General features: G+C 69.1%; 64 protein-coding genes and 5 tRNA genes (1 of these 69 running past the window's edge). 2 read left to right on the top strand and 67 right to left on the bottom strand.

The features are described from left to right. From ACZ7LB_RS08115 to ACZ7LB_RS07850, 54 genes are all read right to left on the bottom strand, one after another. Nucleotides 1-95, bottom strand: partial view of a hypothetical protein gene (locus tag ACZ7LB_RS08115; protein ID WP_471466179.1) — the 5' portion only. Its footprint begins 73 nt before the window's first position; the window shows 95 of its 168 coding nt (coding positions 1-95); the start codon lies at nt 93-95; its stop codon lies off the left edge, out of view. Next, nucleotides 92-334, bottom strand: coding sequence for a hypothetical protein (locus ACZ7LB_RS08110; RefSeq protein ID WP_471466177.1), 243 nt, complete (start codon nt 332-334; stop codon nt 92-94). Before ACZ7LB_RS08110 ends, ACZ7LB_RS08115 begins: the two co-directional genes overlap by 4 nt. Then, the gene (locus tag ACZ7LB_RS08105) at nt 331-531 is read right to left on the bottom strand and encodes a hypothetical protein (RefSeq protein ID WP_471466175.1); all 201 of its coding nucleotides are present in this window, start codon (nt 529-531) and stop codon (nt 331-333) included. Before ACZ7LB_RS08105 ends, ACZ7LB_RS08110 begins: the two co-directional genes overlap by 4 nt. After that, nucleotides 528-695: a hypothetical protein gene (locus tag ACZ7LB_RS08100; protein ID WP_471466174.1), complete on the bottom strand. Its 168-nt coding sequence runs from the start codon at nt 693-695 to the stop codon at nt 528-530. The genes ACZ7LB_RS08105 and ACZ7LB_RS08100 overlap by 4 nt, the downstream gene beginning before the upstream one ends. A gap of 29 nt (nt 696-724) precedes the next feature. Continuing rightward, nucleotides 725-892 (bottom strand): hypothetical protein, encoded by a 168-nt coding sequence (locus tag ACZ7LB_RS08095; RefSeq protein ID WP_471466172.1) that lies wholly within the window; start codon nt 890-892, stop codon nt 725-727. A gap of 78 nt (nt 893-970) precedes the next feature. Beyond that, nucleotides 971-1,702, bottom strand: coding sequence for a phiSA1p31-related protein (locus ACZ7LB_RS08090; RefSeq protein ID WP_471466170.1), 732 nt, complete (start codon nt 1,700-1,702; stop codon nt 971-973). Between the two features lie 73 nt (nt 1,703-1,775). Continuing rightward, complete coding sequence (locus tag ACZ7LB_RS08085) at nt 1,776-2,540, bottom strand: phiSA1p31-related protein (RefSeq protein ID WP_471466168.1); 765 nt, start codon at nt 2,538-2,540, stop codon at nt 1,776-1,778. Beyond that, nucleotides 2,537-2,815: a hypothetical protein gene (locus tag ACZ7LB_RS08080; protein ID WP_471466166.1), complete on the bottom strand. Its 279-nt coding sequence runs from the start codon at nt 2,813-2,815 to the stop codon at nt 2,537-2,539. The genes ACZ7LB_RS08085 and ACZ7LB_RS08080 overlap by 4 nt, the downstream gene beginning before the upstream one ends. A gap of 88 nt (nt 2,816-2,903) precedes the next feature. Continuing rightward, entirely contained in the window at nt 2,904-3,674 is a 771-nt protein-coding gene (locus ACZ7LB_RS08075) for a recombination directionality factor (RefSeq protein ID WP_471466164.1), read from the bottom strand. Nucleotides 3,675-3,793: 119 nt separating this feature from the next. Continuing rightward, nucleotides 3,794-3,961 (bottom strand): hypothetical protein, encoded by a 168-nt coding sequence (locus tag ACZ7LB_RS08070; protein ID WP_471466162.1) that lies wholly within the window; start codon nt 3,959-3,961, stop codon nt 3,794-3,796. A 68-nt stretch (nt 3,962-4,029) separates the two neighbouring features. Continuing rightward, the gene (locus ACZ7LB_RS08065) at nt 4,030-4,374 is read right to left on the bottom strand and encodes a hypothetical protein (RefSeq protein ID WP_471466161.1); all 345 of its coding nucleotides are present in this window, start codon (nt 4,372-4,374) and stop codon (nt 4,030-4,032) included. After that, nucleotides 4,371-4,685, bottom strand: coding sequence for a hypothetical protein (locus tag ACZ7LB_RS08060; protein WP_471466159.1), 315 nt, complete (start codon nt 4,683-4,685; stop codon nt 4,371-4,373). The genes ACZ7LB_RS08065 and ACZ7LB_RS08060 overlap by 4 nt, the downstream gene beginning before the upstream one ends. After that, nucleotides 4,682-5,089: a hypothetical protein gene (locus ACZ7LB_RS08055; protein ID WP_471466157.1), complete on the bottom strand. Its 408-nt coding sequence runs from the start codon at nt 5,087-5,089 to the stop codon at nt 4,682-4,684. The genes ACZ7LB_RS08060 and ACZ7LB_RS08055 overlap by 4 nt, the downstream gene beginning before the upstream one ends. Then, nucleotides 5,086-5,283, bottom strand: coding sequence for a hypothetical protein (locus ACZ7LB_RS08050; RefSeq protein ID WP_471466155.1), 198 nt, complete (start codon nt 5,281-5,283; stop codon nt 5,086-5,088). The genes ACZ7LB_RS08055 and ACZ7LB_RS08050 overlap by 4 nt, the downstream gene beginning before the upstream one ends. 175 nt (nt 5,284-5,458) lie before the next feature. Next, the gene (locus tag ACZ7LB_RS08045) at nt 5,459-5,671 is read right to left on the bottom strand and encodes a hypothetical protein (protein ID WP_471466153.1); all 213 of its coding nucleotides are present in this window, start codon (nt 5,669-5,671) and stop codon (nt 5,459-5,461) included. Nucleotides 5,672-5,683: 12 nt separating this feature from the next. Continuing rightward, the gene (locus ACZ7LB_RS08040; RefSeq protein WP_471466152.1) at nt 5,684-5,950 is read right to left on the bottom strand and encodes a hypothetical protein; all 267 of its coding nucleotides are present in this window, start codon (nt 5,948-5,950) and stop codon (nt 5,684-5,686) included. Then, on the bottom strand, nt 5,947-6,243 hold the full coding sequence (locus ACZ7LB_RS08035; RefSeq protein WP_471466150.1) for a hypothetical protein: 297 nt from the start codon (nt 6,241-6,243) through the stop codon (nt 5,947-5,949). The genes ACZ7LB_RS08040 and ACZ7LB_RS08035 overlap by 4 nt, the downstream gene beginning before the upstream one ends. A gap of 11 nt (nt 6,244-6,254) precedes the next feature. Further along, the gene (locus tag ACZ7LB_RS08030) at nt 6,255-6,446 is read right to left on the bottom strand and encodes a hypothetical protein (protein ID WP_471466149.1); all 192 of its coding nucleotides are present in this window, start codon (nt 6,444-6,446) and stop codon (nt 6,255-6,257) included. Next, nucleotides 6,443-6,928, bottom strand: coding sequence for a hypothetical protein (locus ACZ7LB_RS08025; protein ID WP_471466147.1), 486 nt, complete (start codon nt 6,926-6,928; stop codon nt 6,443-6,445). The genes ACZ7LB_RS08030 and ACZ7LB_RS08025 overlap by 4 nt, the downstream gene beginning before the upstream one ends. Then, nucleotides 6,925-7,728, bottom strand: coding sequence for a hypothetical protein (locus ACZ7LB_RS08020; RefSeq protein ID WP_471466146.1), 804 nt, complete (start codon nt 7,726-7,728; stop codon nt 6,925-6,927). The genes ACZ7LB_RS08025 and ACZ7LB_RS08020 overlap by 4 nt, the downstream gene beginning before the upstream one ends. A 259-nt stretch (nt 7,729-7,987) precedes the next feature. Next, on the bottom strand, nt 7,988-8,782 hold the full coding sequence (locus ACZ7LB_RS08015) for a hypothetical protein (protein ID WP_471466145.1): 795 nt from the start codon (nt 8,780-8,782) through the stop codon (nt 7,988-7,990). 91 nt (nt 8,783-8,873) lie between these two features. Next, the gene (locus ACZ7LB_RS08010) at nt 8,874-9,500 is read right to left on the bottom strand and encodes a hypothetical protein (RefSeq protein ID WP_471466143.1); all 627 of its coding nucleotides are present in this window, start codon (nt 9,498-9,500) and stop codon (nt 8,874-8,876) included. Between the two features lie 202 nt (nt 9,501-9,702). Next, entirely contained in the window at nt 9,703-9,945 is a 243-nt protein-coding gene (locus ACZ7LB_RS08005; RefSeq protein WP_471466142.1) for a hypothetical protein, read from the bottom strand. A gap of 223 nt (nt 9,946-10,168) precedes the next feature. Then, nucleotides 10,169-10,936, bottom strand: coding sequence for a deoxynucleotide monophosphate kinase family protein (locus ACZ7LB_RS08000; RefSeq protein ID WP_471466140.1), 768 nt, complete (start codon nt 10,934-10,936; stop codon nt 10,169-10,171). A 66-nt stretch (nt 10,937-11,002) separates the two neighbouring features. Beyond that, nucleotides 11,003-12,562, bottom strand: coding sequence for an NlpC/P60 family protein (locus ACZ7LB_RS07995; protein WP_471466139.1), 1,560 nt, complete (start codon nt 12,560-12,562; stop codon nt 11,003-11,005). Further along, entirely contained in the window at nt 12,562-13,824 is a 1,263-nt protein-coding gene (locus ACZ7LB_RS07990; protein ID WP_471466138.1) for a hypothetical protein, read from the bottom strand. Before ACZ7LB_RS07990 ends, ACZ7LB_RS07995 begins: the two co-directional genes overlap by 1 nt. Then, nucleotides 13,825-14,127, bottom strand: a complete 303-nt coding sequence (locus tag ACZ7LB_RS07985) for a hypothetical protein (protein ID WP_471466136.1) — start codon at nt 14,125-14,127, stop codon at nt 13,825-13,827. Nucleotides 14,128-14,134: 7 nt separating this feature from the next. Beyond that, nucleotides 14,135-15,190, bottom strand: coding sequence for a LysM peptidoglycan-binding domain-containing protein (locus tag ACZ7LB_RS07980; protein ID WP_471466135.1), 1,056 nt, complete (start codon nt 15,188-15,190; stop codon nt 14,135-14,137). A gap of 65 nt (nt 15,191-15,255) precedes the next feature. After that, nucleotides 15,256-15,861, bottom strand: coding sequence for a hypothetical protein (locus ACZ7LB_RS07975; RefSeq protein WP_471466134.1), 606 nt, complete (start codon nt 15,859-15,861; stop codon nt 15,256-15,258). A 34-nt stretch (nt 15,862-15,895) separates the two neighbouring features. Further along, nucleotides 15,896-16,150, bottom strand: coding sequence for a hypothetical protein (locus tag ACZ7LB_RS07970; protein ID WP_471466133.1), 255 nt, complete (start codon nt 16,148-16,150; stop codon nt 15,896-15,898). Next, entirely contained in the window at nt 16,147-17,256 is a 1,110-nt protein-coding gene (locus ACZ7LB_RS07965; RefSeq protein ID WP_471466132.1) for a DUF5047 domain-containing protein, read from the bottom strand. Before ACZ7LB_RS07965 ends, ACZ7LB_RS07970 begins: the two co-directional genes overlap by 4 nt. A gap of 7 nt (nt 17,257-17,263) precedes the next feature. Beyond that, a complete protein-coding gene (locus tag ACZ7LB_RS07960; RefSeq protein ID WP_471466130.1) occupies nt 17,264-19,456 on the bottom strand; it encodes a hypothetical protein in 2,193 nt (730 codons plus the stop codon). Then, nucleotides 19,456-19,653, bottom strand: a complete 198-nt coding sequence (locus ACZ7LB_RS07955; protein WP_471466128.1) for a hypothetical protein — start codon at nt 19,651-19,653, stop codon at nt 19,456-19,458. Before ACZ7LB_RS07955 ends, ACZ7LB_RS07960 begins: the two co-directional genes overlap by 1 nt. Then, the gene (locus ACZ7LB_RS07950; RefSeq protein WP_471466126.1) at nt 19,653-24,842 is read right to left on the bottom strand and encodes an aggregation-promoting factor C-terminal-like domain-containing protein; all 5,190 of its coding nucleotides are present in this window, start codon (nt 24,840-24,842) and stop codon (nt 19,653-19,655) included. Before ACZ7LB_RS07950 ends, ACZ7LB_RS07955 begins: the two co-directional genes overlap by 1 nt. 2 nt (nt 24,843-24,844) lie before the next feature. After that, nucleotides 24,845-25,126, bottom strand: a complete 282-nt coding sequence (locus tag ACZ7LB_RS07945; RefSeq protein WP_471466125.1) for a hypothetical protein — start codon at nt 25,124-25,126, stop codon at nt 24,845-24,847. Between the two features lie 125 nt (nt 25,127-25,251). Then, nucleotides 25,252-25,575, bottom strand: a complete 324-nt coding sequence (locus ACZ7LB_RS07940; RefSeq protein WP_471466123.1) for a hypothetical protein — start codon at nt 25,573-25,575, stop codon at nt 25,252-25,254. Nucleotides 25,576-25,684: 109 nt separating this feature from the next. Then, complete coding sequence (locus ACZ7LB_RS07935; protein WP_471466121.1) at nt 25,685-26,284, bottom strand: phage tail tube protein; 600 nt, start codon at nt 26,282-26,284, stop codon at nt 25,685-25,687. A gap of 66 nt (nt 26,285-26,350) precedes the next feature. After that, nucleotides 26,351-26,719 (bottom strand): hypothetical protein, encoded by a 369-nt coding sequence (locus ACZ7LB_RS07930; protein WP_471466120.1) that lies wholly within the window; start codon nt 26,717-26,719, stop codon nt 26,351-26,353. Continuing rightward, nucleotides 26,709-26,840, bottom strand: a complete 132-nt coding sequence (locus ACZ7LB_RS07925; protein ID WP_471466118.1) for a hypothetical protein — start codon at nt 26,838-26,840, stop codon at nt 26,709-26,711. Before ACZ7LB_RS07925 ends, ACZ7LB_RS07930 begins: the two co-directional genes overlap by 11 nt. A gap of 206 nt (nt 26,841-27,046) precedes the next feature. Next, the gene (locus ACZ7LB_RS07920; RefSeq protein ID WP_471466116.1) at nt 27,047-27,400 is read right to left on the bottom strand and encodes a hypothetical protein; all 354 of its coding nucleotides are present in this window, start codon (nt 27,398-27,400) and stop codon (nt 27,047-27,049) included. Further along, complete coding sequence (locus ACZ7LB_RS07915; RefSeq protein ID WP_471466114.1) at nt 27,397-27,780, bottom strand: hypothetical protein; 384 nt, start codon at nt 27,778-27,780, stop codon at nt 27,397-27,399. Before ACZ7LB_RS07915 ends, ACZ7LB_RS07920 begins: the two co-directional genes overlap by 4 nt. Further along, nucleotides 27,764-27,997, bottom strand: coding sequence for a hypothetical protein (locus ACZ7LB_RS07910; protein ID WP_471466113.1), 234 nt, complete (start codon nt 27,995-27,997; stop codon nt 27,764-27,766). The genes ACZ7LB_RS07915 and ACZ7LB_RS07910 overlap by 17 nt, the downstream gene beginning before the upstream one ends. Before the next feature lie 23 nt (nt 27,998-28,020). Further along, on the bottom strand, nt 28,021-29,043 hold the full coding sequence (locus tag ACZ7LB_RS07905; protein ID WP_471466111.1) for a major capsid protein: 1,023 nt from the start codon (nt 29,041-29,043) through the stop codon (nt 28,021-28,023). A gap of 13 nt (nt 29,044-29,056) precedes the next feature. Then, a complete protein-coding gene (locus ACZ7LB_RS07900; RefSeq protein WP_471466110.1) occupies nt 29,057-29,452 on the bottom strand; it encodes a head decoration protein in 396 nt (131 codons plus the stop codon). A gap of 24 nt (nt 29,453-29,476) precedes the next feature. After that, a complete protein-coding gene (locus ACZ7LB_RS07895; protein ID WP_471466109.1) occupies nt 29,477-30,127 on the bottom strand; it encodes a hypothetical protein in 651 nt (216 codons plus the stop codon). Between the two features lie 91 nt (nt 30,128-30,218). Then, a complete protein-coding gene (locus ACZ7LB_RS07890; RefSeq protein ID WP_471466107.1) occupies nt 30,219-30,395 on the bottom strand; it encodes a hypothetical protein in 177 nt (58 codons plus the stop codon). Continuing rightward, nucleotides 30,392-31,792 (bottom strand): hypothetical protein, encoded by a 1,401-nt coding sequence (locus ACZ7LB_RS07885; RefSeq protein WP_471466106.1) that lies wholly within the window; start codon nt 31,790-31,792, stop codon nt 30,392-30,394. Before ACZ7LB_RS07885 ends, ACZ7LB_RS07890 begins: the two co-directional genes overlap by 4 nt. Nucleotides 31,793-31,943: 151 nt before the next feature. Continuing rightward, nucleotides 31,944-33,470, bottom strand: a complete 1,527-nt coding sequence (locus tag ACZ7LB_RS07880) for a phage portal protein (RefSeq protein WP_471466104.1) — start codon at nt 33,468-33,470, stop codon at nt 31,944-31,946. 13 nt (nt 33,471-33,483) lie between these two features. Next, nucleotides 33,484-35,124, bottom strand: coding sequence for a terminase (locus ACZ7LB_RS07875; RefSeq protein ID WP_471466102.1), 1,641 nt, complete (start codon nt 35,122-35,124; stop codon nt 33,484-33,486). A gap of 79 nt (nt 35,125-35,203) precedes the next feature. After that, nucleotides 35,204-35,668 (bottom strand): phage terminase small subunit, encoded by a 465-nt coding sequence (locus ACZ7LB_RS07870; RefSeq protein WP_471466100.1) that lies wholly within the window; start codon nt 35,666-35,668, stop codon nt 35,204-35,206. 470 nt (nt 35,669-36,138) lie between these two features. Continuing rightward, a complete protein-coding gene (locus ACZ7LB_RS07865; RefSeq protein ID WP_471466098.1) occupies nt 36,139-36,741 on the bottom strand; it encodes a bifunctional DNA primase/polymerase in 603 nt (200 codons plus the stop codon). Between the two features lie 269 nt (nt 36,742-37,010). Then, nucleotides 37,011-37,262, bottom strand: a complete 252-nt coding sequence (locus ACZ7LB_RS07860) for a hypothetical protein (protein WP_471466096.1) — start codon at nt 37,260-37,262, stop codon at nt 37,011-37,013. Nucleotides 37,263-37,264: 2 nt separating this feature from the next. After that, nucleotides 37,265-37,474, bottom strand: a complete 210-nt coding sequence (locus ACZ7LB_RS07855) for an HNH endonuclease (RefSeq protein ID WP_471466094.1) — start codon at nt 37,472-37,474, stop codon at nt 37,265-37,267. Nucleotides 37,475-37,569: 95 nt separating this feature from the next. Beyond that, nucleotides 37,570-37,803: a hypothetical protein gene (locus ACZ7LB_RS07850; protein ID WP_471466092.1), complete on the bottom strand. Its 234-nt coding sequence runs from the start codon at nt 37,801-37,803 to the stop codon at nt 37,570-37,572. Nucleotides 37,804-37,886: 83 nt separating this feature from the next. Between ACZ7LB_RS07850 and ACZ7LB_RS07845 the strand changes: the two genes are divergently transcribed. Next, complete coding sequence (locus tag ACZ7LB_RS07845; protein WP_471466090.1) at nt 37,887-38,510, top strand: DUF4352 domain-containing protein; 624 nt, start codon at nt 37,887-37,889, stop codon at nt 38,508-38,510. A 53-nt stretch (nt 38,511-38,563) separates the two neighbouring features. Here ACZ7LB_RS07845 and ACZ7LB_RS07840 read toward each other — a convergent pair. From ACZ7LB_RS07840 to ACZ7LB_RS07800, 9 genes are all read right to left on the bottom strand, one after another. Further along, nucleotides 38,564-38,635 (bottom strand) — tRNA-Pro (locus ACZ7LB_RS07840). A gap of 3 nt (nt 38,636-38,638) precedes the next feature. Further along, a tRNA-Ser gene (locus ACZ7LB_RS07835) sits at nt 38,639-38,720 on the bottom strand. 90 nt (nt 38,721-38,810) lie between these two features. Further along, nucleotides 38,811-38,885, bottom strand: a tRNA-Leu gene (locus tag ACZ7LB_RS07830). Nucleotides 38,886-39,198: 313 nt separating this feature from the next. Next, a tRNA-Arg gene (locus ACZ7LB_RS07825) sits at nt 39,199-39,272 on the bottom strand. A 14-nt stretch (nt 39,273-39,286) separates the two neighbouring features. Then, nucleotides 39,287-39,368, bottom strand: a tRNA-OTHER gene (locus ACZ7LB_RS07820). 260 nt (nt 39,369-39,628) lie between these two features. After that, entirely contained in the window at nt 39,629-40,522 is an 894-nt protein-coding gene (locus ACZ7LB_RS07815; RefSeq protein ID WP_471466088.1) for an endonuclease domain-containing protein, read from the bottom strand. A 346-nt stretch (nt 40,523-40,868) separates the two neighbouring features. After that, nucleotides 40,869-42,431, bottom strand: coding sequence for a recombinase family protein (locus tag ACZ7LB_RS07810; protein WP_471466086.1), 1,563 nt, complete (start codon nt 42,429-42,431; stop codon nt 40,869-40,871). Beyond that, nucleotides 42,367-43,203, bottom strand: a complete 837-nt coding sequence (locus ACZ7LB_RS07805) for a thiamine pyrophosphate-binding protein (protein WP_471466084.1) — start codon at nt 43,201-43,203, stop codon at nt 42,367-42,369. Before ACZ7LB_RS07805 ends, ACZ7LB_RS07810 begins: the two co-directional genes overlap by 65 nt. Nucleotides 43,204-43,231: 28 nt before the next feature. After that, nucleotides 43,232-44,185, bottom strand: a complete 954-nt coding sequence (locus ACZ7LB_RS07800; protein WP_471466082.1) for a protein phosphatase 2C domain-containing protein — start codon at nt 44,183-44,185, stop codon at nt 43,232-43,234. Nucleotides 44,186-46,789: 2,604 nt separating this feature from the next. Here ACZ7LB_RS07800 and ACZ7LB_RS07795 point away from each other — a divergent pair. Further along, nucleotides 46,790-49,552, top strand: coding sequence for an NACHT domain-containing protein (locus ACZ7LB_RS07795; protein ID WP_471466080.1), 2,763 nt, complete (start codon nt 46,790-46,792; stop codon nt 49,550-49,552). 48 nt (nt 49,553-49,600) lie between these two features. Here ACZ7LB_RS07795 and ACZ7LB_RS07790 read toward each other — a convergent pair whose 3' ends face one another. From ACZ7LB_RS07790 to glpK, 4 genes are all read right to left on the bottom strand, one after another. Then, on the bottom strand, nt 49,601-50,011 hold the full coding sequence (locus tag ACZ7LB_RS07790) for a hypothetical protein (protein ID WP_471466078.1): 411 nt from the start codon (nt 50,009-50,011) through the stop codon (nt 49,601-49,603). A gap of 288 nt (nt 50,012-50,299) precedes the next feature. Then, a complete protein-coding gene (locus ACZ7LB_RS07785) occupies nt 50,300-51,148 on the bottom strand; it encodes an alpha/beta fold hydrolase (protein ID WP_471466076.1) in 849 nt (282 codons plus the stop codon). A 353-nt stretch (nt 51,149-51,501) separates the two neighbouring features. Beyond that, nucleotides 51,502-52,440, bottom strand: a complete 939-nt coding sequence (locus tag ACZ7LB_RS07780) for a DUF7973 family transport facilitator (protein ID WP_471466075.1) — start codon at nt 52,438-52,440, stop codon at nt 51,502-51,504. Between the two features lies 1 nt (nt 52,441). After that, complete coding sequence (gene glpK / locus ACZ7LB_RS07775) at nt 52,442-54,013, bottom strand: glycerol kinase GlpK (RefSeq protein ID WP_471466074.1); 1,572 nt, start codon at nt 54,011-54,013, stop codon at nt 52,442-52,444. Nucleotides 54,014-54,137 lie beyond the last annotated feature (124 nt).

Genomic DNA, 54,137 nt, shown 5'->3' with positions numbered 1-54,137 from the left:
CCGCACTGAATGCCCTTGTGGATGTCGTAGTCCAGTTCCGCCACGTAGGCGCGGAGTGCGCGGTTGAGACGGTCGGGGTCAAGGTCGTCGGTCATTCAGTGTCCTCCCCCGCCACGGCCGCTGGCACGGTGCCGTCAGCCTTACGCAGGACGAGGACGTTCGACCCGACCTCACTGCGCCGAGCCGCGCCGTCCCAGTTCGACCGCGTGACCTCCATCATCAGGCGACCCGATGGGGCGAGATAGACGACGCCCAGCTTGAAGAATGCGCTGCTCGACGCGGCGGACAGGACGTAGTCCCCGGCTTCGATGGGTGTTCCGAACGAGTCCCTCACACTGTCTCCCATCCGGTCGGCCGAACCTCCGTCAGCGGACCGTCCTTACGCGCGACGGTCTCCGCCGGGAGAATGTCGAACGGAATGACGTCCGGGTCGTGGTCGCTGTACGCCGCAAACATCAGCGCGTTCGTAGACACCTCCTGCCAGACGTCGCCGTCCCGGTCGCGGTAGAAATGGCCGGTCTCAACGATCACGGCTTCTCCTCTCTCCTCATCACAACCACTTGCGCTCCCCGCACGAACGCCACCCCGGCCGCCTCCCAGTACCTCGGGAAGTCCCGCCGGTCCGTCGCATCGGGGAAGATGCAGACCAAATCGCCTTCGCCGGCCGCGCGGACGTCGCCCAGTGCGGGAGCCATGGCGGAGGTGATGGTGTGGACGGTGCCGGTCACTCCTCACCGGACAGAACTCGACGAACGCCGTCCGCCTGGCGGTCTTCCTCGTCGTCCCAGCCCAGGTGGTTGCGGACCGTGTAGGCGAGTGCCATCGTGACGAGTTCCACCTCCCGCGCACTCAGCTCCACCGTGACGCCACTGTGCGCGATGATCTTCGCCATGCTCTCTCCTTTGCCGACGGGTTCTCCTACGCCGAAAGCCCCCGGGACCGAAGTCACCGGGGGCTGAGGGGTTGCGGGTCAGACGCGGGTCAGGGGGCCGTACGCGCGGACGGTGTCGACCAGGGTGTCGCTGTACTTGTCGACCGACATGGCGGCGTCCACGTTGCGGCCCCGGCACTCACCTCGTGCGGTGCCGTCGACGTTCTTGAACGTCCAGTAGTCGCCGTCCGTGTCCCGGTACCTCGACGTCAGGTCGTAGACCACGCCGTCGACGACGGCAGCCGCCTCGGTCGACACCCTCTCGAAGTCCTGCGGGCGGAAGACCCACTGGCGCATCCGCGCACCGGGCGCGGCGTCGACCCTGACACGCAGCTCACTGTCCCAGGCGACGGGCTCCACTGACTTCACCGCGAAGAGGTCTCCCGCCTTGACGTCCGCGGCGAACGCGTTGTCCTCCAGGATGCGGATCACGTCGCCGACCTTGACCGGCTCGTCCGGCCCCGACTCCGGGATGGCGGCCGTGAGGATGTGCTCCGACGCGGACACGGCCTTGCCCTCGCTGTCCTCCACGGCGTACCACACGGTGGAGCCGTTGAACGGCCCCCCGACAACGGTGAACGTGTCGCGGAAGCCCGTCACCCGGTCGCCGACCTTGAACTTCGCGGCGGGCTCGCAGAACGATCCCGCCACCGTGCGGTGCCGCCCGTCGTCGCCCTTGAAGAAGTAGGTGTCACCGTCGTAGGGACCGTAGATGATCTCGCCCGCACCGAAGACCTCGTTGGTCACCTTGTCGCCAGCCTTGAACGCCATGCTCTCTCCTCTGTGAGTGTTGCGCGCAGAGGCCCCCGGATCATCGGTGTCCGGGGGCCGTGAGGTGGGGTGGTTAGTCGGCGACGCGGGTCAGAGGGCCGTAGTTCTCGACGGCGTCCCCCAAGGAACGGCTGCGCGCGTCCGGGGCTTCCCCGAACCAGGCGACGCGGGCGACGCCGTCGACGACCTTGATGCGGAGGGAGTCGCCGTCCGTGTCCCGGTACCTCGACGTCAGGTCGTAGACCACGCCGCCGTACTCGTAGGTGTCCTCGTCGGTGACGGGCTCGATGGAGCGGCAGTTCCATGTCCCGTTCAGGTCGCCGTGGTGCCCCCTGCCATCACCGAACTCCACGAGGTAGGGCAGCAGCTCCCGTCCGTTCAGCGCCCTCACCGTGCCGAGGACACCGACGAACCGGTGAGCGCCGCCCCCGTCGTCGTCCGTCACTCGCACCCGATCCCCGACCTTGACGGCCGGCGCCTCCACCTTGCGCATGGCGCGCACGGAGACCACGAAGGTACGGACGTCGTCCGGGTCCGTCGGCGCGTCCACACGGCGGACGACGTACACGTCCCGGTCGTCGAACGGGCCGTACTCGACGGAGTAGCGGGAGCCGTCCCGGCGGGTGGTGAGGGTGACAACGTCACCGACGGCGAACGCGGGCGTCTCGGGGATGGCGGTGAGCACGCGGGCGTCGTAGATCCACTCCTCGGTGCCGCCGCTCTCCTTCCCCAGGTACGCCACGTCGAGGGCCCCACCGCGGAACGGTCCGTAAGTGATCTCCACCTCTCCGCGCATTGGGTGCTCGACCTTCTGACCCACCTTGAAGACGTCGCTCACTTGCTCTCCCCCTTCGTGTCGCCGATGACGACCATGCGGTCCGCGGCGACCGTCTGCACCGCGAGCGTCTTCCGGCTGATGAACCCGCTGTCACGCCCGGTGGGGCGCACCTTGACGAACGGGACGACGACGCCGCCGGCCGCCCGGTTGCTCACCAGCTCCAGTACGACGGCCTCCGAGAGGCGTACGAGGTTGCCCTGTCGCGTCGCGTAGGACACGAGGACGTCGGGGCGGATCTCCGCCCCCGTGTAGTCGGTCAGTCGGGCCTTGCCCATGTCAGCTCTCCTCTGTGTGCGTAGACTCGTGCGCGCAGGTGCCTCCCTCACCGGAATTGAGGGAGGCACCTGTTCTGTCAGCGGGTGGTCATGCGGCCCGCGGCAGCTCCTCCGCGACCTCGGCGGCGCCGAAGACCTTGATGACGGGCTTGTTGTAGCTAACCGTCTGGCCGGCACGCGGGCCCTTCTTCGGCACGTACGAGACGTTCTCGATCGTGAGCGACGCGCGGACCGGCACACCGTCGGTGCCGCTCTCCTCGTCCCCGGCGTTGCCGTGCCGATCGAGGTCGGCGAACAGCGGGCCCAGGGCCTCCACGAGCTTCCAACTTCCGCTGTTGAAGCGGAACTTGCCGAGGTCCGGGGCGTCGGCCATGCGGAAGGTGATGTCCACGGACGGCTTCGGGCCGCGCATCTGCGTGGCCTTCATCTTCCGCTCCGCGATCAGCGACGGGCAGCCGCACGGCTGGCCCCTGTCCTCGTCCGGGGAGAGGTAGGTGAAGCCGTCGCAGTGGTGCGTCAGGCCGGCGCCGGGGACGAACTGCTTGAAGCTCGCGTCGACGCCGTCGGGTTCGATGACGATCTGGACCGTCTTGGCGTCGGTCAGGACTTCGAGGTTGTCCTCACGGTCGGTTTCCCAGGGCTCCGGCTCGCCGCCCAGGATCTCCGCGACCTTCGCCGCAACGCTCGGGTCGCCCGTGGTGACGCGCCACTCGTTCAGCGCCTCCGGCGTCTCCGTCCGCCCGGCCTTCACGAGCCGCCCGGACCGGAAGCGGCCGACGATGTCATCGGAGAAGGAGGGGGCCTCCTTCGGAGCGGCGTCGGGATCGGCGTCCCAGATGTTCGCGAGGTTGTTCGCCATGTGTGAGTGCCTCTCGTCGCTGTGTGCGTGTGGTCGGTTCTGCCCGACACCCTTGTTGTGTCGTAATCCGAGGTCGTTGTGACGGTCGACTTCGGAGACGCACGAGTCGACTTGCGCTGCTACCCGCGGGCTGCCAGCTCCGCCTTCAGGCGCCGGATCTCGTCGTCGCGCATCTGGAGCGCCTCCATGCCGAAGACGTGCTCATCCGCAGCACGGCGACGGGCGGAGAGCCAGGCAAGGCGGTAGCGGTCACGCGCGTCCTCCAGTTCCACGATGCGCACCGCCATCACGCGCGCACCCCAGCCCTGGTAGTACGTCTCGATGCGATCGTCGCGGTTGGTTTAGTCGACCATGCTCACAGCTCTTCCCCCTCCAGCCACCGCGCCACGTTCAACACGTCATCGACGCTCGGTTCCTCGCTCCCCCACGCAAGCCCCGTCACCAGGTCGTGCGCGGACTGGAAGACGACGGCCCGGTCCATGACCGCCCCGACCGGCGGGATGACGGGGACGGGCACGTCGGCCGGCGACTCCGTCGCTCCCGACTCGACGACGCGCAGGGGACCGTGTGTCGTCTCCGCATCCGCCAGCGAGCGCGCCTGTCCGGCGAAGCCGTCCACGGTGGACCGCACGCAGACCACATAGGCGTGCTTGTCGGACAGCGTCTCCCACGTGTCGCCGTCTCGGTCGATGTACTTCACGGGGTCTCCTCTCGCGGGCGCCTGCAAGGTGCGCCGGGGTTGCGCGAGCACGCCGCGCAGTCGCCGTCGCCATCGGTGTCGTTGGCGCACCGCCGGGTGTTGAGGTCGGGGTCGATGAGATCCGCGGCGTCGTCGATGCCCTCCGTCCATGCGGACTGGCCCACGAGCGTGGACTTCAGGGCCCGGATCTTCCGTGCATTCCGCCGCGACGTCTCCTCCTGGACCTCCTTCAACGCGCGACTACACAACGCCAGCCACTCGTCGGAGCCTTCGGAGCCGTCGGAGTTGACGAGGTCTATCCAGGCGCTCATGAGGACTCCTCCGGGTCGAGTCGCTGCGCCAGTACTTCGGCCAGCCTGACGTAAGCCTGAATCAGCCGGCACTCACGATCGTTCAGCGGCTTACGGATCTCCTCCGCCAGGGCGTGCGCGAACGCGAGCGTGGCCGCAGCACTCTCCGCGTAGGTCGGGGCGTTGACGGCGCCCCAGTAGGCCGTGCGGAGGCGGTCGGGCCAGTGCTCAGGCACGACACGCCCCACACCGGGGCAGTCATCCGCCCGATGACCGCTGCGCATCGTCTTGCAGGCCGCCGGCGCATGCTGATCACAGTCGTCGCGGACCTTGTCCCGGTCGACGAGGCCGCAGGGCTCCAGCGGGCACGGACAGGCGGCTTCGAGGTAGCCTCCGCCACCGAAGGATCGGCCGATGTGGGTCACGCTGCCTCCCACTCCACCGTCGTGTGCTTGTCCATCTCCATGTACAGCGCGTCGAGGTCGTCCTGACTCATGGCAACCGTCGCGATGGTGTCGTCCTGCGCGTTACGGACGCGGAGGTCGTACTTCAGGCCCCGCGGGGTGATGGTGACCGTCGACCCGTCGGCCGTGTGAATGGTGGTTCCGCCGTTGATCATGCGCGGCTCTCCTCTCGTAGCTCTTACGCACTAAGCCCCCGGCGCCGAGGCAACCGGGGGCGGTGTGGTGCGTGTGTGGTTGGTGTCTAGCCGAAAAGCCACTGGTACAGGGCGTAGCCGGCAGCGAACGCCATGGCGCCCACGACCAGGTGCAGGGTCACAACGAGTACGAGCGTCATGCCTCGTCCTCCTTCAGCTTGTTCAGCACCGCAGCCGCCAGGGCGGCCGTCTCGGGGTTCGCGTAGCGGGTGACGCCCCAGGACTGCCCCGAGCCGTTCTGGCGCATCAGGTGGTGCGCGCCGTGCTCCTCGCGGACGATGTAGCGGGCACGGTCGTTCCGGTCCCGCCGCTCCCGCTCCAGGGCCTCGGCGTACTCTTCGTCAGTCACTTGCGGCCTCCGTTACTTGCGGAACTTCCGGGCCACCACGGACAGCGCGTCCGTCCCCAGGACGAGAAGCACCGTCGTTCCGTAGCCAACCGCCGGAACCGCCGGCGCAAAGCCGTGGACGGCACCGACGGCCAGCATGAGGACGAAGGCGAGGAGCGGCAGAAGCGCCAGGTTCGCGGCAATGCTGGCCGCCCGTCGCTCGAACGCTTCCTTACGCTCCCGGTCCCGGGCCTGCGCCCGGTACTCCGCAGCCGTGCGCGGGGTGTCCGGGATGGTCATTCGCTCTCCCCGGGAAACAGATGGGGCCAACCCCACGGCTCTTGTGTGTCGACGAGCACCGCCCCGCCGCCAATGCGACGGAAGTCGGGGCTCTCCCGCATGTCGTAAGGACCTATGGCGCCATTAGGAATACGCCATTCTTCCGTGGTGTAGAACTTGCCGGTGGGCTTGAACAGGGTGACCGTCGCCCTGGTGGGAAGTCGGTGGTTCTCCGGGACGTCGGCTCGGCCCACGTTGTGCCCGCGAGGCAGCGAGCAGCCGAACCGACCGCAGATGCTCAACTGTGTCGTCATCTGCTCTCCCTTCACGCGTTCCGGGCCGCGTGGGCGGCCACGATGAGCCGGCGGGCGAACTCTTCGGCCTCGTCGGGCGTGATGTCGACGTACGTAGAGGTCGCCTGCCCCGGCTTCGGGTGGTCGTGCTGCACCACGGCGAAGGACACCACGCCGTCGAAGGTGATTGCTTCCGGGTCGGTCAGGGTGTTTGGGGTGCTCATTCGCTCTCCTCCCCCTTCAGTCGCGCGATCTCCCGCGCCTGGCTGACGATGACGGCCTTCAGCTCTGCCGTCTGCTTGACGTTCAGCGGGTCGTCGGTGGGCTTGAAGGTGTGCTCCTCCGCCGACGTGGTGTGCCAGATGACCGGCCCCACCGTCACCCTCGTGCGCTCGTCGGCCTCCTTCTTCAACCGCTCTGCCTCGCTCTGCCACGCGTCCCGCTCGTCGCTGAGCCGCTCAATGGCACTCAGGGCGTCGTCGAGTGAGCGCTTCAGCTCGACGCGGATGGGATCCGTGTTGCGCAGATGCCGGCGTAGTGCGAACCAGGAGCTACCGGGGATCGCGAAGGTACAGCGTCGGCCGTGAGGCCCCTCCGTCACCTTGACGAGGCCGTGCCCTGTGATGGTCAGCTCCGCGCGGAGCGGATCGGTGTACTCCTTCAGCGTCGTCTCGTAGCCGAGGTAGTGGTGCGTCATGCCGCTCACGCCGCTCTCCTTTGCGTGCCCGTGACGAACTCCCCGCCGCTCGCGATGGGCTTCCCGATCACGCGCTTCTTCGCCGTCGTCTCCCAGTCGAAGGTGTGCCGCAGGCTGAGGAAGTGCTCGAACACGTCCTCGTCGCACTTCACCGGCACAAGCTGCCAGCCCTCCGGGCGGACGTGGAGGACCGCCCCGCCCTGCATCGTGGGGACGTCGACCGACTCGCCGGACTCCGCCAGGATGATGCGGTCCGCGTAGCGGTAGGCGGAGAGCTGGAGGGCCACGGAGTCGTACACGGATTTCGACGTCTTCCAGTCAAAGAGGACGATCTCCCCGTCGACCTCCGCGATGGCGTCGAAGGAGCCGGCGTACTGGTGTGTGTCCGACCAGACGGTTTCCTCCAGGTAGAGGAACCTCGGCTGGACCTCCGCGAGGAACTCACGGAACCAGCGGACGTGCTGCTTCACGTCGATGTGAACGTGCCGGTCGCTGACCGTCTGCCCGCGGGCCAGACGCTCGAAGTAGTCGTGCGCGGCAGAGCCGATGTCCGACGCCGCCTTGCTCTTCCTCCGGTGCGCGCCCTTGAGGTAATCGGTGGCGCCCTTCGGATCGCGCTGCACGAGCTGGGAGATGATGTCCCAGTTCTCGACAGCCGCTTCCGCAGCCTCCTTCGCCGCCCAGTACATGAGGTAGTCCTTCGGCAGCATGCTGCCGACCGACGTCACGCCGGGAACCTTGATGTCCCCGTCATCGGGGTCGATGTAGAAACGGGACTCGCCCCGCTTGATCGTTGACACGCCTGCCATGTGGCCTCCAGGTGCTCCGTTGCCTACACCTGGGTTGTGTCGTAATCCGAGGCCGTTGTGACGGTCGACGTCGGGGAATCTTCCGCCTCCTCCCCCTGCCGGCCCCGTGGACAGACTGAGTGCCAAAGTGTCGAACTAACCACCCTTTTCACTTTCTCTCTAACGCGTGTAGAGAAAAATGAAAACAGGGGGTTAGTTCGACACTTTGGCACTCGGTTTGGCCCGGGGAGGACGAGGCGGCCGGTCGACGGGGGCGGGTCTAGCCCTCTGACCTGCGGTTTTTGATCTGGCGGCGCAGGCTGCGCACCTTGCTTTCGATGTCGGCCAGGTGCTGATCAAGGGCGGCACGCTGACCGTCGGTCATGTCCTCGTCAATCACGTTCGGCCGCATGTTGTCCACGATGCTCGCCACCACCTGAGCAAGGCGGAGATGGTCGGCCGTGGCCTTGATCGCCCCGCCGATGCCCGCAGCCTCGACGACGTCGGCCCGCACCTCACCCTTCGGTGCTGCACGCTTGCTCGGCTTGCTGCCCTTCTTCGGGGCGGGGGACGACGACTCGACGGCGGCCGACGTCGTTACCGCCTGGACGAGGGCCCGGTGCGTGGCGCGGGCATCCTGCCCCGTCTCCAGGGCCGACAGGTGCTTGAGCCCGAGCCGCGTCAGCTCCCGCGGCGTAAGGTGCCGGCGCAAGGCATTGGAGACGTGGTAGCGGACAGCGGCCTTGAACGAGTCGCCGTCCGCATCCGCCGATACGCCGGCAGCCGTGTACATCTCCTGGACCCGCTGCCGGTACTCGTAGCTCTCTCCGCGCCAGTCGTCCATGTCCTTCCTCAAAGCGACGAGGACGACGGCAAGATTCTTCTTCAGCAGCGTGGCAACGTCGGAGACCCGCATGACCTCCCGGGCGTAGGCGGTGCCCCGGGCGACGAGTGCCTCCGGGGTCTCCCCCGCCAGGTCGTCGACCTCCAGAGGTGGGAGGTCCCGCACAGACTCCCACCGCAGGGCAGGCGGCTTCCCCTGCCCGCGCTGGGTCTCCACCTCATGGGACGCCACGACTACTCCTCGATGATGCGGTGTCATTGCCGTCCGTCACCGTAGCGCAAATCACTTTGCGTAGGTAGCCCTTACCGGCATTCGCCGGAAGTTACTTAGGGGTGAACTCCGCGCTGCATATGCCACACATGATGGGTCCCTGTGCCGCGACGGTACGGGAGATGCGGTACGACCTTGGTGGAGCGCATTTACAGACGTACGTCACCCTGTCGACACGGCCTCGGTTCGACGTGGTCGGAAGCTCCAGATGAGGCAGGACGGCGGGAATTATGGCCTCTAGCGCGTCCAGGTCTTCGGCGTGTCTGTCTCGTGCCAAATCGCTCAATACCGGCTGGTGGTAGCCCTTGCCTCTGACCCGAGCCGTCCCGGCCGGCCACTCCAGTCCCACTTCCTCTGCGGCGCCCAGGAAGCGCGCGTTGTGGTACACCCCGTGCATGGTCGTATCGCCCACGCCACGAACCCAGTTCAGCAGGTGAGCGGCGTCGTGGAGGACGGTTTCCAGTACCGCTTCCTCCCCCGCTTGGAGCACGTCGACGGAGATGACGAGCCCGAGAACGCGTCCGCCAGGCTCGCGTTTCCACCGGGCCGGACCGTGGTCGAGCAGCCGGGGAGTGGGGGAGGTGACTGGGCCTATAGGCGGCAGGTCTGCCACGTGCTCTCGTAGTCGCGCCCATAGGGCGTCGATGACGGACAGCAGAGGGCCGGGTGAGGTCGGCATGTCGCGGAGTATATGAGCCGTACGGGCCCCTCCTGTGCCCCATCGCGAGTCGGTTTACGCACCTCTGACGATCCCCGTTGGGGAATGCCGTGCGAGAGCGGCGTAACTGGCGGTAGCCCATTCGAACATTCAGGCGAATTGCGTTGTTCGCCACAACGCAAAAAGCCCCCGCCCTCCCAAATGGGAAGACGGGGGCTGGGCACTACTCGACTGGCGTCACCTTCCGCCGCGCGCTCTCACCGACGAGGATCGGGAGGACGACGACGCCGACGGCACCGATCGTCTCTGCTGTGCCGGCGTTGATGGCGGGGAAGACGACCGCCAGAGCGAGCACGGCCGACGTCAGAGCGGCACGGAGCCGAACGGGCTCCTGGGCGGCGAATATCTGGAGGGCGACGTAGCCGCGGAGGATGATGTCGTTCAGGTAGGTGCGGATGCGCTTCATGAGTGCCTTTCGTGTCTGATGGGCGGTTGTCACTGCGCCCCGTCCTCGTGGGTTCGTGCATGCGCGGACGCAGCCGCTTCCGCCTCGCCACGTCCGAGCGCGAGGCCGCCCTTCGGGCAGGGAGACGGCCGCGGGGAGACACCTAGCTGCGCGGTGTGCAGGCATTGCCACCGCCAGCGGTACAGGCGACTGTGCGGGTAGGGGCTGACGCGGTACGGAACAGTCATCGCTGCGCCCCGCCCTGCCGCGCCCCGGCGGCCGGCTCGGTGGGGCATCCGCAGCCCCAGTTGTGCGTCTCGGGTGTCGGGCAGTGCTCGCTGTGCCCGATCCCGGCGTCGCATGCAGGGCAGTCGCGAGCGGGCTGCCCTGCGGCGGGCTGGTCGGTGGCGCGAAGGCGGTCGACGATGCACGCCACGTGCGAGCAGAGGCGATCGACCGTGCCGTCGTTGAAAACGCAGACGTCGGCGTCCGTGGCCGTCAGGGAGTTCTCCGACTCGTGGCCCATCCGCGGGACGCCAGGGCGCTCGATGTAGACGAGGTGGAACCCAGCCCGCTTCAGCGACTCCGCCTCGTTCGGGTACCTGACGTCGGTGATGACCACCGGGACGCCCGATTCATTGGCCTCGACGACCTTCCGCATCGCGGCGCGGAGCCAGAAGTCTTCGTCGATGGCGCGGATGGATGCGCCGAACTCCTGGAGGAAGCGGCGGACCTCGGGGTACTCGTCCTTCGCGCGCTCCCACGGAGACCGACGGTCAGGGTTCGAGTACGGACGCCGGTAGTCCACCACTGGAGGCATGCTCAGTACGTCGCTCAGCCGATTCTCGACGTCGCCGTATTCCTCCACCGCGATGATCGGGTCCACCTTCAGCGCTGCTTCCTTCAGCGCGTCCGCGAAGGCCACCCGCCGGTACCCGCGGTTGTTGACGAGCCACTGGCCGGCGGTGTCCTTGCCACTCCTGGCCCGCCCGATGATGCCGATGTTCTCCACGCGTCCTCCTCCTCGGTACGTACCTGCGTTGTGTCGTAATTTCGAGGGGTTGTGACGGTGGAGGGGTCAGAATCTTCGGATCATTCGCAGGCTGGTGGCGTAGAGTCCGCCACCGTCGAGGATGGAGGTGCCGCCCAGATCGCTCATGGTCGGACCGTTGGGCGTTTTCCTTGAGTTCAGGAAGCGGTACCGGCCCGCGCTGTCGATGCCGATGAAGATCCCGTTGTGGTCGATCTGCCCACTGACGGCGTCACCCGAGTCGGCGTCGAAGAGCGGGATGTCTCCGACACGCATCGCGGTCAGCGGCGGAGCACTGCCCGTCGCCTGCGCTACGACCACGCCAGGGCCGTACGGTGCGATGTCCTTCGTCTGGCGCGGGAGCACTAGACCGTCGAAGTCCGCAGCCCGCGTACGGACCATGGGGACGCCCATGTGGTAGCCGTAGACCATGCGGACGTAGCCCGAGCAGTCCATGCAGCGCAGTTCGCTGGCCTTGGCCGCCTCAGCCTCCCCGTTGGGGAAGACCCAGTCGGTGCCGATGTAGTCGTGGAAGTCGGCGCCTTCGACGCGGGCTCCCCCAGCGTCGTTCGGTCCGTAGAGCGCCTCCCCTGCCACCTGCCGGCCGCCGATGCGCGAGTCTGTGACCACCGGAGCACCAGTGATGTACGACATGGCGTGCGCGAGCGCGTCGGGGCTGGTGTCGACCGCCCACGCCCGAATCTGATCCGCAAGCGTCGGCGTCCACGTGCCGTCGAAGGGGGTGGCGAGGACGCGGACCCATGTGTTGTGTGTGACCGTCGGTGGGCTTGGCCACGTTCCGGAGTAGAGCTGGATGTCGTGCACTCGGAATTGGATCGGGAGGGCAGTGCTGCCGGTGCTCGCGATGGCGCGCACGCCGATCCGTCCGGCGCCGAGCGTGGCGTCCACGACCTCGTGCGTCCACGTGCCTGGCTCCGTCGTACCGTCCTTCCAGGCGCGGCACCTGAGCGTCGTCCCGGCCCGCTGGGCGCGGATGTGCCAGATGTCTCCGGCGACGTATCCGGTGCCGACGGTTGTCAGGGCGCCGATCGTGGTCGTCCCTGCCGATGTCTGGCACTCCAGCACGAGCTGCACCGTCCCCGAGGTGAGGACGGAGAGCCGCGCGCGGTACTGCGACGTCGAAGACGTGTAGGCGAACGACAGTCCCAGGCTGGATGCGTTGCCCGTGGCGGGCTTGTCCATCGACCACGAGAGCCGAGCGTCCAAGTCCGTTATGTCGTTAACCAGCGACGTGTGCCGGCTTGCGTTCTCCGCGCTCACGGAGATCAGCCCGCGCCCCGGAGTGACGGTGTAGTCGGCGTCGGTGCCGTTGGAGTTGGACCACGTCCCGCCACCTGTCGACGGGCCCCAACCAGCCGTGGTTGTCCGCTGGAACAGGTCAGTGAACGGGCGCTTCTGCTCAGTGAACGTCCGCGTCTGCCCCCTCATGGTCACCGTCCTGGCGCCCGTGGTGAGGGTGGCCAAGAGCCCCTGTGCGTCGGACACCTGGAGTATCGGAGGCGGACCGGGGACGGTCACGACGGACAGGTCCCCGGGCAGCGGGTCGAGGTACGTCTCGTCATCCGCGACGATGATCGCGCCGGGCATCAGGCCCCCTGCGTGATGTCGACCTGGATCGTCACGGCGGACGGGCTTCCGGTAACGCCCGTGACCTTCAGCACGAGGGAGTCTCCGGCGGCGAACGCCGCGTTCTGGAGCGTGCCGCCCGTCAGCCAGGTGTCCGCGGTGCTGAGTGAAAGGTCCGTGGCCAGGAGGTTCGACCCACCCTTCGCGGCGTTGATCGTCGCTCCCGTTCCGCCGGTCCGGTAGCCGCGGACGGCTGTGACGGTGCACGCCTTCGGGGCACGCCAGACGACGTAGGACGTCGCGGCCGTAGGGGTCGGGAAGACTGCCGCCTTCGTCGTCGTGACCGTACCGAGTGCGACGATCGAGCCGTCAGCCTGCCGGACGAACGCCTTGCCGCCCCTGGAGTAGAAGACCGAGCCGCCGGCCAAGCTGTCCGAGTCAGTGGCCCGGTCCCTGACCGCCACCTGACCCGTCGCGTCCAGGGCTCCGTAGATACGGAGGTCACCGGCCGGGCCCAGAGAGAACTTGTCGCTTCCTCCCGCCCGAAGCACCATGAGACGGGCCGTAGAGCCTGTCGGAACGTCGACGATCAGACTGTTCACGTTCGGGTCGGTCGTGTTGACCCGAAGCCCGCCCTGAGCGGTGACAGAGCCCGTCACAGTGCCGCCGGTAGAGCTGTACGCCCCGATGTCCGCGGGCACCAGGGAGACCGTCCCCGACTTGCCGTTGACGCTGGAGACGCCGCCGACGAGGGATACCCCGGCGGGCCAGGCCGACGCAGCCTTCGGGCCGTGCAACATCACGGCTCCGGGCGTGGTGTTGATGTAGTAGTCACCGTCCACACCGATGGCAGCAGACGGGGCAGCGGGGCCGCTGTAGATCGCCGAGCCGTTGATACCGTCCCGTCCCGCAGGGCCCGTGACGACGACGTACTCCCCCGGAGCCGGATCGGTCGGCGCGATGTCCGCAAGGTCCACCGCCGGCGTCGCTGCGGGGAGGGCGACGTGGTAGGTCCGCCCGTCGGCCCGGTGCATCCGCTCGACGACCGTGTACGTCCAGTCGTGCGGCGTCATCCCCGGCGCGTCGGTCGGGATGAGGGCCACGGCGAAAGCCCCGTCGCCGTCCAGCGGCACCGTGACGGCACCCACGCTGATGAAGTCGGCGTCAGGGAAGGTCAGGTGACCGGGCGGCTCGAAGGAGATGCTGCCGGAGAGCGGCTGGCCGTCGGGGCGGATGAAGCGGCCCGAGACGACGACCGTAGAGATGCCGTCGGGGATGGCCATTTACTCTCCTCCAGGGGGCTGCGGGCGCCCGATGAGCAGGTGTTCGGCGTCGTGGCCGGCCTGCCATTCACGGATGCGGGATACGTCCTCGCGGACGTCGTCGATGTCGTCGCGCACGTCGTTGATGCGGGAATCGAGCCGGGAGCCGAGAGCCGTGACCGCCTGCGCCACGGCCTCCCGCGTCACCTGGCCGTCCGCCTCCACCGCCCCGCGGGCACGCCGCAGGAGGAGCGGGAAGGTCGCGGGCACCACTGCCGCTACGACCACGCCAAGTGCGCCGATAATGGCGATGAGGATCTCCACCAGGCACTCACGCCTTAGCGGTGAAGCCGTGGCGCGCGGCCAGCTTCTTCAGGGACTCCAGACCGACGGAGCCCGTCGCGGCGGAACCGGTGTACCCCATCTGCCGGCGGAAGGCGTTGTAAGCGTCGTCGGTGAGCGTCCCCCACGAGCCGTCGGCCGCGTACTTGGCCGCGAGCAGCCCCTCAGCCTTGAGCGCCGCCTCCACCACCTTGACCTCAGCCGGGTACGTCGTGTGCCCGGTGGCCGCCGGGATGTCCTTCGCGCGAGCGGCGTTCAGGTGGGCGACGGAGACGGTCGGCTTGGCAGCGGGCTTCGAGGCCGGGGCCTTCAGCTTGAGCACCTGGCCGGGCCTGATGACGTACGGCGACCTGATGCCGTTCAGGCTCGCGATGGTCTCCCACTTGACGCCCGTGTCCGCGCCGATGCCGGACAGGGTGTCGCCCGCCTTGACGGTGTAGGTGTCGGCCGACATCGAGCCGCCGGGCTCCTTCACCGGATTGCCCGCCTTCAGGAGGGCGGCCCGGTCGACCGCGCCCGGGTCCCAGTGGTCGTTGCCGGGGACGTTGCAGTGACCGTAGTGCCCGCCCTCGGTCGCCCAGGTGACGCGGCTGCGCGACGAGTCAGAGCCATAGCTCGACGCCAGTGCGCCGGCGGGCCAGACGTCGGGGACGTCCCATGAGCGGATCGCTCGCATGAGGGCACGGAAGTTGGGGCCCGGCTTCCAGTAGTCCGTGAAGGGCTTGCCGGCTCGGGCCAGTACCTCGATCTGGATACAGACGCGCCCGGTCCGGTTCGTCCGCGTGCTTCCGTCGTTCCGCAGAGCACGGGCCGACTCGTTCAGCGGGCCGTACTGACCGAGCCGGTCCGTCGTCGGGTCGTAGAGGATGTGCGGCTCCGACGCCGCCCGGGTCAGGTACGCGCCGACGGCGTCGAAGGCTGCGTCCCCCGCCCCGCTCTCCGTGGTGTGCCAGACGACACGGGGACCGGCCGACGGTGTGTCCATGAGGCCGCCTATCCTCCCGCTCCCCAGCCTCTCCGCTTCCTTGATCCAGATTTCACCCATGTGCATTCCCTCCAGGGCATGAAAAAGGCCCCGTCACTACGGGGCGGACGTCGGCTGTGTGCCGTTCAGTTGATGCTGAATCGGATGCCGTCGAGGGCGAGCCAGTCGCTCTTGGAGTTGACCGGCATGATGTAGAGCATTTCGCCGCCGGGCGCGAAAGCAATACGGCCGGCGAAGTAGGAAACGCCGCTCGTGTTCTGGAAGTTGCCAGCCGACACGAAGTACCTATATCCGCCCGTCGGACGGGCCTCCGTGGGCAGCGTCCCGAAACGCGTTTCGACGTTCGTCAGGAGATCCGCGCCGCTCGTTCGCTTGAATGTTCCACGGAGATGAACCTCGTCGTTGACGACCCGGTAAGCGGGGCCTCCGGTATTCGCGCTGTATCCCGTGGCAAACGTGAAAGGCTTCCACGGCCCGGGGGACAGCGGACGCCAAACGCCGTCACCATCCCGCCGATCGTAGCGATCCTCCGCGACGAGATAGGTAACCATCCCGGGGACAGGCTTCGTAGCACCAGACAGCGCCGCAGAACGCGCGTTGGCATTGGCGAAACGCATCACAGTCTGCGGGACAACCCCGTTGACGATGGATTGCGTTGCGACCTCGATATCGGGCGCGTCGCCCAACACCGGGTACGGAACTCCCTGGGCGTAGGAATCGTTTCTGGGCATGCTTGAGGCGCCTCCTAGAGGCTGCGGAAATTGGTCAGGCCAGTGCGCCGTCGACGACCCAATTGCCGTCGGAATTGCGCGATACCTTGACGACGTCATTGACCGCCGGAGACGAATAGGACTTCATCCGGCGGACTCCAGGGACCGGGCCGCGAGCAGTTTCGATATCGACGGTGCCGTCGGGGTTGACGGCCGTGACGCTGGCCAGCCCCCACGAGGCGGCCCGCTGCGTCACGAGCTGCACGACAAGGCGCTGAACTGCGTCGATGAGCTGAGGAGAGAGCCTCACTCGTCCTCCTCCTTCCCTCCGCGGAGCGTCAGAGAGAAGTCTCCAGTGGCCGTCAGAGGGACCGTCACGGACTGCACGAGATACCGCTCCTTTCGCCCGGCGTGGGTAAGGCGGACAATGTCGTTGCCTTCCAGAGCCGGGTTCGGGAGGGCGTCAAGAGAGGTTTCTACATTGGCAGCTATGGCGTCGTAGAGTTCGAATTCCGCCGCATTCTGGCAGTCCCCTTGGGTCACCCAAAGGGAGGACGAAATGAACTTGGTCACCTTGCCGTACGGGCCGCCCCACCGGGTAGGGCTGGAGGGGCTTGTATCCCGCGCTATTCCACTGACGGGGATTCCGTAGTTCGCCGCGTTCTCCCCCGAGGCAACAACGGCGTTGTAAACGGCCGTTCGGGAAACGGAACGGGCGGAGGAGATCAGCGTTCCGCCCTCCCCCTCCGCAATATCCCACGCAACGGATCCCGTCAGGATGTTCGGGAGATCCCTGACGACGAATCGGTTAAGGGAATCGACGAAGACTTCAGCGTTCATCGCGCGGGCTATCTGCGCAACGGCGTCCCACCGGTCATTCCCGGCATCCCACGTAGCGACTGCCACGAGTGGGTTTCGGTTTCCGGTCGTCAGATTGGAGATCGCGGCACTGGGGAGCGTTTGACGAATGAGCGTGGATATGGCGTCGAAGCAACCACCCATCCCGCGCGTGGTAACTGGGACCTGAAACTTATCGTCGATGACCGCCGCTTCGAGCGACGATCCCGACAGGGAAATGGGCCCCTCGAAGACGTCGCCGGACGGGTTATCGATCCGGAAGGTTCCGAGAGGGACCCATTCTTCCGAGCCGTCGGAGAAGCGGATTCCCCGGGAGACCACAAGTTCCTGACCGTAGGGCGCCAGGAGGTCTGTCTCCTTCCACGGAAGGAGCGCCGGATCGGGGATCGTCAGCGACAGCTTGCGGCGGATCTTCGACGCCCGGTCGACCGTGACGGCCCCGTCGGAGAACGGGATCGCGGCCCGGCGGAGCTGACCGGCGTAGTAGGCGTCGACCTTGGCCACCATCGTGTGCGACGTGGCCAAGGTGCGGAGGAACTTCGAGCTGACGGGGTACATCAGTGCCTCACACTCCGGTGTAGACGTCGAGCCAAGTCGTCGCGCCGGCGAGCGCCTCCGCCCACGTGCTGCCGGAGCCCGCGACCGTGGCCCATGTGCGGTCTGCGCTGCCGGTGACGCCGCCGATGGGGCGGTCAACTTCCGTCAGCGGAAGGACCCATGTGCGGTCGTGGAACTCGGCGAAGTCGACGACGGGCGCAGCGCTGACATCTCCCACGGAGACGTACATGTCCTTCTCGCCCCAGCCCGGAGGCCACTGGAGCAGCAGTACGGCGCCGCTGGTCAGCACCCAGTCGAGAGCGTCCCGTTCCGCTGCCGTCTCCGTGACGACCGTCAGGTCCCCGGTACGCCCGCTCCGTACGTCGGAGATGACGACAGGGAGGCGTCGGCCGCGGACGTGACTGACGGTCTGCCGGGCTGACGTCTGCCACGTCGGCATCGGTGTCCCGACGGTGACGCGGCACGATCTCTGGGGGAGACTCGGGTCCTTCAGCCAAACCGAGACGCCGTCGGCCTCCAGGGCGAGCGGGTCAGACGTGTAGGAGAGCGTCCCCGCAGTGCCAGGCGGTGCGGTCAGCCGAACCCGCCACTGAACCGGCACGCCCAGAGGCGCTTCGTAGTCCGTGACGACGACGGCGTCCGTGGTTACAGCCTGGCCGGTCATGTCTCCGCTCCAGCCGCGAACGGGTTGCTCCGTGCCGTCGGCCAGTCGGTACAGCGACCACTTCCAGGTGGACCCGCCCGTCGTCAGGCCGCGGAGAGTGACGGCTACTCCGCCTCCCCCGGCCGGCTCTGCATGCGCAGTAAGACCGCCTTCCGACCACTCCATTCGGTCGAAGTACCAGACGTCTCCGGCTTCGGCGTCCGGGACGGCGATGGAGAGCCGGGCAGCGACGGCACCCGCGGGAGCCAGGTCGCCCATGGGGCTGGTCAGCCAGCCGTCCGTTCGCCCCGCCCACGCCTGCCAGCGGGTGCGGATCGCCTCCCCGCTGACGTCGAGGAACTCGACGCGCGTGCGGTAGAGAGCCTCGCGCATCTGCCGGGAGCGCGGGCGGAACTGGTAGCCGGCGAGCGGCGTCACCGGCAGCGGGTCGACGAGGGTCACCGTGATGTCCCCGCCCGTGGCAACGCACTTCATGGAGTAGGCGCCGGCCGCTGCCGTCTCCGACGACTGCGAAGCCGTCGCACCCGACACCGCCCACCCGGTGATGTCCTGTTCCATTTCGGAGATCCGGTACGGAGTCAGGTTGCCCACCGGCATGAGCGCTGACGTCGGGGCCAGAACCGCGCGGTCAATCGTCCACGTCTGCTCAGCAACCGTCGACGTGCCGGATACCGCGATGCGAGCGGCAGCAGCCCCGGCAGGAGCTACGCCGACGACAGATATCTTCGTCCACTGCCCCGCGGGCGGCGTCCAGACAGCCGACGTCGTCTCGATCTCGGTCCCGGCCCCGTCTCTCCAGTAGACTTGCATGGAGACGGGGATACCGGCGGCCGACGGGGTGACGTAGACCGACGCCGCGTACTCCGTGCCGGGAGCCACGGCCGGGGCCGTCGACAGAGCCGTCCGGCTCATCCACGCCCCAACCGTCGGGACCGTAATCCTGAGCCCCTGATACCAGCTATGCGCGGTGGGGCTGGGGGCGAGAACGCAGTTCGTTGCGGCGAACCACCCGGCGGTGTCGATCTCCGCGGTTTCGGTGTTGAAGTTCAACAGGTTCCCCGTCGACTTCACCACGGCGCCGAGGAAGACGCGGTCCACGAACCACGTCTGCGCGGCAGCAGTCGCCGTGACGCGGACGACCACGACCGCCTTCGCTGCCTCCGCCGGCGCCACGCCGATGGCGGCGTTCTGCTGCCACGCCCCGCCCGTGGCAGTGACCAGCGGGCCTTGCGTGGTACTGATCAGCGTCCCCGTCGAGCGGTACCACCTGATCTCCACGCGGGACTGAGCGCCGGCGACAGGGGCGAAGACAGAGGCACAGCTCCAATACTCCGTCCCCGCCGCAACGTCGACGGAAGTCGCCGTACCGATCTGGCAGTCACCGGCAGCCGTCGCCTTGAAGGTGAGGCAGTACGAGCCAAGGGTGCCGCCCGACCCGCGGGCCAGGCCCGACGCGTTGACCAAGGCCGACCACGCGGAGGCATCCGTCTCGATGCTCTCCGCGTTCGCCGGCAGAAGGTTGCCGGTGATGGCCATCAGTCGATGATCTCCCCCGGCGTCGGGTACGTCGGCTCAGGTATCGGAGAGCCGTCGTCCGTCGGAGGCACCGTCGGGATGAGCGGCGGCTCGACGTCCGCGTCGTCCGGGATGAAGTCCATGATCGGAGGCACCACGACGCCGCCCGGCTCGGGCTGCTCGGGCGGTTCGGGTGTCTCGTCCACGGGGGTCGTCATCACGTCCACCTTCCTGCGGCCATCGCCGCTGCCATCTCGGAGTCGTGCAGTTCAATGCGGGTGTCGACGATGTCCGTGATCTCGCGGTCACCCACGAAGACCCGCACGTCGGCGTGGAGCTGAGTCGGCCCCCCGCTCTTCGCGGCACGGATGTCGTCCCACTGAGAACCGGTGAAGACAGGTTCGGGACGGCCAGTCCCGTTGGCTACGAGGGAGAGACCCGGCGGGAGGTAGCCGCCGTCGTCGTACCAATGCGGCGACCGGCCCAGCCACTTCGAGTAGGCGGCCGACGGGGAGCCGTAGTCCGGACGACCCTTGATGTAGGCCAGACCCCACTTGATCTGCGTCTGTGCGTTCGTCCGCCAGTCGGGGCCAGCAGCCGCCATCTTCGACGCAGGAAGCGCCTGCGGGATGCCGTAGGCGCCAGAGCTGGGGTTCGTCGCATTCCAGCGCCAGTTGGACTCGCCCTCCCAGAGCTTCTTCAGCGGGGAGAACTGCGACGGGCCCCACCCGTACTGGCTCAGGATGCCCTTCGCGTACTCCTGCGCAGCCCCCACTGCCTTGACGTCCGCGCCTCCCCCGCTCAGGTACTTCATGGGGTCGACGGTCTTGCCGTTGAGCCGCGCCTCCAGGTGGAGGTGGGGGCCGGTGGTGTTGCCCGTGGCGCCGACGTCACCGATGCGAGCGCCGCCGTTGACGCTCTTCGGAACCGTGGTGCGGATGCGGGACATGTGCGCGTAGAGCGACTGGAGGCCGCCACCGTGGTCGATGATCACGTGCTTGCCGTAGGGGCCGCCAGACGTCGCCAGGGAGACGCGGCCGTTGGCCACGGCCTTGATCGGCGTCCCCGTCGCTGCGGGGAAGTCGACGCCCGTGTGATAGCCGGACGCCCACATGGAGCCAGGGACTCCGAAGGCAGTGGCGATGTTCGCGGCCACGGGCTTCGTCCACTCGCCGCCCCAACCACCATTCTCGGTGGTGAGGAGCGAGACGGCGTCGACGATCTTGTCCCGCAGACCGCCGATGATCCGCGACGGGATCTTCGTCAGCACCTTGCCCATCGGGGAAGAGCCGACGCCGTCACGGACCCGCGAGATCACAGGCTTGACCAGCCTGTTCCAGACCTTCGACGGGTGAACCATCAGGTCCGCGGCCGTCTTCGCCCAGTCGATACCGGTACCGATGACGTCGGACACCTTGTCCTTCGTCCAGTCCCAGGCGCCGCCGAGGACACCGCCGGACGCGAGGAGCTGTGTGCCCGCCTGCTGATGCAGTGCGACGGCACGAGAGCGGTACTTCGGGTCCGTCGGAATGACGTACTCGGGGTACCGCGGGTTACCCTCACCGACGATCGCCGTCGGCCGATTGACCCTCATCGGGGCCGCCACGCCCCAGCCCTGTCCGACAGTCCCGCCGGCCTCCAGGAGATCGGGGCCCTTCGGGAGCGGGTCCAGGCCGACAAATTCGGCTACCCGGTCCCAGACGGCCTTGATGCCCTTCCGGTAAACCCACTCGATGATGAAGTTGACGGGAGCGGCGGCGATATCCTTCACCTTGCCCCACGCCTTGCCGATCATCGTCTTCGCGTCCTCGAACGCGTCAGCAACAAGCCCGACACCGGACTTGATCAGATCGAAAGCAGGCTTCAGCCCCTTGCGCCAAAGCCAGTCAGCCTTGTCGGCAATCCACCCCGTGGAAGGCTTGATGGCACGGTCGTACAGCCAGACGAACTGGTCTCCCACCCACTTGAGACCGTCCCACACCCACTTGAAGAAAGGCTTCAGGGCGTTGTCCCAGAGCCAGCGGGCCTTCGTCGACGTCCAGTCCCACGACGGGCTTATCGCGTACCGGTACAGCCAGACGAACTGGTCACCGATCCATTTGAGACCGTCCCAGATCCATTTGAAGAATGGCTTCAGGGCATGAGTCCAGAGCCACGACGAGGCGGCAGTGATGTTGTCCCAGGACGGTTTGAAGCAGTCCGTCCAGAGCCAGCCGACCAGCAGGCCAAGCCCCTGGAACGCCACGTAGAGCGGCAGGATCGCCACCGTCAGGATGATGGCCACCGCCACCCTGACCACCGTGGAGATGATCTTCCAGGCCGGCGTGAAGATGTCCCGCCAGAGCCACACAAACTGGTCGCCCACCCACTTCAGGGCGCCCCATATCCCGTCGAACGTCGGCTTCAGAACACGCTTCCACGCCCACGAAACCGAAGTCTGGATTGCTTCCCAGCAGCCGAGGACGATGGTCCGGAACCATTCGAAGTGATCCCAGGCGTACTTCACGGCCAGTGCAAGGCCGATCAACGCCATGATGACCATGCCGATCGGATGGGCCTTCGTCGCCAACGCCCAAAGCTTTGTGGCAACCCAGAGCCCATAGATGAGGCGAATTGCCCACGGTGCGTGCTCCGACACGTAGCTGATCGCGTCGGCCGTATAGCCCATCAGCGTCAGCATGACCCGAGACCACGGCTCCAGAGCCATGGCGACGTCGATAATGGCGTCGGCCAGGTCTCCGAATGCCTCCCCCACGGCAGGCCCGTGCTCCGTCACATAGTCGAGGAAGTCCTCGAACTCCGGGCTTCCCCGCAGTCCCGTCCCCCAATTGGCGAAGCGGGCCGTGATGCCCTGCATCCGCTGGGATATGGAATCCATGTGCGGAAGGAATGCGTCGACAATGCCCGCAATGCCCTTGAAGACGTTGCCGAATGCGACGCCCAGCCCCTCGATAGCAGGCTCGGCGGACTCGGCAATACCTTCCTTGAAGCGCTGCCAGAAGGGGCGCTTCAAGTCCGCGCTCGCACGGTCCATGAGGGCCTGCACACCGGCAGCAGCACCGCGGACAAGCGGCGTCAGGCCGGGCAGGGACTTCTTCGCCCCGTCAACGCTCCGGGTGAACAGCGGAAGCACGTCGGGCTGAAGGGACCGGGACCACTCCTTGTACGCGGAGATGAGCCCGCCATCACCCGCAAGGGAGTCGTACAGTGCCCGCTGAGCCGGCGACATCTTCGCCAGTGCCTCGCGATACTCGTCGGCCTTGGTGACGGCCTTCGCCGTCGTGTCAATGCTCGACAGGCGGGCCGACTCCACGCCCCGCTCCGCGGACCGGACCGACTCCGCGGCGCTGACCTGAGCGTCGGCAGCGTTCCGCACAGCGTCGGCAACGGCCCGCTGAGCGTCCTGCATGGCGCGCGCAGCGTCCTTCTGCGACTTCGCAGCGTCCTTCTGCGCCTCCGCGACGGCCAGGGCGTGTTCGCGCACGTTCTGCTGTGCTTCCGCCACGGCTTCGAGCTGGTCGAGCACGCCCCGCTGAGCGTCGGCCAGACGCTCGGAGGCGGACTGAACGGCCTCCGAGCCGTCGACGCCCGCGTCCTCCGCAGCCTTCGCATCCTTCTGAAGCTGCGCGTAATCCTTCTTCTGCTGATCGGCCGCACGGACCGACTGGTCGAAGGCAAGCTGAGCACGCTGGAGCTGGAGTTCCGTCGCACGGCCCACGTCGTACTGGGCCGTGACCTTGTTCAGCTCCTCCTGAGCCTCCAGGACGCGGAGAGTGGCCTCCCGCTCGTCAAGCTTGCCCCGCTCAAGCTGATCCTGAAGATCCGCGAGCCGCTGAGCAGCGTCCTCACGGGCCTTGTTGAGATCGTCCTGAGCACGGACAGCGGCCTTCTGCGCGTCAGCAAGGGACCGCTCCGCGCGCTCCACGCCCCGCTTCGAGTCGACGAGAGCACGCTCAGCACGCTCGACCGCCTTCGCAGCACGCTCCCGCTGCTCCATCGCACGGGCAGCAGCCTGACCGAGAGAACGCTCAGCGTCCTCGATCTGACGGTTCGCCTGAGAGATGGATTTCGCGGCGTTCCGGCGGGCCGACGCAAGAGACTCCTGCGCACTCACCATCTGAAGTGCCTGCTGAGCAGCACGGACATTCGCGGCAGCAGACTTGTCCGTCGCGGACTCCGCCTCCTTCTCCGCGGCAGACTTCGCCTGAAGAGCAGCCGTGATGTCCTTGATGGCCGGGATCGCCACCAAAGCCAGCGACCCCATACCCGCAGCAGCCGTCACGGCCGCCGACGTCAACGCGCCAAGAGCCGCACCGGCAATAGGGATGACCGGCAGAGCCGCAACGCCACCAATCGCAATGGCGAGTTGGAGTAGCGCAGACCGGGCCCGGCCCGTGTCGGCACGGACCTTGACCGTCGCCTTACTACGGTCCAGCGCCGACACCTGCGCCTGAACAGCCGCAAGCTGCGCCTGAGCGGCAGCAGCATCAGCCCGGACATCAACCGTCGGAGTGCGCCCCCGAAGCCGGTCGATCATCAAGTTTAGGTTCATGACCGCAGCACGGGCCCGGCCCGTGTCCACATCCACCTGCACACGCTGCGCAGCGAGAACACCAAGCCGGGCCTGAACCTCGTCGAGCTGCGCCATCGCCGTCGCGGCGTCGACATCGACACCGATCTTCAGATCCCGCATGGCCGTCAGCCGGGCACGCAGAGAAGCAAGCTCCGCCTGCGCCGGCGACGTGTCCGCATCGATGTTGATATTGGGGAGGCTCGCCTCCGCCTCACGCACCGCAGCCCGGATACGCGCACCCAGCGCACCATCCGTCTCAATACGGATACGCGCCGGGTCCGCCGTCGCTGCGTCGATCTCCTCGCGGAACGCCGCGAGAGCAGCACGAGCGGCAGCCGTATCGACACGCACGGCAACGTTCGGATGCGCCGCACCCAGCCGACGGAGCTGCGCCTCCAACTCCTCCACATGCGCCCGCGCCGTAGCGGCATCGACGTCAATACCGATCCGCTTGGTGGAGAGCTGCTCCAACTTCGCGCGGATACGAGCCAGCTCGGCATCAACACCCGTATCGCTAAGCCTGACATTGAGCTTCGGCATGGAGCGAAAGGCTTGCTCCAGCTTCGCGCGAAGGGAACGGGCGAAGGCACCACCAGCGTCGTTGCCCTGCCTGCCCGCTGCCGTCGTGGCCATTCGGCCGCCCTTGACGACGGCGTCGGGGATGGAGATGACGATGTTCCGCGAGATCGCATCGCCCATTTTCCGGCCGGCTTCCTCACCGACCCTGTCGGCCGCCGGCAGAACCAGAGCAGACAGCTTGGTGTGGAAGTTGGGGATCACGGGCACGACGTCGACGGCGGCTTTACCGACGATGTCCAGGTCAGCAGCGACCACGATTACTCCTTCGGCTGGTTCCTCAGCCGCGGATCAAGGGCGCGGCGCTGCTCGTCGGTGAGACGGCGATACTTCGTGGCCTTCTTCGGCGGGACACCCGGACGCGGGATCGGCTCGAATACCCCCGGCTTGCCCCCGTTGACGGCGATCAGCGTGTGGCGCACCCGCACCAACTCGTCCTTCACCAAGGCCAGCAGCATTTCCGTACTGCTCCAGGGGGCCAGGTCGGGGCGTGCCTCGTCGGCCGCCTCCTCCGTGTCCCGGGGCGGGGCAGCGTTGCGCATGGCCGTCTTCGTCTCGCTCTCCGGCGGGAGACGCTCAATCCAGATGCGAAGCGTCCGGAGAGACAGCGTTCCGCGGTACACGTCGAGCACTCGCGCGCCCGGGTAGTACCGCGGAATGTCCGCCTCTAGCGCCTCCGCGTGGTCCGTGAGGACTTGGCACGTCCAGTGGACTTTCCCACCGGCTCGCCGACGGCTTCGCTGGCCTGGCCGACGAAGTCGAAGATCTCGGCGAAGGTGGCGTCGATCTCGATGAAGGTCGAGACGTCGTCCTCGTGGAGCACGCCGGCTGCCCAGGTGTCGAAGTCGGACTGACGCAGGGCCCGCATGTGCGACGGACGCCAGTGCATCGCGTTCTTCACGCGAAGGTCGACGCCGCACAGGTCGGCCGTGGCGTACTCCTCCGTCGCCTCCAGTTCCTGAGCCTCAGCGGGGGTGGTGGTCTCAGACATGCGCGGGTCTGCCTCTCATGAGTGTGGGGCGCGGGTCTCCTCCGCAAAACGATTTGCGTAGGTAAGAGAGCGGAGCCCGGACCCGCGCAGATACGGGCCCCGCTGGTCGTCACGGAGTGGTGGGGAAGAAGCCGCTGACGTCGGCAGCGCCGTAGTCGATCAGCCGCTTCACAGCCGCGACCCCCGACGCACCTCGGTAGAAGCGCATGGTCATCTGGACCGACATCACGTCCTCGGTCTGCGGCTGCTCGTCGCCCCGCTCGATGACCTTCCCGTTCGGCATGTAGTAGCGCATGCGCTTGTCGCCATCGACGGTGTCGAAGAGGAAGGCATACCGCAGGTCAGACGGCTTGTCGGGCATGTCGTAGGTCGCTATACCCGACGCCGTGTCGGGCTTCAGCGACGCCACGGGGACGTTGTCGTAAAGCGACCTGACGAGGGGGTTCAGGGCCTCCAGGAAGGTGACCTGAAGGCTCTTCGTCGACCGGGTCATCAGGGTCCTGATGGGCTCCAGAGAGCCGGCCGCGTTGACGTCCTGGCTCTCCTCCTCGATCGTGAAAGTGCCGCCGTCGGTCGTGACCCACCCAAGGCACTGCCAGGGAGTCGCGGGGTCGGCCAGGTCCACGGGAGCCGTGGTGCTCAGTGCGGCCATGTGGACGAGGTAGTCGGTTGCGCCGAACGTCAGATCGGCATCGCGGGTGTCCGCCATGTGCCCTCCAGGGCATGCGAGAGAACCCGCTCGCCCCGAAGGACGGCGGGTCAGAAGGTCAGTGGTTTACGCAGCCCGGAGAGACACGGTGAAGGTGGCTCCACGTCGGTGAATCAGCTCGTTCGTCCACGGCTGCCTGGACGGCCCCGAGTCACACCGGACGCCCCTGATTACCGCACCGTTCACGGGACCGCGAAGGAACAGCAGCGCGTCACGCAGGGCACTCGCCAGGGCGCGCGCCTCGTCAGCGGTAGCGGCGAAGACGTCGACCGCCACCCGCGGATGAAGCGCGAAACGCTCGTCGGAGCCGCCGATACGCTCGATGCGGATGCGAGGGAGCTTCTTCTCCAGCTCCGGCGGCGTCTCCGCCCCGGCCCGAACGCCCGTCGCCGCCTCCGCCCACGGATTCAGGACGGCCTCGATGTCAGCCGACATGTGGGCCCTTCATGTCGTCCATGGACTTCGACAGGACGGCGTACCGAGGCGTAGTGCCGGAGCCATGCTCGACGATCCGCGCGTGGTCCGAGGAGTTCAGCAGTCGGGCACTCGCGCGCATCCGCGGCTTACCTCGGAACGGGACCTGCTTCATGATCGGCTCGACAGAGAAGGAAGACGCGTAGTCGCCCGTACGTCGCGGAGACCGAGCCACGGCAATGACCTGCATTGCCTCCGCTGCCTCCGTGCAGGGACGGCGAATCCACGGCCGCGAGAGCATCGCGCCCATCCCGGAGTACCGCCCGGTGTACTTGGACCGGAAGCTCATCAGCCCGTCACCTGCCTCACAAGGATCTCGACCCGGGCCAGGGCCGTCAGGGGAAGAATCAAGGGCTCTCCGTCGCACTGCCACGACTCGGCGCCTCGGAAAATGCGGTCGCCCGAGCGGACATCGGTACCGAGCGGGGCCACGAAGACCCGGCGCGTCTCGACGACAGTGGAGGCGTCGTGCGTCTCCGTCGATGCCCCGACCAGCACGCCGTAAGGCGAGATGATGCCGCAGTGATCGACAGTGATCCGTACCGGTGGACCGGGGATCTCGGAGCCCGTCGAGTCGCGCACCGGGGGACCGGGACGCTCAATGACGAGGGTCTCGGACATGAGCTGCGAGACGAGGCTCATGCCGGCCTCCAGACCCGAACCGTGACGTAGGCGCCGTCGTCCGGAGCGATGTCCAGGGACGAGGCGCCGGCCGCCATGCCGCAAGCACGACGCAGTCTCCGCCGCTCGTCCTCCGAAAGCATGATGCCCGTCTCCGCGTCGGCGTAGGTCTGGAGGAAGCCACCCGCCTGCTCACTCCGTAGACCGCCAGGGTTCGTCAGGACCCGAGCCGCGACCGCCAGGGCGACGGCCTTGATCCCACGCTGAGGCGGGTCCGTTAGCCGCTCCCCCACCTCACCGTAGAACGCATCCGCGGTGAGGTCGTGGGCGAGCGCGCATTCGTCGTCCGTCAGCGGGCGACCGAGCAGCGTCCGGAGTTCGGCCTCACTGAACAGTGCCACTGCCGCCCGCCTTCCGACGGGGCGCGGCACGCTTCGCAGCGGGCTTCGCCGCAGACGGGGCGGGGTCCGCGAGTCGACTTGCGCTCGGCGCCTCCGCCCACGCCTTCGGGTTCGTGATCGCCTCCACGGCCCACGCCGGGACGTCGTCCGCGGGGCCGAACACGTGGGTCACGCCCTTGTCGTCCGTCACGTGGACGATGTTGGCCAGGGTTGCCATGTGTCAGTGCCTCGCGTTTCTGATCAGATGACGTCGGCGACGAAGGTGAGGTCGGGGTTACCGAGGACGGGAAGCGCGATGGCGGTCGCCCGGGTCCACACGGTCTGCGGGTCCTCCGACTTGTAGGCACCCACGGCCACGCCGGCGGCGTCGCCCTGAAGCCCGTAGCGGGGGTCGTTCGCCTCGACCGGGACACCCCAGAGGGTCTTACCCAGCGCATCGCCCTGCGCCGGCAGGAAGACGACCTTGTCTTCCGGCGTCACGCGAGTGGCCACGCCGTCGACGGACACCTTCGCGTCGTAGATCTGCACCGGCGGGATGTCGAAGTCGCCCAGGATGTTGTTCAGGTCATCCCGGGTCAGGACCGTCGGGGCCGTCGACGCGCCACGGTAGGCCAGTTCCCGGATCTGCTTGTTGCGCCGCAGGAAGTTGTACGCCTTGCGGGACATCAGCGTGAAGGCGGGGAGATCGCCGTTCGTGTCGTTGTAGACGTCAAGCCAGGACTGGAAGTAGTCGTAGGCGAGGGACGTCTCCGTCGACGACCACGGAATCGCGGCCGTGACCGAGTGATTCGCCTTGCGGCCGAAGTCGACGCCGGCCGACACCCGGTTCTCGTTGATGGTCACGCCACCGTTGAAGATGGCGTCGCCCCGCGCAACCTCGACGCGCGCCGCGATGGCGGTCACGCCCTTGACGGCGTCCGTCTCCATCGCGTCGCGGATCTCCGCCTTCTGCGAGTCGACGTTCCGCATCTTGATCTGGTCGTACTCGCCGAGCGGGTACTTCCGGGAGATCGGGGGCAGTTCACCGGTCACCCGCGCGGCACCGGACCGGGAGCCGATGTCCGACTCAGCGTCGTACGCCCGGTAGACGGCCGCCTCGACGAGCCCTCCGCCTCCCCTGTTGAACCGGTAGACGAGGTCGTTGACCGTATCGTTCGGGAGCCAGCGGTTCAGGGAGAACTGATTCTCCTCCCGGTCCCGCAGCGCCTCACGGGCGTAGCCGGTCAGCTCCGCCGGAGTCGCGTACTCAGTGATGAGCTGCATCTAGGGGTACCTCTCAGACGAAGATGATCTGGCCGGCAACGTCCGCCTTGCCGTCGGCATCGACAGGCACGGGGAGCTTGGCCTCGCGGATGAAGCAGTGGACGAGCATCGAACCGACGACCTTCGCCGAGGCAACACGCCGGGCGTTGACGTCCTGCGCGGTGAAGAGAACACCCACGCAGGTCTGCCGGCCGTCGCTCGCGGCGGCGTCGTACGGTCCGTAGAGGCCGGTCGCGGTGATCTTGCCGAGGAAGATGCCCGACTTGATGAAGCCGTCAGGGTAGTGGGTGCCAGCCGTGAACTTGGCGACGTCGAGCGTCACGCTCATGGGAGCGTCGGTACCGTGGGCGGACCCCAGCCAGTCCCGACGGTCCTGCGTGAACGACTCAGTCTTCAGGCTGAGGTCCATACGGATTCCCTCCGTAGTAGGTGGTTACTTGCCGTGCTTCTGGCGGTAGCGCTCAGCTCCCGCGGAGACGGTGGTCACGCTGCCGACATCGGAGCCGCGGGCTCCCCCGGAGCGGGCAGTGCCAGCGGTGCTGTCGCCCTGGCCGGTGGTGCCGAACTCCGCCTTCAACGCGTCGGCGTCGGCCTCCAGCTCGTCCTTCGTGGAGCCCCGGAGTCGGGCCGCCTGCGCAGGAGTGAGTCCCTTGTCCGCGGCGACTTCGAGGACCAGCGCCTTACGCTGGGCCTCCTCCGCGGCTGCCTTCGCAGTGGCGGCTTCGGCCGCAGCCTCGTCCCGCTCCTTCTGGAGCCGCTCGGTCTCGCTGAGGTCGGCCGCCTGGCGCTTCTTCAGCTCCTCGTCGGCGGCCCGGAGACGCTCAAGCTCCGCAGCGTCGGGCGCAGCGTTCGCGCGCGCTTCGTGCTTGCGGGCGTGGTGCTTCCAGTAGGCGGCCCGATGCTCCGCCGTCATGTCGGCGACGGGGGTAGCGTCGGGGTAGCCGTGCTCGTTGACGGCCACCGTGTTGCCGCCTCCGCCACCTCCCCCGCCGCTCTGGTCGTTCGGGTCGGTCTCGAAGAAGGTCCAGGGCTCGTTGGCCAGGGTCAGGAGGCGACGGTGGCGTGCGAGAGTACGGCGAGACATGCGGTTCCCCTGTCGGGAGTAGGTGGCCCATGTCGGGCATGCGAAACTGGCCGGTCCACGTCAGTGGCCAGCCGATCAGGTCAGGACGTAGTCAGTCGTCGATCACGTCGACGTCGGGATGGTCGCCGTACTCGCGCATGATCGCGTCCTTCGACGACACGACGTCGGGCGGTGGGGCGTCGCGCAGCGACTCAGCCACGGCAGCCGCAGCCGCCTCCGGCCCCTGTTCACGCAGGAGGGCAGCCAAGTCGGCAAGACGGTCGGTCACAGTCCCTCCTCGGTAAGCAGTCCCATACGGCGGAACAGGTCGTTCATGACGTCGACGACAGGCGCGAAGTCCTCGTCACTCCACTGTCGCGGGTACCCGGAGATGAAGCCACTGACGAGCATGCCGCCCTGCGCCGGGTCCGACGCCCGCTCCAGTTCCTCCCGGAGGGTGGGGTCGTCGGAGACCGTGGCAATCCACTGAGCGTACGCCCGTCCGAAGAGTTCCGTGGGCGACATCAGGTAGTCGAGATGCGTACGGTCCGTTTCGAACCCTGTCACGACCCCGTTGCGTTCGACGTGCCCGAGTACGGTCCCGTCCGGCTGCTCCCGCATGAACGTGAGCACCTGATACGCGGCAGTGTCTTGGATGGTCGTCCACCACTCGTGGAGGAGACCACCCTCATCGATCTCGGCTTGCGTCGCGACACCGAACGTCGGCAAACCCTGGTGGTCCAGGAAGTGCCCCAGCTCGTGCACGGCCGTGAGGTGCGGCCATGGGCCGGTCGGGTTCATCGTGAGCTTGATGGAGTCGCCGCCCCGGTTCCGCACGTAGGAGCCGAGGAAGCCGGGTCGGTCCTCGGGAACGAGGGGGATCTCCGGCATGTCCCGGTCGATCGAGTGGACAGACGCAATCACGGCGCGGGCGTGAGCCACGGCGCGGCCGATGTCCGTCGACTCGTCCACGTCGACGAGGCTGTCCCCCAGACGGTCCGGGGTCTCCGTCTCGTCCGTCGAAGGCGCGGGGCGGCCGGTAGTGCGCCGACGCTTTCCGGAGAGATCCTTCGGACCGGTGAACTTCTGGTCGCGGAAGGTCAGGAGCGGCCCCATCTCGCCGTGCTCGCGAGTGAAGAGGAGCTTCCTGTAGTCGACTGCTCGCCCACCACGGTCGGACATGCCGACCGCGCCTTCGACCGCGTCGTGTACGGCCTCCAGGAGGTCTTCGTCGATGATCTGGCCCGGGTCGTAGTCGGCCGTGACGAGCTTGACGAGGCAGTCGCAGCCGGGGTGTATCGGGGCCAGGTCGCGCTTGTGGTAGCGCTGCGTCGACGCGATCATGCAGAGGGCGCAGTCGTACTCGCCCTGGAGGACGCGCACCGTGTAGGTGAAGCGTGGCATCCGGGCCGCCACCTGGCGCACGGTGTGCGTGCGGGCAAGCTGCAAGTCCGTCTTGATGATGGTCTCTAGGCGATGAGAGCCCCGGTCGAGGGCCTCGTCAAAGTCGACATCGTCGCCCAGGGCGGCGCGCATCTCTTTGAACGGCCGCTCGTACACGTCGGTGGGGTCGACGCCCCGGAGGGCGGTGCCAGTGACCTCGTCGAGGTCCAGCGACACCCGCCGGGAGCCTCCGTCAACGTCCCTGTAAAGCTGCTCCAGATAGGAGGCTGTCAGGTTCGCCACCTGGCGCTCCCCAGCCAGGACGACCGGAAGTGCCTGACGCTGGAAGCGCTGTATGTCGGCGTCGCGCCACGAGCCGAGCCCACGAAAGGCCCGGCTCGCTCGCCCCAGGACGGACGTCCAGACGCCGCGGACAGCAGAGCCGTACCGCTCGTCAAGCCGCGACGGGGTCATTGTCCTCCGCCCCGCGCGATATCACGGTGCGCCGGTCACGTCCCGTACGACGACCGTCGAGCGACGTAGGCGGCGGGGCCGTCGGGTCAAGCGCCGTCTGAGCGTTCAGCGCGTCGGCCGCCCGATCGATCTCCATGCGGGATATCTGCGTCGGGGTGTAGCCCATGTCCTCCATGCGCTGACGCCACGGAACGCCGGCAGCCTGCTTCTTCACGGCTGCGTCGGCCATCTCCGCCATGGAACGGGACTCCGGGTCACGCCAGATGGTCTCAGCGGCGAAGCTCGTCGACTTCGTCTCGTCGCCCAGGACGCGGAATGCGAGCCTCATGGTCTGCTCCCAGGACTCACCGAAGGAGCGCTGACGGTCGCGCACCTTCGAGATCAGGCCTGTCTCAGCCGCCTTCAAAGCGTCGCCACTCACGTTGACAACGGCCCCGATGAGGTAGTGCGGAGGCGTCCGAGAGATGGCGGCAAGATCCTGCACCGCAGCTTGTACGGCCGCGACATAGGGCTTCAGGTCTGTCGCAGCGAACTCGCCGAACTCGACGTCGGAGTCATCCGTCGTCCAGAGCCGACGAATGTCGAGTTGGAAGGGCTCGATGGGCTTACCGGTGACCGGGTCTTCCCCAACCTCCAGACCGGCGGCCCAGCGCTGCCGGAAGGCCCCGTACTTCATCGCAGCCAGGAGATTAATCAGGCTGAGATTGATCCGGTTCTGAATGCTAAGGGCGTCCTCGTGCTCAGCGAAACCGGTCAGGCGCCGGTTACGGCGGTTGATGAAGGGGACGAGCGGGACAACCTCCAGATCGTTCGGCCGCTCGCCGTCGGAGGCGTCAGGCAGGACCATCGCGTCCCAGCCGCGCAGTTCGGCGGCACGTCCGGAGAAGGAGACAAGGTCGGTCTCTGACACGAAGTCATAGATGCGGTCCGGCGTCCACAACGTGGCCCGGGTGTTTCCGGTCCAGTCGTCGCGCCAGAGCTTCAGGCCCGCAGCAAGCTTCCGTCGGCTCCCTTGGACGTGCTCCACGGCCACCTGGCGGGGTGTCTCGTGCGTGATGGCGGGACGTCCGTCGTCGCCCCGCTCGACGAGAGCGAAAGCCCTTCGCTGACTTAGCGCACCGTAGTGGATCAGGTCCGCGTCCGCGTCGAGACTGTTCTCCTGCCAGATGCGGTTGGCTTCGGTGTCAGCCTTGCGGACGTCCTCACTGTCGTTGTCCGGATCGCCGAAGCGGAAGCCGTCGACATGCATACGCTCCGTCGGGGAGTCGAGGACGAGAGCCGTCCAGTTGGTACGCGCGTCCTTCATCCATTCGCGCGCCTCGCGCGGGTCAACGCCAAGCACGTGGGGGACGGGCGGGCGTCCCTCGGCGAAGTCGCGGAGGGTGTCGAGCCCCGGGGTCGTCTCGCCGTAGAAGTCGGTGACGTCCTCCCGCTCGTCAAGGAGCTTCTTACCGAGGCGCTGAAGCCACCATCCGGGAGACTCCACCTTCGATGCATCGATAGGCACTTACGGACCTCCCTCAGAAGGCGACTAGGCGACCGGTCTTCTTTTTGCGCTTCGTGATTCCTGCGGCAACCGCATCGGCCCGGCACTCGTAAGCGAGTGTTGCGGCCATGGCGGCGTCGATCTTCTTCGGCGACTTCGGGTGTTCCTTGCCAATGCCCATGTGGTTGCGGCCCAGCGGCCGACGCTTCGCGTTCAGGACATGCCGCGTGAGCGTGGCGCCCAGCCGTGACCAGTCCGACTCGTCGTCCTCAGCCTTGGCGGTGCCGGCGAAAGAAAGCGCCCTGTCGTCGACGGCCTCGATAAATCGGTCTAGGGCGTGCTCCATAGCCGTCGGTCGGTTCGTCCACCACTCCAACGGACGCGCCTGCGTGGCGCTGATCTGGAGCCCTTCGGCGTACTCCGACGTCCACTTGTCCACGTAGTCCTGCCAGTGCGGCGGGTCGCAGTAGAAGCCGCAGACCTCGTACCGGTCGAAGGCGCGAGCAACGGCGTTGTCCACCGCCTCGCGGTCGACTTGCCAGCCCTCCCCCGCTACGCCTTCCGGCTTCTCCCAGACCCCGAGGAGCTGGAGATGACCGTCAGAGACGCGGCAGGCGACGAGCGCCGTGGCGTCGTCCCGAATCGAGCCGTCAAAGCCCAGGGTGACGAGGTCACCGGACTGGAGCTGCTCCGGTCGACGACAAACTTCCCAGGCGTCCGGCTCCATCCACGCATCGGAGCTACTCGTCCGGGAGTTCAGGAAGTACCGCTTACCGTCGGCGCTGTCATTGCGGAGGTCGTAGAAGTCGTCGACGAGCGTTTCGAGGTCCATCCACTCCATGGCGTCGCCATAGGAGTCGATGAGGGCCGCGCGAAGTTCGTTCTCGTCCTTCAGGTTCTTGCAGACGCCGTAGCGGTGGTCGTAGAGGAGACGAGCGCGACCGCGCTTCTTCTTCCCCTCGCGGATGGCCTCCGCTTCCTCGTACGTGCGCTCAGCAACGGAGTCTTGCCCAGGGGCAAACATGGTCGTTGTTTCGAGGTACCACGTGCCCGCGCCCTTCTTCCGCTTGCGGAGGTTACGGGTAACCGTCGCGTACATCCTGCGGAGTTCGGGAGTGTTGTACAGGTGCGTTTCGTCGAAGCAAACCCACGTTTCCTTGCCGCCGTCCTTCGAGGAACTGGAGGCGGTCGACGGGGTGATTTCCCCGCCGTCAGGAAGGTTGATCTTGGTAAGGCCCGGGTCGACTCCCGGAATCTGACTTAGCGGCGACGCCTCGTCGGTCAAGTTGAAGTAGATGGTGTCGTAGACGTTGCCGGTCTGGCCCTCCTCCGTCGCCATGATGCGGAGGTACGGGACCTTGACCGGCCGGCCCATCGGCTCGCCGGGCTCGTAGACGTACTCGAAACCCAGGCCCCATGGATCGCGGTAGACCTCTCCACCCTCAGCCCAGCCGGCAAAGCGGCAGGGGCCGAAGGCTTCGAAGAGGCCGATACGAGCGCCGAGTCCGCTCTTGTCACAGCCCTTGGGGCGGGAGAAGAAGGCGGAGTCGTACAGCATCTTCCCGGCGTGGTCGTCGACCGCGTAACAGTCCACGACGAAACCCGTGTACTCGTCACCGTGTCGTACGGGCTCGCCCTGGACGTCGCCGGGGCCGTGCACGACGAAGTACTCCATCCACGCGACCGCCATCCACCCGAGAGCGCGGGAGCGGTCATGACCGGGGGCGCGCACGGTGACGTGCGGCACTGGTCTCCTAGCCGGTCAGGCGCGCCCTGCGCGAGTTGATGTCGATCGCACCGCCGGGGTGCTGTACGTGCGGCTGGGGGCGCGCCATTGGGTTGTCGACCTTCAGCTTCAGACGCGCTCTGTCCTCCGGCGTAGCACCGAACTTGGCGGCACGGAGACGCACTTCGGAGGCGAACTCCCAGCGGCCCTTCGCCCACATGGTGTGGTGCATCAGGGCAGTGTCTATGAGGAAGTCCCAGTCGGTAGCCACGAAGGTCTGAGCCATCGGCGACGTGCGCCAGGACTCCCACCACGCAACGGTCCGCGGATGCCACTCAACGACCTCGCCGGTCTTCTCGTCGACGCCCAGGACGCCGTCAGGGAGATCCGGCCCGCGGAGTTCGTCGTCGGGGGTGAGCGTCGTCTCCGGCTCCGTGGCGTTGCGCCGGCGGCGCCTCGATGGGTCCTTGGGGGCGGGGCCTCGTCCGGCCATCGGGTCCTCCTTCTGCTCCGCCAGATAGTGGTAAGGTCGTTGGACGTATAGCGGACATGAAGGGGCCCTTCGGGACCCCGGAAAAGTGGGAGCGAACCTGTCCGGCCAGGGACGCACCCGACTCGCGCCCATATCATTTACTGATTAAAAATACCTAGCTTTAGAGTCGAGATTCGCTCGGGGCGTCCGTAAATCGACGCCTCCGCCGGGGCGCTTCTCGGTTTCGATCACATGAAGTTCATGTGTGGTCGGGCCGAGTGCGCCCATGCCAAGGCCCGGCCACCCGGCATGGAGGGCCAGGAATCAATGGGGATCTTCGCGTGGGCCGCCGCAGTGTTGATCATCGTCGGCCATAGCGGGCGAATTCTGAACGGAATTCTCGATCGGGTGCCCGAGCTGTGCAAAAAGGCCACCCGTGCGGTCCGCGCCGTGCGGGATCTCCGGGACGAGATCAGGAAGCGACCCGGGAGTTAGCGAGCCGTCAGCCCAGCAACCATCGCGGAAAGGTCCGCAAGAATTGACGGGGTGTCGCCATGTCGGCGCCCCGTCATTGCGATGTACCGGCCCGTGCCGTAGATCTCTACGGCGGTACCGTCGGGCCGCCGGAGCTTCCGTCCCTGCCGGACGTCAGCGCGGCCCCAGATGTGCAGGCCGTCGCCGGACGGGGACACCTCTACGTAGGTGGCGCCCGCGTCGCGCACGATGGCTGCGGCCCACGGCGCCAGGTGGCCCGTGAGCGGGTTCAAGCAGTGGTCCAGGTCGAGACAAACAATGTCGTCGACGTCCGAGAGGACGAAGCCCAGACCGACACCGGCCGACGATGCGGCGGCGTCCTTGTGCGTGCTCCACGTCCGCGGGTCCGTCGACGACGCTGCCATGCCGGCTGACGTCAATGGGACCTTCTTCGCGTCGCGTCGGACCCACCTGTCGCGGGTCGTCAGCTCACGGGGAGTCGCGTCCTTCTTTGCCGCACGGTGGGCGGCGACACGGCAGCGGGTGGAGCAGAACCGGGCACGGTGTGAGTGCCGCGCTCCGAGGTGCTCCGGGCACCACTCGCAGTTCCGTGTGTTCATGAGGTACATCCTACGGGGCGTGTAACGGTAAAACAAGCCCTGACCTGGGGTGATGCAGAAGTCTGTGATCGCGGAGCCCTGAGCGCCCGTCTCCCGCTTCGGGGTTCGGATCAGCCCGGTACGCCGGCGTTCGGCCCTCCAGGGGGGCGCCTGCGGACGCCTCGGCCACTTCCCCCAGACCCGTACAGACAGCGAGGCCCAGCACCTCTTCGGTGTGGGGATCTTCCGGCAGGGGGTCACCCCCCTGGTTGATCTTGGTCCGGGCGGGGCTATTCGATCTTCAAACTGAAGCCAGCCCGGGGGGCCCTGCGCTCGCTGTTGGCGTGCTCGCCCCGGACCTCCAGCCGGCTGGGCACGAGCTTGATCGTCACCGTCGTGCAGCTCTGGTCTGTTCCGATGTTGACCTTCGGAGCGGCGGCGAGCCGACCAACGTCGACGCCATTGACGAGGACACGCGTAACGCTCACGCCGTCCTCACCCGTGTCGTCGGCCTCCTCCAGCACCACGTGGGCACCGCTCACGCCTACTCCTCCAGGGCCGGATGTGTCGACTTCGGGCGATCGATTCGAACGCGCGTGAGAGCCGCTGCTCTGCCTCCCTCACTCGCGCTCTTCCTGGCGTGGCACCAGGCGCACAGTGCACGCAGGTTCGCCATGCTGTGATCGTCCCCGGGCTCGATGTGGTCCACGTCGGTGGCTTCTGCGCCGCACAGTCGACCGTCAGAGAACGGCATCTGACACGCACCCTTGTCTCTGCGCAGGACACGGCGTCGCAGGACAGACCAGTTCGACGGAAGGCGACGTCTACGCGTGCTTCCTTCCCACGCCACTACTTCGGCGCACCCTTGAGCCGACGACGCATCTCCGTCGGGACGCGGAAGACTGCGACTGCGTAGCCGAACGCGCCACCGCTGATGCCGATAGCCGTCCGCCAGGAACCCCCGACAGGGCCGATTCCCCAGCGCCGGGTACGCATTCGGTAGACCATCACTTCCACGCCCGCGACGGCTGCCAGCCCGACCACCAGCGGCAGGCAGCCGAGCGCCAGCAACACCACACCCATTCGTCCTCCGCTTCCTGCGCCGATGTCTTACGCTGACGTCTCCGTGCGGCCAGGGGAGGCCGCTGACTCAGGGGGGATGCGCTGTGCGCACCTACATCCGCCGTGCCGTACTGCCGGCCGTCGCCGTATCGCTACTCCTGCTGTCCGGATGCTCGTCGGGCGACTCTGCCGCCGACCCGGTGCAGCCACCCGCGTCCGAAGTGCCGATCGACCCTGCGGACCTACCGTCGGAAGAGCCGCCCTCGTCGCCTCCATCCGCCCCCGCGCCCGTCGTGAAGGTCGGGGAGACGAAGACGTGGGACTACGGGGACACCGACGACACCGGAGAGAACTACCGGGTGACATCGAAGATGTCCGTGACCGTGGTCAGTGCCCGGTACGTGACACCGGAAGAGATCGACAGCAAGCCGGAGCACGGCCAGTTCGTCGAACTGACGCTGACGCTGAAGAACGTCGGCGAGGGCCCGGCAGAGGTCATGCTCTACGGGATGATGAAGTGGGAGGACGACACCCACGCCGCGCAGGACGCTACGACTCTGGAAGGGGTCGGAGACGGCCCGTCTCTCGACACGCTGTACAAGCCCGGCCAGTCCGTCACGGGAAAGGTCGTACTCGACGTCGCCGCCAAGGGCGGGATCGTGAGCTACGTGGGGACACACGACCCGAACGCAGATGCGGCGTTCGTGGTGGAGCTGCCGTCCTCCTGACACACGTCAGCCCCGCTCCCGGGAACGTGCCTCCGGGGCGGGGCGTGTCTGTGTCGGGACGGCAGGGATCGAACCTGCGCTCTCCCGCTCCCAAAGCGGGCGCCGTACCTCTTGGCTACGTCCCGTCGACGTCACGGCGGGATTCGAACCCGCGATTCCACCGCCGACTGGACTTCCCGGCGCGCGTGTACTGCCTCACACCGCGTGACGTCTTGTCCCTGGCCGTGGAATCGAACCACGCTAGCCGTTGCCGGCGCAGGCTTTACAGGCCCGCTTGCGTCCCAGCGCTCCAGGGTTGTGTACCGCACGAGGGATTCGAACCCCCAACCTCCTGGACCTGAGCCAGGCGCCTCTACCAAGTTGGGCCAGTGCGGCTAGCCACCCACCGTCAGAGCCGACCTGACGTTGCGTGGGTGCGCGCCGATTCTCGCGGGCCTCGATGTCCCGCCCACCTCGTCATAGGCGCCAGGGTGGGTGCCGCCGTGGCATGCCCCGAGGCGGCTTCGGGCAGGGGCGTAGGGCGACTCTGTGAGCCTGTCCGGCATCGAACCGGAGCAGCTACCTGACCCCACACGGTCACAGGCTCGCGTCCGGACCGTGAGGCCCGGGTGTTGGCCGTCGCGGACGTCGTCCCGCGGCCTCTGTGCGCGGCAAGTAGCCCCGTTCCCGGCGCCTCGCGCTACAGCCGTGGGCCCGGGAGGACTCGAACCTCCGCCCTCAGCATCCGTAGTGCTGCGCTCTATCCAACTGAGCTACGGGTCCATGTGACGAGCCGTTGCGGACGGGATTTGAACCCGTGACAGACCCTTCAGTGACCCAGCGGGTTTGTCGGGTTGCTCTGCCTGACTGAGCTACCGCGCAAGCGTGCGCATCGCTCCGGCTCGTCCTCCCCGTCCGCGTCTGCGTGCCGACCCTCGCGAGATCCGGCGCACGCTGCCTGACGGACGGGAAACCTAAGACGGCCGGGGCCGCTGCAACCACGCTTCAACCCGGAGGAGAGTGCGGGGAGCACGGGAGCGGCGCCGGCCGTCAGGACAGGAGCGGGGCCATACGCCAGTCGCTACGGCTCGCCAAACTGCCTGTCTACTCTTGTTATGTCGTAAGGTGATAGTTTTCGACTAAGTACATGCATCCGCCACGTATTCAGCCGCCCGGACAAGCCTCCCCGCATCCTCGCCGAAGCGCTGCACCCCCAGGACGCAGCTCAGACACAACAGCCCGCGTACGCACCGACCGCACGTCGGCACTTCAGGGCAGCACGCGCGGTCCCGGTCGACGGACAGCGTGCGCTTGCCGGGTGACCGGCGACAGACGGCGCAGGCTCCGCCCTGAGCCTCCACCATCTCCGCGTACTGCGCATCGGTGAGCCGGTACTTCGGCCACCTCCTTCCCCGTCGCCCCGGCGGAGGCTCGACAACGTCACGGGGTGGTCGAGCGTTCCAGGCCGTCAGGTACGCAGCAGTCTCCCGGAGCGCCGTCGGGGAGCCCTGGAACCGCCCTAGTCCGGTGATGCAGTCCGCGCACAGCAGCCCGCGTACGCACCGACCGCAGGCCGTGGCCGTCGGGCAGCATCGCGGATCATGGTCGACCGCGAGCGCCTGGCCGCCCGCCGGGGGACGTCTGCAAACGACACAGGCGCCCCCCTGAGCCTCTATCAGCGCCTCGTATTGATCTCGGGACACGTGATGCCTCACGAGCCGCGTACAGGCCGCACAGCGGCTCTGAAGGCCGTCAGGGCGGACAGTGGACGGGGCGAACTCCACGGGCCGCTTCCACGCCCGGCAGCGGGTGCACAGCTTGCGTCCGTGGGGGTCACGGCGCACCCCCTCCCCCGGGAGCGTGCGGCCCACGCGGCTGCTCTTGAACGTCGTACGGGCCGCAGGGCGCGCCAGACTCCGCCCGAGCCGCCCCAAAGCGTGCCGGGGGCACCACTGGCCAGCGATCACGGCCGTGTCCGCACAGCCGCCCTGGCGGCACGTCAGCCGCCCCTCTTCCCCATCCGCGCCGGCCATCGACACCACCTCCTACCTGTGTGGTGTCGTAATCGCGGCGGGATGTGACGGCGGTCGTCGCAGGGGTCCGCCCCGTCCTCCGCGGAGGCCCGTGGACAGAGTGAGTGCCAAAGTGTCGAACTAACCACCCTTTTCACTTTCTCTCTAACGCGTGTAGAGAAAAATGAAAACAGGGGGTTAGTTCGACACTTTGGCACTCGGTTTGGCACCTCTCGCTACCGTGAGCGACATGCGAGCCCATCTGGTCACTCACCGCTACCCGCGACCCGGGTGGAGGCGGAGGGGGCTCCGATCGACGAAGGCCCCTCCGCCCCGGACGCCCGGCGATTCGTTACGGCCCCGCTACCTAAGAGCGCTCCTGCGCCAGCACGTCATCCAACGCATCCTGAGCCAAGTCGACGTGATCCGGCGTCTCGAACGACGCCGTGAGCCGCTTGCGGACGTCGCGCGCGCCCCGGTACGTCTCTCCGACCGATACACGGAGACCGACGTCTAGGAGCATCTTCCGGCGCCCGCGAATGTCCGCCTGCCCTTTCGCCTGACGCCAGGCGTCGCCGTACGTCACACCGGTCCGGACCTCCTCCGTACGAGCCGGGACTACCGGTTGCAGCTTGAGCCGCTCCAGCTTGTCGGAACGCCCTTGGATCTGACGGCCGACGGCGTCGGCAGCAGCGCCGCGGAGGTTGGCGAGCTGGCCGGCGAGCGTCTCGATATCGCCCTCAAGCTCTGCGATCTCGTCTCGGTGGTCGACGCCGGGGACGGTGACGATCTCCACCAGTTCAAAGCGGCTCAGGGCGTCGAGGAACGCCTCCTCGACGAAGTCGTCAACCGGGTCCGCGGTGACGTACGCGGGCTTGTGGCACGCCCGCCCATGCGCTCGCGCTGCGCAGCGGTACTGCCGCTTGGCGCTCCGCCGCTCTCCGGCGCTGATCCATCCTTGGTACAGCTTGCCGCCGCACGAGCCGCAGAAGAGGACGCCGAGGAGCGGGTGTGCGTCGCTCTTGGGGCGACGGCCGGGGTTGTCCCGGGAGTCCATCTCTTCCTGAAGGCGCCTCCACGTCTCGTCGTCGACAAGGGCGGGTCCCAGCCTCACCGGCTCTCCGGTTTCGTCCCGCACGGGCTCAGTGCCCTTCATGAGCCTTCCCCGCAGCGACGGATGACGCAGAAAGGTACTCACCATTCCTGGATTCCACCGGAGCGCCGGGTTCTCCTCTCCTGGGGGAGTCATCATCGCCCGGCGATGGTTGGCAGGCGTCTTTCCGGGGTGCTTCTCGTTCAGCCACGCAGTGACGGCGTGGTATGACGCACCGTCAATGACCAGCGTGACCATGTCGCCGATGATCTCGGCGGTCTCGTCGTGGCGCCCCAGCCACCATCCCTCCTTCTCCTCGGGGTGGGGTACGGGAACCCTCCCGAAGGGAATGCGTCCCCCACCCCACCGGCCAACAGACCGGAGGTACTCGGCCGCTCCCTGAGTTCGCTCCTCAATGGCCTGTACTTCCATTTGCGCTGCGAACGCCAGAATCATGAGAATCAGCTCTGACATGGGCGACGTCATGTCGAGTTCGAGCCGTCCTCCGCCCGGTCCCTCCGCGAAGATCAGTCGCTTTTTGTGGTCCCTGGCCCAGCCCGCGAGCCACGCCATATCCCGCATACTGCGAACGGCCCTGTCGAGCCGCCACCATGCGATAGCGTCGAATTCGTCAGCTCGATCGAACCACGGGCCCAGTCCTGGGCGGTCTTCCGGAGATACCTTCGCCGCACTGACGTCCGGGTCGTCAGCCCATGCGATGACCTTTCCTCCGATGGATGCTGTTACGTCAGTGACGGCCCTCCCCTGTCGCTCAAACGATGTCGAGTTGTCCCTGACGCGGGACAGTCGTCGAGCGCCCAACACGCGTGTCTGCATGGGCTGGAGTATACCTACGCAGGTATCCGTCGTAGGGATTGTCGTACTGGATCCATTCCTTGCCGCGCAGGGCGTGCGCGACGGGGGACTTGATCCGCCCGGCGAACTCCATCACCTCGGCGTGCGCCCCGGCGGTGCCGCTGCCGCAGAACAGGGTGACCTTCCCGGCCTCGTCGATCATCCGGACCAGCCGGTCGAGGTCCGCGTCGCCGGGGCGGACGGTGGGCCGCGAGGTGACCAGGGCGGTGTCGGTGGTCTTCTCCGGGGCGGGCTCGGCGGCGATGTCACCGGGCAGGGAGACGACGCTGACGCCGCCCCGGCCGACGGCGTGCTGGATGGCGGTCCGCAGCAGCCGGGGCATCTGCCGGGCGTTGGAGATCAGCTCGCTGTAGTGGCTGCACTCGCGGAAGAGCTGGTCGGGGTGCGTCTCCTGGAAGTACCCGAGGCCGATCTCGCTGGACGGGATCTGCGAGGCGAGGGCTAGCACCGGGGCCATGGAGCGGTGCGCGTCGTACAGCCCGTTGATGAGGTGCAGGTTGCCGGGGCCGCAGGAGCCGGCGCAGGCCGCGAGCCTCCCGGTGATCTGCGCCTCCGCCCCGGCGGCGAAGGCGGCGGTCTCCTCGTGCCGCACGTGCACCCAGTCGATGCCGGAGTGCCGGCGCACGGCGTCCACCACCGGGTTGAGGCTGTCCCCGACCACGCCGTAGAGCCGTTCGACCCCGGCGCGGGCGAGGATGTCGACGAACTGTTCCGCGACGTTCTGTTTGGCCATGCGTCTAGCTATGGCACACCCGGCGGCCTCACGCCTCCCAAAGAGCGGCGGCGGTCCGGTCGTCCGCGTAGCCCTTGACCCGGACCCCGGCATCGGCGAGGAACCCGGCCAGGCCCGGCGGCCCGGGGGCGGACCACCTGCGGGCGAGGAGTGCGCCCAGCTCCGGTTCGTCCAGCAGCGGCTCGGCGAGGCCCCGGGTGCAGAGCAGCAGCACATCACCCGGTCGGGCCAGGCAGTCCCGGAAGCGGAAGGGCGCGCGGGGCGGTCCGGCGGGGGCCGGGCCGTCCGGGGCCGGGGGCGCGGGGAGGCCCGGTTCCCCGGCGGGCCGGTCCCTCCCGCCGGGTCGCGGGGACGCCGGGCCCGGGGCACCGCCGCTGCCGCCGGGGCGGGGCTCCAGGTCGTGCCAGGCACCGTCGCGGAGCCGGAGCAGCCCGCCGGGGCCGACCCCGAAGAAGACCCGGGTGCGGCAGCCGGGGTCGGCGGGGAGCAGCAGGCAGCGCAGCCCGGCGGTGTACTCCTCGGGCGAGAGCCCCTGTTCGGCGGCTCGGGCGCGGAGCCGGCCGAGGCCGCGGTCGGTCAGCCGGTGCAGCCCGGCCCGGAGGTCGCCGCGGTGGCCGGCGCGCAGGTCCGCCGAGAGCCGCGGGTGGCTGCGGCCGACGGCCTCGGCGATCAGCAGGCACGCCTCGGCCGCCGCGCGGTGCGCCCCGGCGGCGGCGCGGGCGCCGGTCGCCATCGCGACCAGCAGCAGCGCGTCGTCCCCGGTGCCGAAGCGGGCGGTGAGCAGGGCGTCGCGGCGCGGGTCGCCCCGGTACCGGGCGGAGTCCCCGCGCACCGAGACGGCGCGCAGCGTGCACGTCCCGTACCGGGCGCCGTCGAGCACGGTGTCGGACACGAGCCCGCCGAGGTCCTCCGGATCGGCGGGGGGCAGGGCGGTGGGCTCGGCCTCGTACGTGGGCGGCCGGGACCCGACGTACGCGGGCACGCTCCCCTCCCCACCGGCCCGCTCCCCCGGTGGCGTACGCGGGAACGGGGACGGTGCCGGGGGAACGTCTCCCGGGTCACCGAAGCCGACGGGAGGGGCCGGGGGCCCGTCGCCGGGGGCGGTGCGCGGGGCCGCCGCCCGGGGGACGGCACCCTGCCGGGAGGAGTCCGGGTCCTCGGGGAGGCGTTCGGGGGACGTGGTGTCCCCGTCGGGGTTCTCCTCCAGGGGCGCGGAGGGCTCACCGGGGGTGTACGGGACGGACGGGGCGGTCCCTGCGTGGGGGGACTCCCGTAGGGGCGGGGGCGCCGCTTCCCCTGCGGCGTCGGTGGTCGGGGCCGGACCTTCGGGGACGTCCTTCCGGGACGGCGCCGGTGCACCGGGGGCATCCCGTACGGGCAGCGGGGGGACCGCGCCGACGTCGTTACCGACACCGTCGCCATCGCCGGCACCGTCGCCGTCGCCGGGCGGGGGCGACTCCTCGGGGGCGGTCCGGGAAGCCCCGGAGACCTCTGGCCGGGGACCCTTCCGGGCCCGGGGATCGGTCCCCGTAGGGGCGGGGGGCGCGGAGCGCGGGTCGGCGCGCCCGCCGGCGAAGGTCACCGGGGCTCCCGGGGCGCCCGATGGCGGCTCCCAGGGGGCGCGCGGCCGTATCGCGGTGGTCTCCGCGGCACCGGCCGCCCCGGTCCCGGCCTGGTCGCCCCGGCCCGGGTCACCCTGATCCTGGTCGCCCCGGCCCGGGTCCCGGCCGCCGTCCGGCCGCCCCGGGTCCGGCCCGCCGGGTTCCGTGTCCGTGCGCGGGCCCACGCCCGAGAAGGTGACCGGGACGGCGGGCAGACCCGACGGCGGCTCCCAGGGCGCGCGGAGCGCGGAGCGGGGCTGCGGAGCGGGGCCCCGGGAAGCCGTCCCGCCCGGCGGTTCGCTCTGCGGCGCGGGGCCCCGGGGAGCCGCTCCGCCCGGCGGTTCGTCGAGCGCGGGCGTGGCACCACTGGACGCGGGGATTACGGGCGCGGAAGTGCCGGGCCCGGCTCCGGTCTCCTGCCCGGAGCCGGGTCCGTCGGCCGGGGCCCTCGGATCGCGAGCGGGAGACACCTCCGCGGGGAACCAGGGCTCACGGCCCGGCACCCCGTCCTCGCCCACCGGAACACTGTCGCCCGGGGCCGTCACGTCGGGGGCCGGGGACACCGCCGCACGGAACCACGGCTCCGCACCCGGCGCCCGCCCCTCGCCCTCGCCCGCACCCGCCGGGGGTCCGTCGCCCAGGGGCACCACTCCCGGGGACGGCGACACCTCCGTACCGAACCAGGGCTCACCGCCCGGCACCCCGTCCCCGCCCACCGGGACTCCGTCGTCCGGAGCCACCGCGTCCGAGGCGGACGGGGACACCGCCGCACGGAACCACGGCTCCGCACCGGGCGCACCGTCGTCCTTGCCCGGCGGGGGCGTCCCGCGCCGGGTCGTCGTATCGGGCGCCGCCGGGTCGGCGCCGTCCGTCGTCGGCGCCGCGCGAGGGGTGTTGCCCTCGGCCCCCGGAGTTTCGGCTGATGTCCCGGCGCCCGGTGGTTCCGACCGGGGCCCGGCCCCCTCCGACCGCGCTTCCGGGGCCCGCTCCCCCTCCGGGCGGGACGTGGGGCCGTCCTCCGGTGCCGTCGGGTCGGGGGCGGCCGGGAGCGTCCCGGGCGGGAACGACCAGCCGCCGACCGTCTCCTCCTCGTCCCACGGCCACAGCGGGCCCGACGGAGACGCAGCCGCTCCGGAGGCCGTGGGCGCGACGGCGGGCTCCTCCCCCGCGCCGCCGCCCGGGGACGCCTCCCCGCCCGGGGCCGACGGCCGCACACCGTCACCGTCCGGGCGTGGCCGGGGCGGCTCCTCCGGCTCCCACCACGCACGCGCCGACGGCGGCGCACCGCCACTCGCGCCCGATGCGTCGCCGCCGGGGTCCCGCGCCTCCGCTCCGGGGTCCGGCGCCCTCTCGTCCGGCCCCTCGTGCCGCCGGTCCGCCGCGGCCGCCGGCCCCGCCGCACCCTTCGTCCCCGGATCCGCCCCCTCACCGGACCCCGGCACCGGCGACTGCGCGCCGCGCACCCACAGACCCGCGCCCCTCCGCGCCGCACCCGCACCGCCCGGCCGCGTATCCGGCCCCGCGTCCCGGGCCGCGTCCGCGCCGGGACGCCCCTCCTCCGCGCCGGACCGCCCGTCGTCCGCGTCCCCGCCCTCGGCGGTCCCCGTCGCCCCGGCGTCCGGTACCGTCCTCGTGCCCCGGACCGTGTCCACGGCCGACGTGAAGCGGTCGTCCAGGGAGTCGGGGGCCCGGGAAGGACCCGTGTCGTCGGCGGAGTCGTCGTACAACCGCGCCCACCAGTCGCCGCCGGAACCGGTGGACCTTCCCCCCTGCTGGCTCATGGCCCCGATTGTCACCCCGGGCGCCATAGGAAAACGGGGCATTCGGAAAATCGCACGGACGGCACGGCGCAGGACCGTCGGGCGGCGGCTCCGGGGCGTGGCGGACATGAGCGTGCGCCGGTGCCGCGGTCCGTACGGGTGCGTGCCAACTCCTCAGTCATTACAGTGGGGTTCGAGCCGGGCACGGGGGCGGGACGGATGACCATGCGGGCGCAGCCGGGCGGCCAGGAGCAGCCCTTCATCAGCAACACCGTGGTGGACAGCACCATCGAGTACCTCGTCCAGGTCGGCGTGCTCCACGGCGACCTGAACCTCAGCGTCCGGGTCGCGGCGCCGCCCGGTGTGTCCCCGCTCGCCGAGGCCGAGCGCGGGCTGACGGCGAGTCTGCTCTACCAGTGGCGGGCCGAGGCCGACGCCTGGCACATGAACGATCCGTGGCCGATGCCCGTGCAGTGGCGGACCTGGAGTGAGCCGACGCCCGCGTCGGCGGCCCCGCCGCCGGGGCCCGTCTGGGCCGACACCGGCGGCGGACGGACCATGGCCGACGCCCTGCTGCATCTGGAGAACCGCCGTCTGGTGGTGCTCGGTTCGGCCGGTTCCGGCAAGACCGTGTTCACCGTCCTGCTCGCCCTGGAACTCCTGGCCCGGCGGCTCGGGGAGAGCCCGGAACCGGCGCCCGACCGGCCCGGGTCGCCCATTCCGCTGATGCTGTCCCTGGAGTCCTGGGACACCAGGCGGGCCTCCCTCGACGAGTGGCTGGAGGAGCGGCTGCGACGGGACCACCCGGGTCTGCCCTTCGTGGACGGCGAGCACCCCGCCCGGCTGCTGGTGCGGCAGCGCCGCGTGCTGCCCGTGCTGGACGGGCTGGACGAACTCCCTTACCACCGGCGGGCGGAGGTCTGCGCGGCGCTGGCGAGCGGTCTGGGCGGCATCGCCCGGGCGAGCGGCGGTCCGCTGCTCCGGGGCAGCGGCGCCGTCCTGGTCTCGCGGACCGAGGAGTACCGGCTGCTGCTGGCGGAGGGACACGGCCTGCCCGGCGCCACGACGGTCGAGTCCCGGCCGCTGCCCCCGCTGGAGGCCGCCGACTACCTGGCCGAGGTGGCGGAGAACTCCGGCCGGTCCGACGACTGGCGTCCGCTGGTGCTCGCCCTGCGCCGCGAGCCGGACCGCTTCCCGGCCGCGCGGGCCCTGACCAGCCCGCTGATGGTGTGGCTGACCCGCGAGGCCTACGCGCGTCGGCCCGCCGACCCGGCGGAGCTGGTGGCGCCGGGCGGGTTCCGCAGCCCGGAGGAGGTCGAGACCCACCTCCTCGACCGGATCGTGCACGCCTCGTTCCCGGCGCTGCCGTCGCACCCGGACCGGCGCTACCGGCCGAGGACGTGGAACCCCGACCGGGCACGCGGTTGGCTGTCGTACCTGGCGCGGCTGATGACCCGGCGCGGGGAGGGCGAACTGGCGTGGTGGCGGCTGTCGTCGACGCCCCTGGTCCGGGCGCTCGCCCTGCCGGCGCTCCTCGGCGTCGGCGTCCTGGTCTCCTTCGCCGTCTCCGCCGCGACGCCGGGCCTGGCCCCCGGCCCCTTCCTGAGCGAGCTGAGCGTGACCGCCCCGCTGCTCGGCGGCGTCACCTACTCGCTGGTGGGCCGCACCATGACGCAGCACTGGTACGGGCACCCGCTGGGCGAGCCCCGGCGCACGGCCGATCCCTTCCGGTTCCTCGCGGCCCTCCGCTCCGTCGAACGGCACTCCAAGGTGGGGCCGGCGCTGCGTCTCGTGGTCCTGCTCGCCGGTCCCGCGCTCGTCGTGGGGCTCCTCGCGATGTACTTCCTCGGCGGGCACGACCATGTCCTGCTGCTGTTCTCGGTGGGCGTGGTCCTCCCGGCCGTGACGATGATCGTCCTGGCCGCGCCCGCCGACGTCGTGGACGCCGCCACCCCCGACGGGCTGCTGCGGGACGAACGGCGCGCGCTGGTCGCCACCGTCACCGTGGTGGCACCGCTGATCGGCCTCGGCACGGCCCTGTTCTGGCGGACCGGGCCGGGGACCTCCGACGGGATCGGGCCCGGAATCACCACCTGGATCGGGGCCTCGGTGACCCTGTTCCTGCTGAGCCCGTGGAGCCGCTGGCTGCTGGCCCGGACGTCGCTCGCCCTCGTGGGGCGGGTGCCCTGGTCGCTGATGCGCTTCCTGGAGGACGCGCGCGCCGCGGGCCTGTTGCAGCGGGCGGGCGGCAGCTACCGCTTCCGTCACCGCCGGTTGCAGGAGCACCTGGCCGGGGGTGCGCGGCCGGACGGCACACCGCCGCCCGTCTCCGGGACCGGGCCGTCCCCGCCCCGGCCACCGGCTCAGCGGCCCCTTCTCCATCCGTCCGCGCGTCCCCCCGTGCGCTCCGGCGGCGGGCCCGGAGGCGTCCCGCTGTTCGGGCCCCCGGCCTTCTCCGTGGAGGACTCGCCGAGCGTCTTCCGGATCCAGGGCCGCTCCCGGCGCCTGCCGATGTTCCACTGGACGCTGATCGGCACGTTCACCGCGGTCATGGCCATCCGGGTGTCCGTCACCGGCCGGCTGCAGGAGGGCGGGACATGGGCCGCGCTGCTGCTCTGGCCCGCCCTGGGCGTCCTGGTCACCCTCGTCGGCCTGCTGCTGCCCGCCCGGCGCATGGAGCTGGAACTCACCGCGGAGGGCGTCCGGTCCTCGGTCGGACGACGGCGGAGCCGGCACGCGTGGTGCCATGTGGAGGACATCGCCGTACGGCGTGTCGTGGCCCACGGCCAGGACGCCCACTTCTACGGACTGCAGGTCCGTCCGACACCGGACGCGCCGAGGGTCGGTCTGCGCTTCCGGCTCGACGGCGGTTGGGCCATGGTCTTCCCACTGGGCCTGACCACCGACATCGACCCTCCGCTGGCCGCGGCCCTCACGCGCTTCGCGGGGCCGCGCTGGCGGCAGGGCGCCCGGACGGGTGCCGACTGACCGCCCGCCGCCGTGGCCGGGTTCCTCCCGGACCGTGCCCGCCGCTGCTCAACCGCCCAGGTGGATGGAGCCGTTGATCTCCCCCGTCTGGATCACGTTCTGCTGCCGGCCGCCGGAGACCGAGTTGTGCACCTCGCCGGATTCGGCCCGGCGCTCGCACGCGTCGGCGGCCCGCCGCCACTCCCGCAGGGCCCGGGCGAACTCCGGGTCCTGCTCCGCGCGCAGCGTCAGCACCTCGACCAGCCGACGGCCCCGCTCGATGCTGCCCGGCTCACGCTCCAGCTCCGTCACCTCGGGCTCGCTGCCGGCCGCTCCCTCCCCGTGCGGGCCGGCGGGCGGCGACCCGTCGTCCGGCGTCCGCCGTCGGACCAGTTCGCGCAGGGACGTCCAGATCTGCTCACCCGCCGCGCCGAACGCACCCCCCGCCAACGCCATCAGCAGTTCCGGTGCGATGGGCACCACGGCAGCCTCCCAAGTCCGGTGCGGGTCCGCCGGAACAAGCGTAGGGGCAACACCCGCCGGACGTCCGCCCCCACGGGAACCATCGCTCGAACAGGGGGCGGAGCGCCACCGGTTCGGCGGTCCCCGGCGGCGGCGCCACGCCCGCGAGGCCGTCGGGCACCGCTTCGACCGGCTCCGGCGTTCCGTGTCGCCGCCGGCCGCTCCGACGGACTCGCCGCGCCACCCGGCAGGACTCCGCCTCGCCGCGCTCGTCCTCCGCCCGGCGAACCCCGCCGGGGTCATGTGTCAGGCTCCGCCCCGCTCGATGTCCCCGAGGAAGGCCGTGAGCGCGGTGCCCAGGATGTCGGGCCGCTCCAGGTGCAGGTCGTGGCCGGTGCCGGGAACGCTCATGGCCAGGGTGACGGGCCCCCGGCGGAGCATCTCGTCGGTCTCCGGCGCGGGGATGAAACCGGACTGGGCCAGGACGACCAGGGTGGGGCACGCGATCCGTGCCCATTCGGTCCCGAAGGAGCGCCGGGCGTTCTCCGCCAGCGAGCGGACCATGACGTCCCGGTCGAAGCGGGGCCACCACCCGTCCTCGCGTTCCTCGAGACCGGCCGCCCAGCCCGCGCCCACCGGTCCGCCGCCGAGGAAGGCGGCCGCCGCTCCGGGCGAGGGGAACGGTGTCGGCCAGGAGTCGAGCCATCGGCCGACGTCCGCGGGGCCGTTCGGGTTCGTGCCGCCGGGGCCCGCCTCGACGAGCACGAGCGCGCGGACGAGCCCGGGATGCGCGGCGGCGGTGAGCAGGGCCGTGTGCCCGCCCAGCGACTGGCCGACCAGGACGGGCCGTCGCAGCGACAGTCGCTCGGACACGGCGACGACGTCGGCGACATGGGCGGCCCGGGAGACGTCCCGGGGGTGGCGTTCGCTGGCGCCGTGCCCCCGCTGGTCGACGGCGACGACCCGGTACCGGGAGTCCAGGCTCCGTGCCAGCGCGTCCCACTCCCCCGCGTGACCGGCCAGGCCGTGCAGCAGCACGAGGGGCTGCCCCGGCCCGCCCCGGTCCCGGCAGACCAGCCGGACACCGTCGCGCACCACCACGCGTTCGGACCACGCCACATCGGCCCCCCGGAAGGATCGGCTGGACCCGATCATGCCGCAACCGTCCCGGCGTCCGGCGAACCGGCCGGGTCCGGAACGGCCCCGGCCGGAGCCGGAGGACCGGCGGGCCGGCCCCCGCCGCGATGTCCGCGCCGGGGGCCGGCCCGCCGGTCCCGGCCACGAGTGCCCCCGGCGGTGCGAGGGGGCCGAGCGGCCCACCCGTCCGCCCGGAACCACCGCACCGTGGCGGCCCGTTGCGCCGACCGGGCCCACGCCTGCCACGCACCCTCACCACGGCGCCCGGTCACGGCCGGGGTCCCGCCCGTGACCGGGCGGGACGGGAGCCGGCGCCTCTCGTTTGGATCACGCCGGGCTCGCGGGGTCCGGCCTGAGCCGAACGGAAGAGCCTAGGCGGCGAGGGTGAGGTTGAGCGCCAGCGCGACGACGAGGTTCGCCGCGGTGGGCGGGTCGACATGGGTGTCCCCGCGGATCGTGAACAGCCGGGAGGCCGCCTCGCAGACGAGGGACGCTATCGCTCCCACGACACCGCCGATCAGCACCAGGAGCCAGACCGGGGTGTCCGCCCAGCGCGCCGAGATCAGCATGACGGCCAGGGCGCCCTGGAGTGTCATGTGGTGCGTCACCGGCATCGGATGCCCGAGGACGAGGAAGAGCAGGGCCGTCGCGGAGATCGCGAAGCCGACGAACATGACCTGGCCCGCCGCCTCGGGGAACATCCTGGCGAGTTCCAGCGTGATCAGCGCGGAGAAGCCGCCGAGGAAGAACCCGAGCACGGTGATGTGGAGGGGCTTCTGCTGCCAGGGCAGCCAGGTGTGCTCCGCCGTGGGCTCGAACTTCCTCCAGCCGGTCAGCCCCTGGCTGTGCGCGCCGATGATGCCCGTCCTGCCGAAGGCCAACCGGACCACGATGCTGGAGGCGATGATGCTGAGCGCGATGGCGTCGACCCGGGTGTCGAGCCACGGTGTGGCGAGGATCGCCTGCTGCAGCACGTAACCGAACACGCCGAACACCGAACCGACGAGGAGCACGTCGGGGCGGCTCAGGCTCACCAGGGGTGTCCCGACGTCCCGTCCGCCTCCCGGGAGGACGCCGATCCGTGCGGCGTAGGCCGCCGCCGCGACACCGCCGGCGAACAGGGTCTGCGGTCCGAAGACCGGTCCCCAGGCGACGACGTCGAGGAAGGTGCCGTCCCCGGTCGCCACCGCGACGGCGATGCCGACGAACAGCCCGAGTCCGAGGAAGACGAACGAGATGAGTCCGCCGATCACGGCTCCCAGGAAGCCTCCGGCCGCGGCCGCCATGATGCCGATGAGCGTGATCTCCACGTCAGTTCTCCTTCTGCTCGACGTCGACCCAGCCGAACGTCCTCGTGACGGCCTTCTTCCAGTCGCCGTACAGGCGCTCGGTGTCGGCCTCGGGCATCTCCGGGCGCCAGCGTCTGCCCTCGGCCCAGTTGTTGACGATGTCCGCCTCGCCGTCCCAGTAGCCGACGGCGATCCCCGCGGCGTAGGCGGCTCCGAGCGCCGTGCTCTCGGCGAGCACGGGCCGGACCACGTCGACGCCGAGCATGTCCGCCTGGAACTGCATGAGCGTCTCGTTGGCGGTCATCCCGCCGTCCACCTTGAGTTCGGCGAGATCGACGCCGGAGTCGGCGTGCATGATGTCGATCAGCTCGCGCGTCTGGTACGCGACCGCTTCGAGGGCGGCCCGGGCGATGTGGCTCCGGTTGACGAAGCGGGTCAGTCCGACGATCGCGCCGCGGGCGTCGGGCCGCCAGTACGGTGCGTAGAGGCCCGAGAAGGCCGGGACGAAGTAGGCCCCGCCATTGTCGGGCACCTTGCGCGCCAGCCACTCGACGTCCTCGGCGTCGGAGAACATCACCAGGTTGTCGCGCAGCCACTGGATCAGTGAGCCGGTGACCGCCGCCGATCCCTCCAGCGCGTACATCGCGGGGGCGTTGCCGATCTTGTACCCGATGGTCGAGAGCAGCCCGTGCTGGGACGCGTGGCGCTGGACACCGGTGTTCATCAGCAGGAAGTTGCCGGTCCCGTAGGTGCTCTTCGCCGAGCCGGGGGTGAAGCACGCCTGTCCGAAGAGGGCGGCCTGCTGGTCGCCCAGGATGCCGGTGAGCGGGACTCCGGGGAGGACGCCGCCCTCCCGTCCATGGCCGTAGAGCTCGGACGACGAGCGGATCTCCGGCAGCATCGCGACGGGCACCCGCATGATCTCGGCGAAGTCGGGCATCCACTCCATGGTGTCGACGTCCATCAGCCAGTTCTGCGTCGCGCAGGTGACGTCCGTGACGTGCACCCCGCCCTTCGTTCCCCCGGTGAGGTTCCAGGCCAGCCAGGTGTCCATCGTGCCGAGCATCAGATCGCCCCGCTCCGCCGCCTCACGCGCGCCGGAGACGTTGTCGAGGATCCATGTCGCACGGTGGATGGACATCGGCGCGCCCTCGGGAAGACCGAGCCGCAGCTTGAAGCCGGTGGCGACCTCCTCGTCCAGCACGATCGGGTACTGCTCGACGCGGCTGTCCTGCCAGACGATCGCGTTGTAGACGGGGACGCCGGTGTGCCGGTCCCAGATGAGGACGGTCGCCCGCTGGGTGGCGATGCCCGCGGCCGCGATGTCCGACGCCTTGATCCCGGCACGGATCGAGGCGGTGGCGATGACCTCCTGGGTGTTCTTCCACACCTGAACGGGATTGTGCTCGACCCAGCCGGGCTTCGGCAGGATCTGGTCGTGCGGAAGCTGGGCCAGCGACACGACCTGGCCCGCGTGGTCGAAGATGACCGCCCGGGTGCTGGTCGTACCGTGGTCGATCGCGATGACGTACTTGCTCACGTAAGGGACTCCTGTTAGGAGGGGGAAGCTCCGGTTCCTCTTCCTGGCGAGCACTGGGCCCGTGGGAAGGATTGGTGTGTGTGGGGGGCCGGTTTGTGGCCGGGTGGTGCGGTGGTGGTGTTTGTGCTGGTGGTGGGGTGGTGCCGCGCGGTGGGGTGGTGTTGGGGGTGCTGTGTTG

Source organism: Streptomyces sp. NPDC107521 (assembly GCF_055598485.1).
This window is presented reverse-complemented; position numbering and strand designations above follow the sequence as displayed.

Bases quoted from the DNA above. Each gene is read 5' to 3' on its own strand.
- ACZ7LB_RS08100 (WP_471466174.1), bottom strand. From the start codon at position 695: ATGGCTCCCGCACTGGGCGACGTCCGCGCGGCCGGCGAAGGCGATTTG.
- ACZ7LB_RS08095 (WP_471466172.1), bottom strand. From the start codon at position 892: ATGGCGAAGATCATCGCGCACAGTGGCGTCACGGTGGAGCTGAGTGCG.
- ACZ7LB_RS08090 (WP_471466170.1), bottom strand. From the start codon at position 1,702: ATGGCGTTCAAGGCTGGCGACAAGGTGACCAACGAGGTCTTCGGTGCG.
- ACZ7LB_RS08080 (WP_471466166.1), bottom strand. From the start codon at position 2,815: ATGGGCAAGGCCCGACTGACCGACTACACGGGGGCGGAGATCCGCCCC.
- ACZ7LB_RS08075 (WP_471466164.1), bottom strand. From the start codon at position 3,674: ATGGCGAACAACCTCGCGAACATCTGGGACGCCGATCCCGACGCCGCT.
- ACZ7LB_RS08070 (WP_471466162.1), bottom strand. From the start codon at position 3,961: ATGGCGGTGCGCATCGTGGAACTGGAGGACGCGCGTGACCGCTACCGC.
- ACZ7LB_RS08060 (WP_471466159.1), bottom strand. From the start codon at position 4,685: ATGAGCGCCTGGATAGACCTCGTCAACTCCGACGGCTCCGAAGGCTCC.
- ACZ7LB_RS08050 (WP_471466155.1), bottom strand. From the start codon at position 5,283: ATGATCAACGGCGGAACCACCATTCACACGGCCGACGGGTCGACGGTC.
- ACZ7LB_RS08040 (WP_471466152.1), bottom strand. From the start codon at position 5,950: ATGACCATCCCGGACACCCCGCGCACGGCTGCGGAGTACCGGGCGCAG.
- ACZ7LB_RS08035 (WP_471466150.1), bottom strand. From the start codon at position 6,243: ATGACGACACAGTTGAGCATCTGCGGTCGGTTCGGCTGCTCGCTGCCT.
- ACZ7LB_RS08030 (WP_471466149.1), bottom strand. From the start codon at position 6,446: ATGAGCACCCCAAACACCCTGACCGACCCGGAAGCAATCACCTTCGAC.
- ACZ7LB_RS08020 (WP_471466146.1), bottom strand. From the start codon at position 7,728: ATGGCAGGCGTGTCAACGATCAAGCGGGGCGAGTCCCGTTTCTACATC.
- ACZ7LB_RS08010 (WP_471466143.1), bottom strand. From the start codon at position 9,500: ATGCCGACCTCACCCGGCCCTCTGCTGTCCGTCATCGACGCCCTATGG.
- ACZ7LB_RS08005 (WP_471466142.1), bottom strand. From the start codon at position 9,945: ATGAAGCGCATCCGCACCTACCTGAACGACATCATCCTCCGCGGCTAC.
- ACZ7LB_RS07995 (WP_471466139.1), bottom strand. From the start codon at position 12,562: ATGCCCGGCGCGATCATCGTCGCGGATGACGAGACGTACCTCGACCCG.
- ACZ7LB_RS07990 (WP_471466138.1), bottom strand. From the start codon at position 13,824: ATGGCCATCCCCGACGGCATCTCTACGGTCGTCGTCTCGGGCCGCTTC.
- ACZ7LB_RS07980 (WP_471466135.1), bottom strand. From the start codon at position 15,190: ATGGGTGAAATCTGGATCAAGGAAGCGGAGAGGCTGGGGAGCGGGAGG.
- ACZ7LB_RS07975 (WP_471466134.1), bottom strand. From the start codon at position 15,861: ATGCCCAGAAACGATTCCTACGCCCAGGGAGTTCCGTACCCGGTGTTG.
- ACZ7LB_RS07965 (WP_471466132.1), bottom strand. From the start codon at position 17,256: ATGTACCCCGTCAGCTCGAAGTTCCTCCGCACCTTGGCCACGTCGCAC.
- ACZ7LB_RS07960 (WP_471466130.1), bottom strand. From the start codon at position 19,456: ATGGCCATCACCGGCAACCTTCTGCCGGCGAACGCGGAGAGCATCGAG.
- ACZ7LB_RS07955 (WP_471466128.1), bottom strand. From the start codon at position 19,653: ATGACGACCCCCGTGGACGAGACACCCGAACCGCCCGAGCAGCCCGAG.
- ACZ7LB_RS07945 (WP_471466125.1), bottom strand. From the start codon at position 25,126: ATGCGCAACGCTGCCCCGCCCCGGGACACGGAGGAGGCGGCCGACGAG.
- ACZ7LB_RS07940 (WP_471466123.1), bottom strand. From the start codon at position 25,575: ATGTCTGAGACCACCACCCCCGCTGAGGCTCAGGAACTGGAGGCGACG.
- ACZ7LB_RS07935 (WP_471466121.1), bottom strand. From the start codon at position 26,284: ATGGCGGACACCCGCGATGCCGATCTGACGTTCGGCGCAACCGACTAC.
- ACZ7LB_RS07930 (WP_471466120.1), bottom strand. From the start codon at position 26,719: ATGTCGGCTGACATCGAGGCCGTCCTGAATCCGTGGGCGGAGGCGGCG.
- ACZ7LB_RS07925 (WP_471466118.1), bottom strand. From the start codon at position 26,840: ATGCGCGCGAGTGCCCGACTGCTGAACTCCTCGGACCACGCGCGGATC.
- ACZ7LB_RS07920 (WP_471466116.1), bottom strand. From the start codon at position 27,400: ATGAGCCTCGTCTCGCAGCTCATGTCCGAGACCCTCGTCATTGAGCGT.
- ACZ7LB_RS07910 (WP_471466113.1), bottom strand. From the start codon at position 27,997: ATGGCAACCCTGGCCAACATCGTCCACGTGACGGACGACAAGGGCGTG.
- ACZ7LB_RS07905 (WP_471466111.1), bottom strand. From the start codon at position 29,043: ATGCAGCTCATCACTGAGTACGCGACTCCGGCGGAGCTGACCGGCTAC.
- ACZ7LB_RS07900 (WP_471466110.1), bottom strand. From the start codon at position 29,452: ATGGACCTCAGCCTGAAGACTGAGTCGTTCACGCAGGACCGTCGGGAC.
- ACZ7LB_RS07895 (WP_471466109.1), bottom strand. From the start codon at position 30,127: ATGTCTCGCCGTACTCTCGCACGCCACCGTCGCCTCCTGACCCTGGCC.
- ACZ7LB_RS07875 (WP_471466102.1), bottom strand. From the start codon at position 35,124: ATGGAGTACTTCGTCGTGCACGGCCCCGGCGACGTCCAGGGCGAGCCC.
- ACZ7LB_RS07870 (WP_471466100.1), bottom strand. From the start codon at position 35,668: ATGGCCGGACGAGGCCCCGCCCCCAAGGACCCATCGAGGCGCCGCCGG.
- ACZ7LB_RS07865 (WP_471466098.1), bottom strand. From the start codon at position 36,741: ATGAACACACGGAACTGCGAGTGGTGCCCGGAGCACCTCGGAGCGCGG.
- ACZ7LB_RS07855 (WP_471466094.1), bottom strand. From the start codon at position 37,474: ATGCCGTTCTCTGACGGTCGACTGTGCGGCGCAGAAGCCACCGACGTG.
- ACZ7LB_RS07850 (WP_471466092.1), bottom strand. From the start codon at position 37,803: ATGGGTGTGGTGTTGCTGGCGCTCGGCTGCCTGCCGCTGGTGGTCGGG.
- ACZ7LB_RS07815 (WP_471466088.1), bottom strand. From the start codon at position 40,522: ATGGCCGGCGCGGATGGGGAAGAGGGGCGGCTGACGTGCCGCCAGGGC.
- ACZ7LB_RS07810 (WP_471466086.1), bottom strand. From the start codon at position 42,431: ATGCAGACACGCGTGTTGGGCGCTCGACGACTGTCCCGCGTCAGGGAC.
- ACZ7LB_RS07805 (WP_471466084.1), bottom strand. From the start codon at position 43,203: ATGGCCAAACAGAACGTCGCGGAACAGTTCGTCGACATCCTCGCCCGC.
- ACZ7LB_RS07795 (WP_471466080.1), top strand. From the start codon at position 46,790: ATGCGGGCGCAGCCGGGCGGCCAGGAGCAGCCCTTCATCAGCAACACC.
- ACZ7LB_RS07785 (WP_471466076.1), bottom strand. From the start codon at position 51,148: ATGATCGGGTCCAGCCGATCCTTCCGGGGGGCCGATGTGGCGTGGTCC.